Genomic DNA, 55,941 nt, shown 5'->3' with positions numbered 1-55,941 from the left:
TGTGCGCGCGGCGGTCTCGCCGATCCAGACCCGCTACAATCGCTGCCCGTGGTTTTCTAACGTGCAAATTGAAATGGGTCTGGGCTGGTTCGGAATTTCGACCTTCTGGCTGTTGCCGCTTCTCTGGCGAACGGTGAGCCGTGTGCTCGCCGGCGATCGTCGGTTATTCGGCCGGGGTTCGCTGCGCGTGCTGATGGGTACTGTGCTGGTGCTGGGCGCCAGCGCCACGCTGGAAGCGCTGACAGGCGGCGAGACCGCTGAAGCCACTCATGCCCTGGCAGGCGGTGCAGCGGGCCATGCGCTGGCCGGTGCTGTCTCGAGCATGCTCGGCTGGACGGGTGGGTTGCTGATGATGCTGGCCGTGCTCGGCTTGTCGGCGCCCATGGTATTCGGCGAGACGTGGCGCAGTCTGTTCCAACTGCATCGTCCTCCGGTCAATCCGGAAGAGAACCGTCCCTCGCCGAAGCCCGCCGCACGTGCCGAGACGCGCGTGGACACCCGACACGACACGGTCTCCACTTCTTCATCCTTCTCTTCTTCATCGCCGGCGTCTTCGCGCGACGATGCGGACCGTTGGGAAACCACATCGATGCCTTCACAAGCTGGCCGGCAGCCGCTGCGCCAGAAGGGCATCGAGCCGGTCTCCGCACGCCGCCAGCCCGCATGGCAACCACCGGCGCGTACGCGGCAATCGCCGCCGCAGCCGGGCGAGATCTGGCTGCATCACGCCGATGCGCCAGGCGTGGTCAAGCGCGATGCCACGCCACCGTCGGCACCCGTGATCGCTGCGCGTGCTCCGTCGTCGGCCTCGTCGGCCTCGTCGGCGTCTACAGCGACCAAGCCCGCACAGAAGCCTGTCCAGACACCCGCGCAAAAACCTGCGGCCCGTCCCACCCCTGCTGCGGCGCCTCAAGCCACCGTTGTCAGCAGTCCGTTCCGCAATCCGCAACTGGGTCTTCGCTCGGCGGTTACCACGCTGCCAGAGGCCATGACGAAGCCGGCGGCAGCCGTCGCGGCTACGCCCGCCGTGAGTGCAGCCGTCGCCGAGGATGATGCCGTGGCGGTTGTGGAGGCCCCGTTACCGGTGGCCGCTCCCGCTGCCACGCCTGCGCAGCCCGCTGTACCGGCGGAAGATGTCGTGCCCGAGGATGGCGTGACGCTTGACTCCATTCGGGCCGAGGCGCTGGCGTTGATGGCGGAATTGCGTGCACTGGCTGGCAAGCCAGAGTCCGCATCAGAGACCGGGTCGCTTGCCGAAGCAGAGGCCGCAGTCGAAGCCGAAGCCGAAGTCGCAGTCGAAGCCCTGGAGGCAGAGGCCGAAGCAGTCCCGGCGGTGAACGAACCGGAGTCCGAGGTCGCCGAGGTTGTGGATATCGGCAGGGTTGAGCTTGTCGAGGAAGCGCCGCTGGAAGTCATCGCCCAGCCCACCCAGGAAGCCTTGCCTGCCCAGCCCTCCGCATCGGAAGCCATCGAGCAGGCGGTAGCCGCCTCGATGGCGGAAGAACAACCCGACGACGTGCCATCGTCCGACGAGCCCGCCGCGCTTGAAGACGCCAACGTTTTCGTTCAGCCCGCGCCCAAGCCGCGCATCGTGCTCCAGGCCGTGATCGGCAATACGGTGCCGCTGGCGCCCGCGCAACCCGTGGCACCGGCACCGGTCGTCGTGGCGCCGCCGTCCCCGGCAGCCCCGCGCGAACCTGTGGATTACCGCTTGCCGGGTGTGGATCTGCTCGCTGCTGAAGACGGCAATATTGAAACGGTATCGGAGGAGCGCCTGCTCCAGACCGGTGAACTGATCGCCCAGCGGCTGGCAGAGTTCAAGGTGCCGGTGTCGGTGGTGGGCGCCAGTGCGGGTCCGGTCATCACGCGTTTCGAGGTCGATCCCGCCGTGGGTGTGCGTGGCGCGCAGGTGGTGGGGCTGATGAAGGATCTGGCGCGTGCGCTTGGCGTGACGTCGATCCGCGTGGTCGAGACCATCCCCGGCAAGACCTGCATGGGCCTGGAACTGCCGAATGCCAAGCGGCAGATGATCCGGCTGTCGGAGATCGTGAGTGGCAGCGCGTTCGATGCGCATGCGTCCAAGCTGGTTCTGGCGATGGGCAAGGACATCACCGGCAATCCCGTCGTGACGGACCTCGCACGCGCGCCGCATCTGCTGGTGGCGGGTACGACCGGCTCGGGCAAGTCAGTGGCGGTCAACGCGATGATCCTGTCGATGCTGTACAAGGCCACGCCCGAGGATGTGCGCCTGATCATGATCGACCCGAAGATGCTCGAACTGTCGGTCTACGAAGGCATCCCGCACTTGCTGGCACCCGTGGTGACGGATATGAAGCAGGCCGCGCACGCGCTCAACTGGTGCGTGGGCGAGATGGAAAAGCGCTACCGGCTGATGTCCGCGCTGGGCGTGCGCAATCTGGCCGGCTACAACCAGAAAATCCGTGCAGCGGAAGCGGCGGAGCGCAAGGTGCCGAACCCGTTCTCGCTGACGCCTGACGCCCCCGAGCCGCTTTCGACGCTGCCCCTGATCGTGGTGGTGATCGATGAGCTGGCCGATCTGATGATGGTGGCCGGCAAGAAGATCGAAGAGTTGATCGCCCGTCTTGCGCAGAAGGCCCGTGCAGCCGGTATCCACCTGATCCTGGCGACGCAACGTCCGTCGGTGGATGTCATCACCGGCCTGATCAAGGCCAACATCCCGACGCGCGTGGCGTTCCAGGTGTCATCGAAAATCGATTCGCGGACGATCCTGGACCAGATGGGTGCGGAGAGCCTGCTGGGGCAGGGCGACATGCTCTTCCTGCCGCCCGGCACCGGTTATCCGCAACGCGTACATGGCGCCTTTGTTGCCGACGAGGAAGTCCACCGCGTGGTGGAGCACTGGAAGCAATTCGGCGAGCCTGACTACGAAGAGGCGATCCTGGCGGGCGATGCCCCGGAAGGGGCAGCCGACCTGTTCGGGGAAGGGGGTGGCGATGCCGAAGCCGATCCGCTTTATGACGATGCCGCGCAATTCGTCCTGACATCGCGTCGCGCATCGATCTCGGCCGTGCAGCGCCATCTGCGCATTGGCTACAACCGGTCCGCGCGCCTGATCGAACAGATGGAGGTTGCCGGACTGGTCTCGCCAATGGGCCGCAACGGCACACGCGAAGTCATCGCGCCCGGTCCCGCCGACTGAAGCGCCCAAGGAACTGGTCATGACCGCGACGCGAGGCAACCTGCTGCATGATGTGCCGGTACATGCCACCGGCGAGGTTTTCACGGACCTGCTGGCTTGGCAGTCTACGGGCGGGGTGCGGATCGAGCGGATCGTATCGAACGGCCAGGCCAGCCCTCCCGGCTTTTGGTACGACAGCACCGACGACGAGTGGGTGCTGGTGATCAGTGGCACCGCTGCAGTGGAGCTTGACGATGGAACGACACACACGCTCGGCGCCGGGGACTGGCTGCGTCTACCACCGAACTGCCGGCATCGCGTGGCATGGACCGATGCGGCGCAGCCCACGATCTGGCTAGCGGTGCATGTGACGCCGTAGGGTTTCTCCCGCTCGGTTTTTACTCCCCTCTCCCACACAGTGGGAGAGGGGCTGGGGGTGAGGGCAAGGCGGTTATCCTGCGACTTGTCTCATTTGAACCGCTGGCCCTCACCCCCGACCCCTTTTCCCCAAGCGGGAGAGGGGAGAAAAAAGGGAGACTCCGTTTGCATTGTTTCATCCGGCTGTCCCTGGCCTTGCTGCTGGCGATCACCGTCGCCGCCCACGCCGATCCCCTCCGCATTGGCTCGAAGCGGTTCACCGAGTCGTACATCCTCGGCGAGATCCTGACGCAGTCAGCCGCGCCCCATGCCGATGCCAAGCATCTTCCCGGCCTGGGCAATACGGCCATTCTGTTCGAAGCACTCAAGGCGGGCAGCATCGATGCCTACCCGGACTACACGGGTACGCTGGCCAGCGAGATCCTCAAGTTGCCCCCGCCTGTCACGCTCGAGCGAATTAACGCCGCGCTGGCGCCGTTGGGCCTTGCGGCGGGCATTCCGCTTGGCTTCGACAACACCTACGCAATTGCCGTGTCCGATGCGCGCCCGGAAAGCCTGCGCACGCTGGGCGACCTTGCGCGGCAGCCGGGCCTGAAGCTCGGGCTGTCGCACGAATTCATCGGGCGAGCCGATGGTTGGCCTGCGCTCGTGCGGGCTTATGGCCTGCCGCAGCAGCCAATCGGCATTGATCATGGCCTGTCCTACGAAGCGCTCGCCAAGGGACAAATCGACGCGACAGACATCTACGCCACCGACGCCGAGATCCGGCGCTACCACCTGCGCGTGCTGGAGGACGACCGCCATGTCTTTCCTCGCTATGACGCGGTGATCGTCTATCGCGCCGATGTGCCGCAACGCTTTCCCGAGGCATGGCAGGCGTGGCAAAACTTGGCGGGGCGGATCGATGTGGCGGCGATGATCGGCATGAATGCTGCGGCGGAAATCGACGGCGCATCGTTCGCGGCCGTGGCAAGCCGCTTCCTGTCCGGTGGCGGGGGTAGTGCGGAACTGCGCAACGGCCTGCTGGCTACTTTACTGGGTGCCGAGACCTGGCGCCTGACCTTGCGCCATCTGGCGCTGGTTGGTGGCGCGGTGGGTGCCGCCACGCTGGTGGGCGTGCCCTTGGGTATCGTGGCTGCACGTAGACGTCGCACAGGCCAGGTGGTGCTGGCCATCGTCGGGGTGTTGCAGACCGTGCCGTCGCTCGCATTGCTGGCGATGTTGATTCCGCTGCTCGGCCGTATCGGCATCTGGCCGGCCATGATCGCGCTGTTCCTCTATGCGCTGCTGCCGATCGTGCGCAACGCCTGCATTGGCCTGCAGGAGGTGCCTCCGGGCATGCGCGATGCGGCGCGCGCGCTGGGCTTTCGTCCGTTACAGGTATTGCGCTACGTGGAGTTGCCGCTGGCCATGCCCGTGATGCTGGCGGGGATCAAGACTGCCGCAATCATTAGCGTGGGCACGGCCACGATTGCCGCCTTCGTGGGCGCAGGCGGTTACGGCGAGCGGATCGTAACGGGCCTGGCCCTGAACGACACCACCCAGTTGCTGGCGGGTGCCATACCGGCAGCGGTGCTGGCACTGGCAGTGCAGGGCGCATTCGGTGCCGTGGAATGGTTTATCCGGCACCGCCGCCCCTGGCGTTAACCGGAAAATCGTTACCGCAATATCCACGATCCGGGTATGCCGATCACCCGGAAACGAATTTCTGAAGAAGCCGGCGGAACTCCTCGAATTCCTCAATGGTAAATCCCTCCAGTCGCTGATTTAGCACTTCCGGTGCAATAGTAGGGATTTCCTCGGCAATATTCCGGCCCTTGGTTGTCAGCGCCAGATTTACCACGCGTCGATCATCGATACTGCGGCTGCGTTCCAATACCCCTTTCTCCTCCAGCTTGTCGAGCATGCGGGTCATGAGCCCACTGTCGATTCCCAGGACCTTGCTGATTTCGAAAGGCGTGCTGGCCACGCCCCGCATCAGGCAGAGCAGGATACCCATCTGCTGCCCATTGATGTCCAGAGGGCGCAAGGCGGAGTCCAGCTCCGTCAGCAAGCTATTGCGAGCTCGATTCAGGTGGAATCCGATGCTCTGCGTCAGGTGGAAGTTTTCCGGAGTGTAGTGCTTCACTGTGGTTTCCTTTGTGTTGCACCGCTGAAGATTGATCAGTCAGTAACCGATCCGCGTCTTGAACATCGGAGCGCGTCCGCGATTCATGGGAGCGAGTTTGGCAAATCCGGGACAAGAATGGAATTCAATTTTATTGTCTCTAGATTTAGAAAAAATGGAAACCACAAGTGTGTCTTTAAAGTAATGCGAAAATCGGAACATTAGCGATTGGATAATCCCCCATACGGGTTATGAATGACATGACATTATGTCATTGCGTGATGAAGGGAATTTCCCGGCTTAACCCGGATGCGGGGCGTGGACGGCGTCCCGGGGCGTGTCTGGTGCAAAGTACTTAATGCTCGCTACGAGAAACTTCATCACGGCGGGGCGGGCATCCGGGCAGCGCGTCCGGTACATTGCCTGCAGGAGATCGGTAAGTCCCTTGGCCGGTTTTCCCATGACCGCCTGGAGCCGAGAGCAATGACGATTGACCGTGTTTGGAAACGTTTTGGCAGTATCTGGATGGGCTGTACGCTGCTGGCGTCCGCGGCGATGGCGCAGACCAGTGCCGAAGATGCCAACAAGAGCAACAACCCGCTCAATCCGTCACCGGCGTTCAATCTCCAGAACTACTACACGCCGCGCCTGTACGGCAGCGGCGCGCACACAAACGACTTCCTGTTGCGAGGCACGCTTCCTGTAGCGCCGAACAGCCTGATTGGCGCGCCACAGATCATTCGTCCCACGGTGCCGATCAGCACCCGTCCCAAGGGCGACGGCACCTATGAAACCGGACTCGGCGATATCAACCTGTTCGACATTTTCCTGCTGCGCGCGCAGGGGCTCGAACTTGGCGTAGGACCGCTGCTGACGATTCCGACGGCCACCGATCCGAGCCTGGGCACCGGCAAGTGGCAGGCCGGGCTGGCCGGCGTGGTGGTGGATGCCAAGCCCGCGCGACTGCTGGGCATGCTGTTGCAATGGCAGCACTCGTTCGCGGGCCAGAGCAGCCGCCCCACCGTGCAAACGCTGACGGCACAGCCATTCATGATTTTCAATCTGCCGCAGGGCTGGTACATCCGGTCGACCGGCACCTGGACCTTCGACTTGCAGCGCAGCACCTACTACATCCCGGTGGGCCTCGGCGCGGGAAAGGCATGGAAGGAAGGCAAGACGATCTTCAATGCCTTTGTCGAACCGCAGTATTCGATACTGCATGACGGCACGGGTATCCCGCAGTGGACCGTATTCGCCGGCCTTAACATGACGTTCGGCAAATGACGCCCCGCCATGCGGTACTGGCCGTAGCGGCGGCGGCTTGCATGGGAGGACCCGTGGCATGGGCGCAGTCCGAGCCCGCCGCGGCAGCGGAGCCGGTTTCCAAGCCCAGGCTGTCGTTCTTCGATCCCGAGGACGGCATGCTCGACATGAGCGATTTCCTGCTCCATCACAAGGGTGCGCTACCCGTCCCGACGATCATTACCGAGCCGGCCGTCGGCTATGGCTTCGGGCTTGGCCTGGCGTTCTTCTCGCAGTCGATGGCCGAGGCGGCAGCCGAGGGCAAGGCCACGGGCAAGGGGCCCGCGCCGCCCAACATCACGGTCGTTGGCGGTGCATATACGGAGAACGGTACGTGGGCGGGTGGCCTGGCGCACTTCCACACGTGGGATGGGGACCGCATCCGCTATCTCGGTGCCATCGGGAAGGCGAATGCCAATCTCGAGTATTTCGGGCAGAACAACCAGCCTCGCGCCTATGAACTGGACGGCTTCCTGCTGGTGCAGCAGTTACTGTTCCGGCTGGGCGATTCGCGCTGGTACATCGGTCCGCGCTATGTCTATGCCGATACCTCTGCCACGTTCAAGTTCGGGGGCAATGCGGCGGAACTCGGTTCGTTCGACAAGAACCAGCGCATCGGCAAGGGCGGTCTGGTAATCGACTACGACTCGCGCGACAACATCTTCTTTCCGAACAAGGGCAGCTACGCCGAGATCGAGGCGCAGTTTGCACGTGGCGGGTTCGGTAGCACGCAGAGCTTCAACATGTTCAACGCGCGCGGTTTTACGTGGTTACCGCTGGCGCGCACGTGGATTCTCGGCCTGCGCGCCGATACGAAGTTCTCATCCGGTGACGTGCCTTTCTACGCCCAGCCATACGTAGACCTGCGCGGCGTGCAGAAGGGGCGCTACCAGGACCGCAACGCACTGGCTGCCGAGGTGGAATTGCGCTGGGACGTGACGCCGCGCTGGTCGGTGCTGGCCTTTACGGGCACCGGCAAGGCATACGGACGCTGGCACGATTTCTCCGACGCCAGCACGGTGTTCAGCGTGGGCGGAGGCTTCCGCTACATGATCGCGCGCAAGCTTGGGCTCTCGATGGGTATCGACGTGGCCCACAGCAAGGACCAGAACGCCTTCTATATCCAGGTGGGCAGCGCGTGGCATTGATACATGCCACGCAACCCACCCTTGATCCTTAAGACACGGCCGGGAAATCCAGCGTCGTGTCGTTGACGCGATTGATCATGTTCGTGAACAGGATCGCACTGATAGCCTGGATTGCCTCGACGATCTGGGTATCGCTGTAGCCCGCGGCACGAACGGCCTCGACTGAAGCAGCCGGTACCGTGCCGCTTGTGCTGACCAGTTCCACCGCAAAGCGCGTCAGCGCGTCGATCTTCGCATCTTCCGGATAGCTGCCACGGCGCAACTGTTGCGTTTGCTCGACGCTATAGCCGGCCATCTTCGTCGCGGTCAGCGTGTGGGCGGCCAGGCAATAGTCACAGCCGCTATGTTCGCTCACGGCCAGGTTGATGGCCTCCAGTTCCTTGCCAGATAGACTGCCTTGCTTCAGCGTGGCATTGGTCTGCAGCGCCTGAGCCAGCACGGCCGGGGCGTTGCTGCCGATCGTGGCATAGGCGTTGGGCACCTTGCCGACGGCGCGGCGGATGGCCCCGAAAAGTTCGGCGGTCTGGCCGGAAGCGTCGGCGACGGGGAGGGTGTGAAGGCGTGTGGTCATGATCGGTTTCCTTTCTGAGTGTCTGGTTCGGTAGTGCTCGGACGGTTGTGTCGTTGCCCTTGGAAACCATGGTAGATGCCGCCGTGATCCGTATGGATTAGAATCGGATCAGTTTTTTGCTCGATCGGATCATGGACAGTCTCAGCGAACTTGTGCGCCTGCTGGCACCTTCCGGCACGGTGGATCTGCATTGCCGCGTGGCCGGGGCTTGGTCGGCCTTTCACGACCAGGCCCCGCCGGGCCACGTGCCGTATCACGTGATCCTGCACGGACGCGCCGAGGTGATGGTCGGACGCCAGCAGTTGCACGTGGCGGCCGGCGATGTCCTGCTCTTTCCGCGTGGCGGGGCGCATACCGTATCTGGCATGCATGCGGGCACGCGCCGTGCCGAACCGTCGCGCCACTTCAACGGCGTGGTCACAGAGGTGGTGGTGCCCGGCAACGCCGCACCGCTGGACATCCTGTGCGGCACCTTCGTGTTGGGACGTACTGCCAGCGTGCTGCTGGGCGCGATGCCCGAGGTGCTGCGCGTTCAGACCGCCGGGGCCGGCGACGAGGCCGATAGCGAGCGCCACGGCTGGCTGCGCGGGCTGATCGGCATGATGCATGAAGAGGCCGAGCGGCCGGGGCCCGGCAGCGCGGCCATCGTGGCCAGCCTCTCGAATGCAATGTTTACGGTACTACTGCGTGTGCTGACGGCCGGGGGGCAGGTATCGGCTGGCGTGCTTGGACTCATGGCAGATCCGCGCACGGCTCGGGCCGTGGACGCAGTGGTGCGCGACCCCGCGCACCCCTGGACCGTCGACGGACTGGCGGCCACGTGCCATGTGTCGCGCGCCACGCTGCTGCGGCGCTTTGCCCACGCGGGCTTTACACCGCTGGAACTGGTGAGCGCCTTGCGCATGGAACGTGCGGCGCGCTTGCTTGCGGAAGGCGCGATGTCGGTGTCCGCCGTGGCGGGAGCGTGCGGCTATGTCTCGCAGGCTGCGTTCGGACGGGTGTTCGCGCAGCATTTCGGCGAGCGGCCAAGTGACTACCGGCGCCGGCATCGCGACGCGCGCGGCCACACCATTGAGGAAAGCGCCGCATGACCACGCGCAAAGCTACCGCACGCGCCACCCCGCGTGCCCAGGACAACTGGGACGACTATCGCTACTTCCTGGCCGTGGCGCGGTCGGGAACGTTGTCGGCTGCGGCCGAACAACTCGGCACGGAACACACCACTGTCGCGCGGCATATCCATGCGTTGGAGGGTGTGCTCAATGCGCGCCTGTTCCACAAGAGCCATGTGGGTTATGCGCTGACGGCGGCCGGGGAGCGGTTGCTGACCACGGCGGAAGCCATCGAGAGCGCCTTGCTGGCATCGAAGGCTGCGGCGGCGGGCGAGCAGGACATCGCCGGGACGGTCCGGATTGGTGCACCCGATGGCTTCGGCAGTATGTTCCTAGCGCCGCGCATCCATCTGCTGACCGAACAGCATCCGAGGCTGGAAATCGAGATTTTCGCGGCCGCGCGGCTGTTCAGCCTCACGCGTCGGGAAGCCGATATCGCCATCGGTCTCGCGGGTGCCGATCACCTGCGCGTGGCCTCCCGACGCCTGACTGACTATCGGATGTTCGTCTATGGCACGAAGTCGTACCTGAAGCGGGCGCCTCGTATTCGAACCAAGACCGATCTGCTGCAGCATCCGTTCATCGGTTACGTGGAGGAACACCTGTTCTCGCCCGAACTGAGCTTCGCCGGAACCATTGGCGTGGACTACAACGCCCGGGTGCGCAGCACGAACCTGCTGACGCAGGTACATGCGACGCTTGCGGGCCATGGCCTGTGCATCCTCCCAGCCTACGTCGCCGCCGCATTTCCCACGCTGGAAGCGGTGTTGCCGGACGAGGTAGAGGTCACGCGCACCTTTCACATGCATGTCCATGAGGATCACTGGAAGGCCGCGCACGTACGCGCCGTCGCCGCATTCATCGCCGAGCAGGTGGATGCGCATGTCTCGCTGTTTCTGGACGGCGCCTAGCTGGTAGGTTGTGCATATTTGCACAACCAATGCGGAGTATCGGTCTGTCGTTGTGCGGAAATTATGCGAATAATCGCCGTCATCGCCCCCGATTTCTTGTTGCCGTGTCCGTTACCAACGCCGTTTCCCCTGCCGCATCGTCCCTTTCCGAAGCCCGCAAGCACCGCCTGCCGAGAGTCGCCGCGCAGGTTGGCGCCTTGCTGGCCCTCTGGTGGGCGGCGGACTGGCTGACGCGCACGCTGGGCTGGTCCATTTCGCCCGGCGTGCTGGGCCTGCTGGCTGTGCTGGCACTGTTGCTCTCGGGCAAGGCCCCGGTGGGTTGGGTCAAGGATGGCGCGGACTGGATGCTCGGTGAACTCGTGCTGTTCTTCATCCCGTGCGTGGTGGCCGTGGTCAACTACGTGCCGCTGTTCCGCGCCGAGGGCGTCCAGCTCACGATTGCCGTGGTGGCGGGCACGGTGCTGGTGATGGCCGCCACCGCGCTGGCCGTCCACGCGGGATGCCGGCTCGAACGCCGCATCGCGGCATGGCGCGGCAAGGGTGTCACCGAAGGCGAGGGCGAGTAAGCCATGGCCTCGTTCTTCTGCCTGGTGTGGACGATTGCGCTGTACTTCGCCATCAAACCGTTTCATCGTCGCCTGCCGCGTTTCTGGCTGTCGCCAGCCATCGTGGTGCCGGCGCTGACCATTGCGCTGCTGCTGGCCGCTGATATTCCATACGCCGCCTATGTGGCCGATACCCGCTGGATGGTCTGGCTGCTGGGCCCGGCCACCATCGCGTTTGCCGTACCGATCTACGAGCATCGCGCCATCGTGCGCCGCCACTGGCTGGCGCTGGCGATCGGCGTCGTGGTCGGCACGCTTGTGGCATTGGTCAGCGCGCGACTGCTGGCCGAGGCCTTTCATTTCAGCAATGAGGTGTCGAGCAGCCTGATGGCGCGCTCGGTCTCCACGCCGTTCGCCGTGGCCGTGGTGTCGCACACGGGCGGCTCGGCCGATCTGGTGTCGCTGTTCACGGTCATGACCGGGCTGGTGGGCATGATGGTGGGAGATGCCGTGCTGGCGTTGCTGCGGTTGCGCTCGCCAGTGGCGCAGGGTGCATCGCTCGGGGCGGCCGCGCACGGCTTTGGCACGGCACGTGCTCGGCAACGTCATACGGAGGAGGGTGTCGTGGCCAGTCTCACGATGGTCCTGGCCGGCGTGCTGATGGTGGTGGCCGGGCCCACGCTGACTGGCTGGGTGATTGCCGTGGTGGGCTAAGCGGCGCGCTGGCGGCGCATGCTGCACTCGCGCATGGCCGATGCCACGGGCTTCGTCCCGCGGACTAGACTTCCTCAACGCGTGACACGTGACTCTTGCGGGAGGAAGTTGCCATGGCAGCACGTTCCATTGCCTCGCTATCGATCAGTTTTGGCCTGGTGTCGATCCCGGTGAGGGTCTTCTCGGCCACCGAGACCAAATCCGCCGTGAGCTTCAACCTGCTGCACAAGGGGTGCGGATCGCGGTTGCGCCAGCAGTACATCTGCCTCAAGGAAGACGTGGTGGTGGATCGCTCCGAGATGGTCAAGGGTTACGAATTCGAGAAAGACCGATACGTAACCTTTACGCCGGATGAGTTGAAGGCGCTGGAAGATGCGGCGGCGCAGACCATCGATATCGTGTCGTTCATGCCACTTGGTGCCATCGATCCCATCTACTTCGACAAAGCCTATTACCTCGGGCCTGACAAGCGCGGCGCCAAACCCTACAACCTGCTGGCGGAAGCCATGCGGGAGACCGGCACCTGTGCGTTGGCCAAGTGGGCATGGAAGGGCAAGCAGTACATGGTGCAGATCCGGGTGGGTGCCGATGGCCTGATCCTGCAGCAATTGCTCTATGCGGACGAGGTGCGCGACATGAGCGACCTCAACGTCGAACACACGGACGTGAATGCGGCGGAACTGAAGCTGGCGTTGCAGTTGATCGAACAGAACGCCGTGGAGGGCTACGATGCGGCGGCTTATACCGACGAGGAAAAGCAGCGCATCCTCGACCAGATCGACAAGAAGATCGCCGGGAAGAAGATTACCGTTGCCGCCGAAACGCCAGCCTCCACAGGTGGCGAGGTCATCGACCTGATGGAAGCCTTGCGCAAGAGCATCGGAGCCAACAAGCGGCAACCGGCGGCGCAGGCGTCGGCAAAGACCACTGGCAAGGCCGCGCCAAAGCCGGCGGCCAAGGTGGCCGCCAAGACTGAAGCTGCCGCAGCGCCTGCGCGAAAGACCGCACGGCGCGCCGCCGCGCCAACACCGGTCGAGGCGCCCAGGCGCGCGGCACGCAAATAGGGAGCGCCGGCCACGATGCAAGCCTATTCGATGCGCGATGTGCAGGCGTTGCTTGGCATCTCGCGCACGGTTATTTCCGCCTTGATGACTGCCGGCGTGGTGGCGCCCCGGCGCGGCGCGCGGCACGAGTATCGGTTCAGTTTTCAGGATGTAGTGCTGCTGCGCACCGCGCAATCGCTACGCGAGGCGGGCATTCCCACGCGCCAGATCACGCGTTCGCTGCGGCGGCTGCAGGGACTTGGCGAGGGCCGTCCGCCTACCGGGTTGCGTGTGACCGCTGTCGGCGGCGACGTGACGGTGCAAGATCGGCAGGGCCGCTGGCATGTGGATTCGGGGCAGTTCGTGCTGGATCTCGACGCGCTCAGCGAAACCGCGCGGGCCGATGTGCTCGACTTGCACCGGGCTGCACGGCCGTCACGGTCCGGTCCGTCCGACGAAGACCCGGCCACGTGGTTCGATCGCGCGGTGGCGCTGGAACGGGTGGATCGCCCGCAGGCCGAGGCCGCCTATCTGCGCGCCGTATCGGCTGCGCCCGATTATCTCGATGCCTGGCTCAACCTGGGCTGCCTGCTTTGCGACCAGGAACGCTTCGAGGAAGCCGCCAGCCGGTATCGCGAGGCGCTGGCGCACCTGCCGGACCAGCCGCTGCTGCATTTCAATCTAGGGGTGGCGCTCGAGGACCTCGGCGCATTGCGCGCGGCGCTGGATAGCTATCACGCCTGCATCGACCTCGCCCCCGACTTTGCCGATGCGCACTACAACGCGGCCCGGCTGCATGAGGAACTGGGCGATCCGCATCGCGCGATTCGCCACTACAACCAGTATCGGCGTCTGGAGCCCGTGGATTGATCCACGGGCGCCGGCATATCAGGACACCGCACCCTGCCAGAGCAGCGCACCGTTCAGGAACAGGATGACGGCGGCGCAGCCCCATGCGGCCATCAGAGGCAAGCCGCGAACGCGCCACGCTCCCATCAGGTCGCGGCTCGATCCAAACCAGATCAGCGGCACCACCGCCAGCGGCAGCGTCAGACTCAGCACCACCTGGCTGGCCACCAGCAGGCTGGCCGAACCATGTTCGCCGAACGCAGACACGGCGAGCAGCGCGGGCACGATCGCCACGGCCCGCGTCAGCAGCGCGCGGCGCATGCGCGACATCTTGAGATTCAGGAACCCTTCCATTACCGCCTGACCGGCCAGCGTGCCGGTCAGCGTGGAGTTCAAGCCGCAGGCCAGCAACGCCACGGCGAACAGCAGGCTCGCCATGTCGGAGTGGAGCAGCGGGGCGAGAAGACGATGCGCATCGGCGAGATCCTCGACGTCCGTCAGCCCGTTGGCGTGGAACACCGAGGCCGCCAGGATCAGCAGCGCCGCATTGATCAGGAAGGCGAAGCTCAGCGACCCGAAGGTGTCGAGGTTCATGCCGCTCAGGATCTCGGCCAGCGAACGCCGACGCTCGCGGCGCCCCCCCGGTGGCGGCGTGAACCGGCGCACCAGCGAGGAATGCAGAAACAGGTTGTGCGGCATCACCGTGGCGCCGACGATACCGGCCGCGAGCCAGAGCATGCCCGCGTCACGCACTAGTTGCGAGGACGGCGCCATGCCGCCGAGCACCGCTGCCCACTCGGGCTGCGCCATCGCCAGTTGCGCGACAAAGCACAGTGCCACCAGAAGGATCAGGCTGGCGACCATGCTCTCCATGGTGCGCTGCCCGTAGCGCTGGACCGCCAGCATCAGGATGGTCACCACGGCAGCAATGAGCACGCCTACCCACAGCTTGACGTGGAACAGCAACTGCAATGCCACGGCACTGCCGACGATTTCGGCTACGTCGCAGGCAATGATCGCGATCTCGCTGGCCACCCACAGCGCTACCGTCACAGGCCGGGGGAACCGGTCACGGCAAAGCTGCGCCAGATCCCGCCCGGTCACCACGCCCACGCGCGCGGCAATCCACTGCAGCAGCATCGCCATCACGCTCGCGACGGCAATGACGATCAGGAGGCTGTAACCATACTTGGCGCCACCGGCGATAGCCGTGGCCCAGTTGCCAGGATCCATGTACCCGACCGCCACGAGCGCGCCAGCACCCACGAACGCAAGTCGCGAACGCCGGGGTGGCGGGGCGGTGGGCTGGAGGACGGCGGAGTCGGTCGGGGGCGGCATGGCGAGGTATTCCAGGGCGGGGATACGGGACGATCCCCATGCAGCATTCTATGACCTTATTGAGAATAGTTCCCAATTGTATTTGCGCATTTGCGCAATAGATGTCGCAAAAGCCGTTCCGGACACACAAGTTCACATATCCGCAGGAGTTGGACACGTTTAGCAAGGCGTCTTCGATACACAGTTACGGCAACCACACTTCCTATCTATACGTAATTAACGTACATTATGCATGCCACATTCGTTGAGTTGCCGGCGTTCGAACGCCACCGCGAAACCTATCTGGACGACGATGGCTTTCGTCTTCTTCAGGCGGCGCTGATTCTGAACCCCATTGGCGGCGAAGTGATTCGGGGCACCAATGGACTCCGGAAGGTGCGCTACATCGATCCGCGACGACAAAAAGGCAAGCGCGGAGGGTTGCGGGTCATTTACTACTACTGGCGAGGCGGCCCGCAGTTCTGGCTCTTCACAATATATGACAAGGACGGACAGGCTGATCTGACGCCTGCCCAGACAGAGCAATTGAGGTTGTTCCTGGAACGGGAACAGAGCAAAAGGAGAGGTATATGACCCGCGACATTTTTGCGGAACTTGTCGAAGGCTTCGACGCACTGGAAGCGGAGCGCGAGGGCAAGACAACGCTTCGCACTCACAAGGTTCGATTGGCGGACCTCCATGACATCGACGGCAAGGACCTAGTTGAAATTCGCCAGCAATTCGGCATGTCGCGGCCAGTTTTCGCCATGTATCTGAGGACTAACGCTCGCACGCTCGAAAATTGGGAGCAGGGCCGGGCCAAGCCCAATGCGCAGGCGACGGTGCTGATCAAGCTGGTTCAGAAGTACCCGGAAACGCTGGAGAAGCTTGCCTCACTTGTCTGAGCGGCAATCGGAGTTGCAACGCTGCCGCAGTAGCGCCTATCGACCTGCCGACCACCCACTCCCGCCCGTCCTTCCAGCCAGCTTGACCGGTCCGCAACAGGCGCAATTGCCGCCGTGCGAGGATGAGGTGCCTTCTGCGGCACCGCCGGAAAGTGATGGGGCGGCTACCAACGCGCGGGGGGCCACCTCGCCGCAGCCTGGGCACACGGCGGGTACGTCGCGGCTGGCAATCGGGCGAAGTTGCGAGAAATCACCGCATTTGTCACATCGGTAGTCGTAGGTGGGCATCGCATTTCCGGAGTTTCGGTGTACAGCGCTAGCTTAGATCAGGTTGAGGTGGCCGCGGTGATTCCCAGCGCTTTCCTACGCCATATGGATGGGGCTTGCCAGGTGCAAGACGGGTTCCATCAACGAATGGAACGCTGCGAATCCCTATAATCGCGCGCATGGACAAGAATCTCGACAAGCGTTTTGGCTTTCTGGTGGCGGACGTAGGCCGTCTGTCAGGCAAGCGGTTCGACGAACTCTCGCGCGCCACGCTCGATCTGACCCGTGCCCAGTACCGGGTGATCGCCAATCTATCGTTCCACGGCGAGATGAATCAGGCCGCCCTGGCCGACTTGATGGAGGTGGCGCCGATTTCGGCAGGGCGGCTGCTGGATCGTATGGAAGAGGGCGGCTGGATTGCGCGCCGGCCCAATCCGCAGGATCGGCGCGAGCGCATGGTCGATATCACCGAGAAGGCTGGTCAGGCCCTGGACGCGGCGCGCGCGGTGGGAGATCTGGTTACCAGCGAGGCCCTGAGCGGTTTCAGCGCGGAAGAGGCCGAGCGCTTCATCGGCTTTCTGCAGCGGGCGCGCGCCAACCTGCTGAAGCCGCAGCAGAACTAGTTCTCCGGGAACACGATGACGACAGTCAGGCCGCCGCCGTGCGTCTCGGACAGCGATATGGATGCACGGTGCAGCCGCACGATTTCGCGCACGATGGAAAGCCCCAATCCATTGCCTTCGCGGCTGGCGCTTGCCTGCCCGCGATAGAACCGCTTGAAGACGTCCCCGCGCTCGCTGGCGGATACACCGGGACCGTTGTCTTCCACGATCAGGCGCCTGCCCTCCACGCGGACGGTCACCACGGCGCCGGGGCCCGCATAGCGGATTGCGTTGTCGATCAGGTTGCCGAGCATCTCCTGGAGCAGATGGGTCTGTCCTTCGATCCGCGTGACGCTGGCCGCTTCGGTGTCGTGGCCTTCGAATCCGATATCGATACCGTCGCGCCGGGCCACCGGCACCCAATCAAGCACCACGTTTCGAGCGAGCGCATCAAGCTGCAGCGGCGTCAGGTCGGGAGCATAACCACTATCGTTTTCAAGGCGGGACAACGAGAGCAACTGCGCCACCTCTCGCGCCGCATGCTGCACCGATCCGTGCAGCCGCGCCACATGAGCGTGAACATTGGCGGGAGCGGATTCGCGCAGGGCCAGTTCCGCTTCGGCCTGGATGATGGCCAGCGGCGTCTTGAGCTGGTGCGCGGCATCGGCAAAGAATCGCTTCCGCCCGGCAATCATCCGGTGCAGCCGGGCCACGTACTGGTTCACGGCGGCCACCAACGGGCGGATATCGTCGGGCAATGCGGTATCGTCGAGCGGCTGCAGATCGTCGGGACCACGTGCGGCCATGGCCTGAGTTAACCGATGCAAGGGTCGCAATCCGCGCCCCACGGCAAACCAGACAATGACCAGCGCCAGCGTGACGAGCACCAGTTCCTGCAGCAGCGATCCGACGAGGATGTCATGGGCAAGGTGCTGCCGGGCCTCGGTGGATTCACCCACCAGCACCCACACCATGCGCGTGCGTGCCGATCGCACATCGTGCAGAGGAATCGGCGTGGCGGCCATGCGCAAGGGCGTGTTCTGGTAGACCGCGTCGTAGAAGTGCGTGCGATAGAGCGTACGGTTCGGCCGGGGTGGCATCGGCAGGCCGTCGTAGCCGGTGATCGTCTTACCGTCGGCATCGCGGACCTGGTAGTACACCCGTGAACCTTGCTCGGCGTCGAAGACCTCCAGCGCAAGGTAGGGCACCTCCACTTCCACACGCCCATCGCGCAGGGCGATGCCCTCGCGCATGGCTTTGAGCGAAGCGGCGAGCGTGCGGTCGAATGCCTGATCCGCCGCGGCGGATGCGCGCCGATCCGTCAGCCATGCATCGAGCGCCAGCAGCAGCACCAGCGGCAGCAATAGCCAGAGCGTCAGTTGCAGCCGGAGGCTGCCGGTCTTCATCGTGGATGGGGCGCGTCCTGCGCGTCGGTCTGCCGGGATGCGTCCTGTGCCTGCGCTTCGAGCCGATATCCCAGGCCGCGCAGCGTGACGATGCTGACGCCGCTGCCTTCGAGTTTCTTGCGCAGCCGATAGACATAGATCTCGATGGCGTCCGGATTGACCGATTCGTCGATCCCGAAGATCTTTTCCGAAAGCGCTGCCTTGTTGAGTGCGCGGCCATCGCGCAGCATCAGCACTTCGAGCACGGCCCGTTCGCGGCCCGTCAGCGACAGCAGTGCACCATGCAGCGTGAACGCGCCGCTGACACTGTCGAAGTGCAGCGGCCCGCACGACAGACCCGTACGGTCGTGACCATGACTGCGCCGGATCAACGCACGCGCACGGGCTTCGAGTTCGGTCAGCGCGAAGGGCTTGGCGAGGTAATCATCCGCGCCCAGGTCCAGGCCCCGCACGCGATCCTCCACGGTGCCGTGGGCTGTCAGGATCAGCACAGGCAGCGGGTTGCGGCGCTGCCGCAGCCGACGCAGCACTTCCAGACCATCCATGCGCGGCATGCCGATATCGAGAATGGCAAGCGCGTAGTCTTGCGTGGTCAACAGATGATCCGCGCTGGCGCCGTCGTGCATGCAATCGACCGTGAAGCCGCTCTGGCTCAGCGATGCCACCAGTGACTCGGCCAGTTTCAGATTGTCTTCGGCAAGCAGGATACGCATGGGTTAACAGCGGGGCAGGGGATTGGGGCAAACGGTGCGCGTGGATAGATACCTGTTACGCGCGGCCCTCGCCAGTTAGGGAAACTCCCAGTCGTGTTGCCTGAACCACGCGCAAAAATGCCAGCCGCTTTGAAAGCGAAGTGAAAGTGCGCGCCTTCTACCATCCGCTCCCGATCACACAAGAACGACGAGGAGACTGGCATGAAACGGAAGGTGGCGGCGGTGGCCGCAATGGGTTCGCTGGCAGGCGTGGTGGTGTCGGGCAATGCAGCGGCGCAATCGAGTGTGACACTCTACGGGCTCGTGGATACGGGTATCGAATACGTGAGCAACGCCGGCCCCAACGGCAACTCGACCGTCAAGATGACGTCGGGCGGCAAGAACACGTCGCGCTGGGGCCTGCGCGGCAGCGAGGACCTGGGTGGCGGGATGAAGGCGATCTTCGCGCTGGAATCGGGCATCGCCGTGGATACCGGCAAGCTCGATACCGACAACACGCTGTTCGATCGCCGGGCATGGGTGGGCATTGAGGACAAGACGCTGGGCAGCATCCGTATGGGCCGCGACTTCACGACGACCTACGATTTCATGCTGCCGTTCGACCCGATGGGCTACGCACCGAGCTATTCGTGGGCCACGTCGTCGACGGCCACGGGTGGCCGCAAGGACGGCATGTTCTCGCGCTCCGCCAACATCGTGCGTTACGATGGCAAGTTCGGTCCCGTCAAGGTGGGGGGCACGATGTCGTTCGGCGAAGTGCCGGGCAGCTTCAAGTCTTCCTCGAAATACGACCTCGGCCTGGGCTACAACGCGGGCAAGTTCGCGGCTGCACTGACATGGGATCGCCAGATGGGCGCGGGCACGAGCACTACGCCAACTGACAATGTGGACTACGTGCAGGGCATCCATGCCGGTGCCAGCTACGACTTTGGGGCCTTATCGGTCTACGCGGGATATCGCAACTATCGCAAGACGTTCACGACGTCGGCGTCCAAGCAACTTAGCGATCTGTACTGGGTGGGTGCCGCGTATGACTTCACGCCGGCCTTCACGCTAATCGGCGCGGTCTACAAGCAGAACATCAAGGGCGATACGGATGGCGATCCGATCCTGTTCTCGGTGCGCGCCCAGTACAACTTTTCGAAGCGCACGGCGGCCTATCTGTCGGGCGGCTATGCACGCGCACGCAATGGGCAGAACGTCAGCGTGTCTCGTGACTTTGTGGGCTACGGCAGCAATCAGGTCGGTGTGATCGCGGGTCTGCAACACCGCTTCTGAGTCGATTCCAACCGCTTCGGAAACTCGACACTTTCGAGGCTTTGGGCTGCCGTGGTGGGTGGTCCCCCGGCGATGCCAGTGCTGGCATCGCCGGTTTTTCTATGCGCTTTCGCAGATTCACTGCGCGCCCGTGACGCGCCAGATGATATTGCCGACATCATCGGCCACCAGCAGGCCACCGCGCGTATCCACGGCCACACCAACGGGGCGCCCTTGCGCGTCGCCGTCATCGGTGAGAAAACCGGTCAGTACATCGAATGGCGCGCCCGTGGGGCGGCCCTGATCGAACGGCACGAAGATCACCTTGTAACCCGCGCGCGGCTTGCGATTCCACGAGCCGTGCTGGCTGACAAACATCCCATCGTGGAATCTCGCAGGCAGGCTGTTGCCCGAGGCACCGGTCATGCCAATCGATGCCGTGTGCGAACCTACGGCGTAATCCGGCACGATGGCCTTTGCCACCATATCCGGAGCAGGCGGTTTCACGCGTTCGTCCACATGCTGGCCGTAGTAGCTGAACGGCCATCCATAGAAGCCGCCATCGCGTACCGAGGTGATGTAGTCCGGCACGAGGTCGCTGCCGATCTCGTCGCGTTCATTGACCGAAGTCCACAGCATCTTCGTGGCCGGCTCCCATGCCATACCGTTTGGATTGCGCAGGCCGCTGGCGTAGATGCGATGCTGTCCGGACTGTCGATCGACTTCCCAGATGGCGGCTCGACCCCCTTCCTTGTCGAGTCCGTTCTCGCCAACGTTGCTGTTGGAACCCACCGTCACATAGAGTTTGCTGCCGTCCGCGCTGGCGATGACGTTCTTGGTCCAGTGGTGATTCAGCGGACCACCGGGCAGATCCACGAGCTTCGTGCCCGCATCCGTGATGTTGGTCTGTCCCGGTGAGTACGGGAATCGCACCACTGCATCGGTATTGGCCACGTAGAAATCGTTGCCGACGAGCACCATGCCGAACGGCGAATTCAGATCCTTGAGGAAGACGCTGCGCTGGTCTGCCACGCCATCGCCATCGGTATCGCGCAGCAGCGTGATGCGGTTGGCGCTCGGCGTTACGGCACCGGCACGCTTCATCACCTGCTTCATGACCCAGCCGCGAATGCCCTTGCTGTCATCGGGCTTGGGCGGCGCGTTGGTCTCGGCCACGAGCACGTCGCCGTTGGGCAGCACGTAGACCCAGCGGGGATGGTCGAGCTTGTCTGCGAAGGCGGCCACGCGCATGCCATCGGCGGCTACGGGCATCTTGCCGTTTTCCCACCCCTTGGCGGGGGCAACGTGGACGGTGGGGATGGTGGTCTGGTTCGGTGCAGGCAGCTTGGGCGCGGGACCAAAGCCGGCCGCTTCGGGCAGCTTGGCCGATTCGCCGCAGCCGCTCAGCAACACGAGCGTGGCCACGACGGCGAACATCGTGGCCATGGGATAGATCATGAAGGGGCGAACCATGGAGGGCTCCAGGAGGCGGTGTCGTGCAGAACTACCTGAAGCATAGGAATGTGCGCTCGGCTTGTATGTCAGCGGCGCTGCAAGCTGATGTCCGCTGCCGTCTGACTACCCCAGCATCCCGTGGCGCTGATGCCATTCGCGCAGCGATTCCTTGGGAAACTTTCTGAAATGGCGGTGACCTTTGCCGCGCGGCACATCGACCCACTCTGGTGCGTCATCCAGCATGATCTCGACGGTTTCCGGTGGTTTCGGCAGCGGCGTATCGATGGCGCTGGCATAGGGATGGACGAGTTCGGGCCAGCGCGGGTCCCACAGCCACAGCGGCGTGCCGCATTGCTTGCAGAAGTAGCGATACGCCTTTGAGTGATGGGGCGATTTACCCGGCTCGCGCATCACCGCATGAAAGTGGGCAACGTGCTTTTGCCCGCTAACGCGTAGCGTTTCGGCATCGCCGCCGATATTGATGCCGTAGCCCGCGCTGCCGCCAGTCTTGCGGCAGATCGAGCAATGGCAATGCATGAATGGCGACGGTGAATCCGACTCAAGCGAGAACTGCACGACGCCGCATTGGCACGAACCTTCGAGATGCATGATGACTCCGATATCGAGGTGGCAATGCATCACAGTGTGGGTGACCGGCCCCCTCGTTTCAAGCACTTGACGCAAGGATTGGCCACGGTAACCCGGCAAAAACTGTGGCGTTGTCAGGCGTTGTCTGTCAGTGCGCGCGAGTTTTTGTAAGGGATTGTTTGAATGCGGCACGCGACACACCAGATGGCTTCTAAACTTGGGCAAACGGTGCGGCAACGCTCCGTTTTCGTTTCAGGTTCCAGGTTCTTTCGATAACAACATTGAGAGGTCTCTTATGTCCAAGACTCGAATCATTCGCAACACCTCGCTGGTTGGTGCCCTGGTTGCAGGGTTGATGTCGGCGACCGCATTCGCGCAGACCACGACCGCTCCCGCCAACACCACGAGCGCAGTGCCGCCGGGCACGGTGCAGATCCAGCCGCCGAAGGACCCGCTGGTGGAGCGCCGCGAAGCGCGCAAGGCCGCCAATGACCAGTACAAGGCGGAGAAGGCAGCAGCCAAGAGCACGTACAAGCAGGACGTGAGCGCCGCCAAGGGCGAACAGAAGGACGCCAAGAAGGCGGCCAACGAAGCGGCGAAGGCGGAATTGCAGCAGGGGACGAAGCAGTAACGCCTCGCATGCTTGCGGCATCCTCCCCTCTCCCGCGTTGCGGGAGAGGGGTCGGGGGAGAGGGCATGGAGCTTCAAATAGCGACTTGTCTGTCGTTGAAGCCGCTGGCCCTCTCCCCCAGCCCCTCTCCCGCGCGCGGGAGAGGGGAGCAAAACCGTCGATGCGTTATATGAGCCGCGCCCCCGGCCAGGCCCCCGACATCACCGTCTTCCTCACAGACTGCCGCACCGTCTGCATCACATCCCACAACTCAGCAACCGCCGGACGATTGCGTGCCGTTGCCACGGCCACCTGGCGCGTGACCACCGGATCGACCAGTCGTGCCGAATGCAGCCGACCCTGCGCCACGCGATCCGCTACAGCTGCGAAAGGCAGCAGCGTCGCGCCGCAGCCGTCTTCCACAAGCCGCATCGACACCGCGTTCGACGCATCGCATTCCATCGCCACGTTCAATGTCGTCCCGGCGCGCGTAGCCAATGCTTCAGCCAGCATGCGAAGGCCACTGGTCGTGCTCGGCAGGATCAGCGGCACTTCGCCCAGGCGTCGGGCCTGAAACGTGGGGCCGACGTGGCTCCATGATGCAGGCGTGACCAGCGTCAGGTCTTCTTCCAGCAGCACATCGACCTTCAGCGCGCCCTGTTGCTCGGGCAGGTAGAGCAGGGCAACGTCGATTTCACCGGCTGCGAGCCAGGACAGGATCGGCGAGGCCAACCCTTCCACAAAGCGCAACTTCGTTGCCGGATAGCGTTCCTTGAGTGCGGTGCCGATGGACGCAAACGCGGTGTTGGCGATGGTCGGCTGCGCGGCGATGACCAGTTGCGTGGGCCCTTGCGCGGAAGATGCCCGCACCGCGGAGCGTGCTTCGGACAGCGTGGTGGCCACCTGCCGCGCGTAGCCCAGCAGCGTGGCGCCAGCTTCGGTCAGTACCACGCCGCGCCCGCTGCGATGAAACAGCCGCGTGTCGAGCGCAGCTTCGAGCCGCGTGATCTGACGGCTCACGGTGGACTGGTCGGCGCCCAGTTCCAGCGCAGCGCGCGAGATGCTCTGCGTGTTGGCCACGCAGACGAAGCACGCCAGGTCGTCGGAATTGAGCGCGGACATCAGGCCGAAGTTGTCGAAACAGGCGGTTTGTCGCCGATGGCGAACGACGACAGGTGCTCGATCGCCTTGACCAGTCCCGAGTGATCCCACGCCGCACCGCCCTGGGCTACGCACACGTTGAACAGTTGCTGCGTCGATGCCGTGTTCGGCATGCCCAGACCCAGCGCCTTGGCCGTGGACAGCGCCAGGTTCAGGTCCTTCTGGTGCAGCTCGATGCGGAAGCCCGGATTGAACGTGCGCTTGATCATCCGCTCGCCGTGAACTTCGAGGATCTTCGAGCTGGCAAAGCCGCCCATCAGCGCCTCGCGCACGCGCGCCGGATCGGCGCCGGCCTTGGCGGCCAGCACCAACGCCTCACTCACGGCCTCGATGGTCAGCGCGACGATCACCTGGTTGGCAACCTTCGCCACCTGTCCGTCGCCAACATTGCCCACCAGCGTGATGTTCTTGCCCATCAGTTGCAGCAGCGGCAGGACCTTGTCGAACACGGCCTGTTTGCCGCCGGCCATGATCGACAGCGTGGCGGCCTTCGCGCCCACTTCACCACCCGAGACCGGCGCGTCTACGTAGTCGCAGCCCAAGGCTTCGATCTTCTTTGCGAACTCGCGCGTCTCGATGGGCGAGATCGAGCTCATATCGACCACGATCTTGCCCTTGGCGAGACCCGCTGCCACGCCGTTGTCTTCAAACAGCACGCGCGCCACGTCCGGTGTATCGGGCAGCATCAGGAAGGTGACTTCCGCTTGCTTTGCCACGTCGGTAGCGCTCGCGCACGACTGCATGCCTGCGTCAAGCAGTTCCTGCGGCACGCCGCTGCGCGTGTGCGCGTAAACAGTGTGGCCGCCGGCCTGAAGGTGTTGCGCCATGGGCTTGCCCATCACGCCCAGTCCGATGAATCCGATCTTGCTCATGATTGATGTCCGGTTGCTACAAGTTCTGTCAGGAAGGAAAGCGCTCGCGCAGCGCGCGGGCCGCGTCACGCAGCAGCACGTGGTCGATACCCACGGCCACGAAGTGCGCGCCCATGTCGAGGTAGCGTTTCGCGTCGGCCTCCACCGGCGTCAGCGTGCCGATGGCCTTGCCCGCGCGATTCGCTGCATCGTAAATCTGTTTTACGGCGGCCTGCACATCGGGGTGGTTCGGATTGCCGAGATGACCGTATGCCGCGGCCAGGTCGTTCGGACCGATGAAGATGCCGTCCACGCCGGGCTCGGCGCAGATTGCTTCCACGGCTTCCACGCCCTTGCGGCTTTCGATCTGTACGAGCACGCAGATGTTGTCGTTGATCGTCTTGAAGAAGTCGGGCAACGTGCCGTAGCGGTTCTGCCGCTGCGCACCGGAGACACCGCGAATGCCATCGGGGGGATAACGCGTGGCTTGCACCGCGCGGCGCGCTTCCTCGGCGGATTCCACGAACGGAATCAGGAAGTTGTAGAAGCCGATGTCGAGCAGCCGCTTGATCGCTACCGGATCATTCCACGGCGGGCGCACCACCGGCGCGCTGGTGCTGTCCTTGAGCGCCATCAGTTGCGGCGCGAAGGTCAGCACATCATTGGGCGAGTGCTCGCCATCGAGCAGAATCCAGTCGAAGCCGGCCAGACCGACAATCTCGCTGGTGGTGGCTTGCCCGAGCGAACTCCATAGTCCGATCAGGCGCTTGCGCGCGAGCATGTCGGCGCGGAAGCGGTTGGGCAGCGGATGAAGCTGGGGCAGGTGAGGGGTGGCAGTCATGTTGGAAAACTCCTGATCAGTCTGCGGCCAGCGCCGACAGCGGGCCCGGGGATTTGCCGCGCGATTGCAGCACGCGTGCCGCGGCATCGTCGAGTTGCGCGAGCGTGCCGCTATCCACGGGGATGAATTCGGCGCGGGCGCGGCGCCACGCGCGCTCGGGATCGCCGGGCAATTTGATGTCGTCATTGCCGGGTTGCAGGCGCGAGGCCTTCATCCATTCGACGAACGATTCGACTTCATGGCCGAACGAGGTGCTGCTACCCATCCGCGCGGGATCGAACACGATGGCCAGCATGTTGTTCCACACCGCGTGTTCGTGCGTGAGCGTTTCCGGGCGGATCGTGTGGCCGCCCGTCACGGCGGCGCCGAGCAGTTCGCACATCACCGCAAGGACATGACCCTTGTGCTCGCCAAACGTACGCAGCGCGCCCTGCGGCGTACCGGGCTGCGGGAACATCACGGCGGGGTTGTCGGTGGGGTGCCCGTGCGGATCCATGAGGCTGCCCGGCGGCACCGGCACCCCCTTGTTGTTGGCCACGCGTACCTTGCCGAGTGCGATGGCGCTCGTCGCGAAGTCGAGCACCAGCGGCGGCTGGCCCGCCACGGGCACGCCAATCGTGAACGGATTGGTGCCGAAGCGCGCATCGTAGCCGCCATGCGGAGCGACGATCGGCTTGGACAGCACGTTGACGAAGTGGATCGAGATCATGCCGGCTGCCGTGGCCTGCTCGGCCCAATGGCCCACACGTCCCAGATGGTGCGAGCGGCGCAGGCCCAGCACGCAGACGCCGTGCTCCTTGGCGCGCTCGATCCCCATGCGCATGGCCTCTTCGGTCACCGCCTGGCCCATGCCGCGATTGCCGTCGAGGCTCAGGATGCCACCGGACTCATGCACCACGCTGACCTGCTGGTTCAACTGGAGTTGGTCCGCCTGCCATGACATCACGTACTTGGGGATCATTCCCACGCCGTGCGAATCGTGGCCGGAGAGGTTGGCGCCGACGAGGTGATCGGCGGTCAGCGCCGCCTCGCGCGCGTCGGAACCCGCCGCCAGCCAGAGATCGACCACCCACTGATGCAGGCCAGCAGTCGGGATTCGATGTTCACTCATGCATTACTCCAGGTGGATATTGGCGACCTTGATCAGGTTGGCCCACTTGGCCACCTCGGCTTTCTGGAAGGCGGACAATTCTGCGGGGCCGGCGCCCGAAGGCTCCACGCCCATCGAGGCCAGCTTGGCACGCACGTCCGGCTGGCGGATGATCTTGCCGATTTCGGCGGAGAGCTTGTTGACCACCGGCGCGGGCGTACCGGCCGGTGCGAAGATCGCCTGCCACGACACGATCTCGTAGCCGTTCAGGCCCGATTCGGCCATTGTCGGCACATCGGGCAACTCGGCAGCGCGCTTGCCGCCAGTGGTGGCCAATGCCCGGAACTTGCCAGACTGGATCATCGGAATCGCGGCGAGGCTGTTTTCGAAGACGAGATCCACCTGGCTGCCGAGTAGCGCCTGCACGGCCTGGCTGCTGCCCTTGTACGGCACGTGCGTCATGCGCAGGCCGGCCATGTTGGCGAACAGTTCGGCGGCCAGATGCTGCGAGGTGCCGTTGCCCGACGAGCCAAAGTTGATCGAGCCGGGCTTGGCCTTGGCGGCGGCAATCACGTCCTGCACGCTCTTCCATGGGCTGCTGCTGTTGACCACCAGCACGTTTGGCAGCGTGCCGATCAGCGTGATGGGCTGGAAATTCTTGACCGGGTCATACGGCATCTTCGGATACAGGCTCGTATTGATGGCATGCGAGCTGATGGTGCCACCCAGGATCGTGTAGCCGTCGGCAGGCGCCTTGGCGACATAGTCCGAGCCGATGTTGCCACCCGCGCCTGCGCGATTCTCCACCACCACGGACTGGCCCAGTGTCTGCGAGAGCTTCTGGCCGATCAGGCGACCCAGCAGGTCGGTGGTGCCGCCGGCTGCGAAGGGCACGACATAGGTGATGGGCTTGGACGGATAGTGGTCGGCCGCATGCGTGCCGGTCTGGGCGCCGGCATGGCCGGCCACGGCCATGCATCCGGTACAAAGCACGGCCAGCACGGGCCGCATGGCGCGTTGGGTCAAAAGCATAGGTTGTCTCCTGTTCACGGAACGTTTCGGGGTCTTCATCCCGGTTCGGCGTTTCCTTTTATGTCGTTCTGCCTGCCGGTTTCCGGGACGGAGCAGCGGCGCAGAACCGGGCGCCTTGTACGGCGCCTCGCCTGTCAATCTACACGGACACCCGCCGTGCGGCCTTGCAAAAAACGCATAACAGAAATGCACGATAGACCGCGCGGCCTTGGGCGTCAAACGGAACAATTGCAGACATTCACGAAGCCTCTTTACTGGATTTCGCCATGACAACTGCAACCCCCTCGGCCCGCTCCGGCGGTCATGTACTGGTCGACCAACTGCGCATTCACGGCACCGAGCGCATCTTCTGCGTGCCCGGCGAGAGCTTTCTCGACGTGCTGGACGCGCTCCATGACGAGTCGTCCATCGACCTGGTGGTCTGCAAGCACGAGGGCGCGGCGGCGAATATGGCCGAGGCGGATGGCAAGCTGACCGGCCGCCCGGGCATCTGCTTTGCCACACGCGGGCCGGGTGCCACGCACGCCAGCATCGGCGTGCATATCGCCGCGCAGGACTCCACGCCGATGATCCTGTTCGTCGGCCAGATCGCGCGCCAGTACAAGGGCCGGGAAGCCTTCCAGGAGGTGGACTATGCCGCCGTGTTCGGCTCGATGGCCAAGTGGGCCGCCGAGATCGACGACCCCGCGCGCATTCCGGAAATGGTGGCACGCGCCTTCCAGGTCGCCACATCGGGCCGGCCCGGCCCCGTGGTGCTGGCGCTGCCGGAAGACGTGCTCGACGGCATGGTGGAATGCGCCGATGCCGCGCCGTATCGTGCGGTTGCTGCTTCCCCGGCTGCAGCCGATGCCAAGGCGCTGACCGCCGCATTGGCCGAAGCAAAACGTCCGCTGGTGATCGCGGGCGGAGCGAACTGGACGGACGCCGCCGTGCGCGACTTCGCCGCGTTCGTGAACGCGTGGGATCTGCCAGTGGCCTGTGCCTTCCGCCGTCAGGACGTGATCGACAATCGCGACCCGCACTACGTGGGCCACCTGAGCCTCGGTGTCAGCCCCAAGCTGGCGGAGCGCGTGAAGACCGCCGATCTGATCGTGGCTTTCGGTACGCGGCTGGGCGATATCGCGACCGATAGCTACACGCTTCTGGATGCGCCGCGGCCGAAGCAGAAGCTGGTTCACATCCATGCCGATAGCTTCGAACTCGGCCGCGTCTATCAGGCCGCGCTGCCCATCCATGCCGGCGTGGAAGCGGGTGCCGCGATGCTGGCGGCACTGCAGGCCCCGGCTGCCAAGCCGTGGAAGGACTGGACCACGGGTGCGCGGGCCGAGCACGAGGCATTTGTCACACCACCCAAACCGCACGCCGAACTGACGGGCGTGGATCTGGGGGCCGCGATGGCGCATCTGAACCAGGTGTTGCCGGAAGACGCGATGCTATCGAATGGCGCCGGTAACTACACGGTCTGGCTGCATCGCTTCTACGCGTACAAGCGGCCCCGTACCGAGCTTGCCTCGACTTGTGGTGCGATGGGGTATGGCTTGCCGGCTGGTATCGCCGCCAAGTTGCGCCATCCGGAAAAGACCGTGGTCTGCTTCGCGGGCGACGGCTGCTTCCTGATGTATCCGCAGGAAATTGCTACGGCCGCCGCGCATGGCGCCAACCTGATCACGATCGTGGTGAACAACCGCATGTACGGCACGATCCGCATGCATCAGGAAAAGCGCTACCCGGGTCGGCAGAGCGGCACGGCTATCGTCAATCCGGATTTTGTGGAGATGGCGCGCAGTTGCGGTGCATGGGCCGAACGCGTGGAGCGGACCGAGGATTTCGCGGCGGCCTTCGAACGCGCCATGAAGGCGGGCAAGCCGGCCGTTCTGGAACTGGTGACGGACCCGCTGCAGATCACGCCGGCCATGCGGGTGACGGAGTTGCCGCTGCGCTGATCCCAGACGCTTTTAGTTTGAATTATGGGAATCCAATAATTATTGGATTCCCATGGTTTCATCTAAAGAGAAATCGTTCTCAAAAAAGTGATGTCTGCGCGGGTTCGGGTGTACCCAGGATCTGGCGAATCTGGGCCAGATACCGATCCCCGACGGCCCGATGGGTCTTCCGGGCTTCCTCCAGAAAGACACGCCGTGCAGGTGGCCGGATGTTCAGCATCCGGCAGATCGTGGAAAGATAGGGCTTCCTGCCATCTCCGGCAGCGCGACGGGCCGCAGAGGCGAGGGCGGCATCGCCGATGCGCCCGCGCAGCCAGACCAGGATCTGGCGGTCATATTCGTTCTGCACACGGATCAGATGTTCCATCTGTAGACTCCGAAATCTCCGATTACTGTTCATTCATACAGTACCTGTAAATATATACAGTGATTCGGAATTTTCAAGGGCTCGATAAGACAGCGGTGGGACGCCGGTGCCACAATGGCAGCCTTTGCGGCATCCCACTGTGGGTTGCCGCACGCCCCAACCTTGTTCCATGCGTCTTCCCAGTCTGATTGCACTCCAGATGCTCGAGTGCGCCGCCCGGCTCGGCAGCTTCACGCGTGCGGCGGCCGAACTGAACGTGACCGAGAGCGCGATTTCCCGGCAGATCCAGGCGCTGGAAGCCCGGCTTGGTGTGCGTTTTTTCGAGCGCGTGCGCCAGCGAGTGGTGCTGACAGCCGATGGCGACCGCTACGTCCGGGAGATCCGCGAGGAACTCAAGGCGATCGAGCGCGCCACCAAGGATCTGGCTTCAAGGGCTGGGGGCATGGACGTGATCGAGCTGGCGGTGGTGCCCACCTTCGCCACGCAATGGCTGATTCCCCGGCTGGCCAGCTTCCGTGCCGAGCATCCGCGCATCGTCGTCAATATCCACGCCCGGCCCGAACCATTCCATTTCGCCGAATCGCTGTTCGATGCCGCGATCTACTTTGGCGACCGGCCCTGGGAGGGGCATCCCCACGCGCGGCTGCTGGACGAGGGGCCCTCGATCCCGGTCTGCAGTCCTTTGTTGCTCGAACAGGCAAGGCTGCGCGAGCGGGACGATCTGCTCCGCCAGCCGCTGCTGCATCTGGCCAGCCGGCCCGATGCCTGGCCTGACTGGTTCAGCGCGGATGACGAGGACATCCGCCGCAAGGCCCGGCTTGGCCCCCGCTATGACCTGTTCACGATGGTGACCGGCGCGGCGATCTGCGGGCTAGGCGTGGCGGTGCTGCCCGGCATGATGGTTCATTCCGAAATGGAAAGTGGGCAGTTGGTGGCGCTGCCATTCCAGGGTGCACGTGAGGCGCAGGATGGCGGTGCGTACTTTGTGTCCTATCGGGAAGGGAAGCCCGGTGATGACAAGGCCCAGTTGTTCGCCGACTGGCTGCTGCGGCAATGTGGTGCGGATGCGAGTTGATGCGGGAAAAGCATCAAGTGTCGTAGAAATGTCGCTTGCGGGGAAGGCGCGGCTGTCTGACACTTGGCGGCGCAATTTCCCTTCAAGATCATGACAGCCACTTTCTCGTCCCCCAGCCAGATCCGCGCGCAGTTCTCGCGTGCCATGTCCGATATGTATCGCGCCGAGGTGCCGCAGTACGGCACGTTGATGGCGCTCGTTGCCGACACCAACGCCGACGTGCTGGCCAGCATCGGCGCCGCTGCAGCCGGCGCGGCCGGCCAGGAATCGCGTATCGAGGTGGAGCGCCACGGCGCAATCCGCGTGGGCACGCCCGAAGAACTCGCCACCATCCGTCGCCTGTTCGGGGTGATGGGCATGTTCCCGGTGGGGTACTACGATCTCTCCGTAGCCGGCGTGCCGGTGCATTCCACGGCGTTCCGTCCGCTCGATACCGCCGGTCTGGCCGAGAATCCGTTCCGCGTGTTCACGTCGCTGCTGCGTCTGGATCTGATCGACGATGTCGCGTTGCGCGATGCCGCCGCTGCGGTGCTGGCCACGCGCTCGATCTTCACGCCGGGATGCCTGGCGATGATCGAGCGTGCCGAAGCACAGGGCGGTTTGAGCGAGGACGATGCCGCGCGCTTCGTGACCGAGGCACTGGAAACGTTCCGCTGGCACGGTAAGTCCACCGTGACGTCCGAGCTTTACTGGAAGCTGCGCAAGACGCATCCGCTGATCGCGGATATCGTCTGCTTTCCCGGCCCGCACATCAATCACCTGACGCCCCGCACGCTCGACATCGACATGGTGCAGGCGCAGATGCCTTCGCGTGGCATCCAGCCCAAGGCTGTGGTCGAAGGTCCGCCTACCCGCCGCTGCCCGATCTTGCTGCGCCAGACGAGTTTTCTTGCGCTGAGCGAACCGGTGACCTTTACCGACGGCGGAGAAGCCGGCACGCACACGGCCCGCTTCGGTGAGATCGAACAACGCGGCGTAGCGCTCACGCCGAAGGGTCGCCAACTGTACGACCAACTGCTGGCCGAAGTCCGCAAGACTATTTCGCCGGCTGGCGACGGTTCGAATGCGGACGCGTACCGCAAGACGCTGTCGCAAGTATTCGAAGCATTCCCCGATACGCACGAAGGGCTGCGCCAGCAAGGGTTGGCCTACTACCGCTACGCCGTGGGCAATGTGGCGGCGGACGGCAGCGATGAGGAAGCGCTGATCGCCTCCGGCGCACTCGTGGCCGAGCCGATCACGTACGAAGATTTCCTGCCTGTCAGCGCAGCCGGCATCTTCCAGTCGAACCTCGGCGACGAGCGTCGCGACGATCTGCAGGCATCGCCCAACCGCGCAGCATTCGAGCAGGCGCTGGGAGCGAGCGTCAGTGACGAGCTGGCGTTGTATGCGGCAGAGCAGGAAGCGTCGTTGAGGGTGGCGTTGAAGGTGTTGGGCGTGGCTTGATCCTTCCACCTTGTTTTCTCCCCTCTCCCTCCGGGAGAGGGGCGGGGGAGAGGGCCGGCGCTTCAAGTTCTAACAGCGGCTATCGCAGACGAAATGCTTGCCCTCTCCCCCAACCCCTCTCCCGCGTCGCGGGAGAGGGGAGAACACCACCAGCAAGAAAAAAACCAAAGAAAAAGACCCGCCAGGTCTTCACCCGGACGGGTCCATGAAAAGACGAAGGGAAAGTCTTCGTCGTGGAGCTTGTTCTTGCTGGGCGATCAGAACCGGTGACGCACGCCGACAATCCCGCCGAACTGGTTCTGGCCCGTACCAACCTGCGCACTGGTCGCAGTCAGCGTGGTAGCACTGCCGTTCAGCGACGGGCCAAAGCCCGACAAGCCCATCGACGAGCCATTGCGATTCTGCGCGTACGCCGCAATCGCGTACAGGTCGGTGCGCTTGGACAGTGCGTATGTGCTCGACAGCACGAAGCTGTACGGATCGCCGCTGCTGTTGCGTACATCGGTGTAGTACGCGGCGCCGGTCACGGAGATGGCCGGGGTCACCTGGTACGTGGCGCCTACCCAGTACAGGTTTGTGCGCAGCGAACTGCTGGCGAAGTCGCCGTAGTACCAGCGATAGCCGGCAAACGCGCGACCACGTCCGAAGTTGTAGCTCGCACCCACGCTGGCGCGACGTTCGCGATTGTCATCGGTGGCCATGGTGCTGCCGCGCACTTCGTCATACACCACGCGGGCCGACACCGGACCCGAATCGTAGCCACCTGCCGCCGACCAGTTGCGGCCAGCCTTGTAGTCGCCCGGCACTTCGCCGCCAGCGCTGCTGTCGTAGCCCGTGCTGTAGAGCAGGCCGTAGTAGAACGCACCCGTCTGGCCCGTGAATTTCAGCGAGTTGTCGGCGCGGCCGGACATCCACTTGTCGTGCATCAGCACCGAGTACCGCGTGGCGATGGCCATCGGGTCATAGGCCAGCGAGAAGTCATACAGCACGGTCTGATGGCGACCCAGCGACACGGTGCCGTACTGGTTCTGCAGGCCGACGAATGCCTGGCGCCCGAACAGGCGGCCACCCTGGTTCAGGCTGCCAGTATCGAGATCGAAACCGCTTTCCAGCGTGAAGACCGCCTTCAGGCCACGGCCAAGATCTTCAGAGCCGCGCAGGCCCCAGCGCGAGGTCGACATATTGCCGGCCGACATCCGGACCAGGTTGTTGCTGCCACCCGTGGCGCTGTTCGGAGCGTGAGTCAGGAACTCCACGCCGGCATCTACCACGCCGTAGAGCGTGATGTTCGATTGCGCCTGCGCCACGGCAGGCAGGGCAGGCAATACGGCCAGGGCGGCCAGGCAGGCAATACGGGTCTTCATGCTTCGTTATCCTTTTCTAGAGACACGCGCACGCGCGTCCCCATTCGGCTCAGGCGCGGTGCGGCGACTGAAATGTAACGATTGGTGTCGAAGCAAAGAAGAGCGGATCGTCTGACAGATTGTTTTGGGGTGTGGACAATAAAAAGCTCCGGCCAACTGCACGTTGACCGGAGTCTCGTTTTATCCGGCGATTCAGTCGCCGGCGGTCGGCACGACTGCTACTTCTTCAACAGCGGACACTGCGACTTCGCCACCGGCATGAACGCCTGGTCCCCGGACACTGTGGCCAGCAACTTGTAGTAATCCCACGGATACTTCGATTCCTCGGGCTTCTTGACCTCGAAGAGGTACATGTCGTGGATCATGCGGCCGTCCTCGCGGATGCGGCCGTTCTTTGCGAAGAAGTCGTTGATCGGCAGCGACTTCATCTGCTTCATGACAGACGCGGTTTCGTCGCCACCCGCCGCTTGCACGGACTTCAGGTAGTGCGTGACTGACGAATAGACGCCGGCCTGACTCATGTTCGGCATCTTCTTGACGCGGTCGAAGTACTTGCGCGACCACGTGCGCGTGGCGTCGTTCATGTCCCAGTAGAACGCTTCGGTCAGCACCAGCCCCTGGGCGGTCTTGAGGCCGATGGCGTGGATGTCGTTGATATAGAGCAGCAGTCCGGCCATTTTCTGCGTGCCGCTGCGGGTCAATCCGAATTCGGATGCGGCCTTGATGGCGTTGACGGTGTCGCCACCAGCGTTGGCCAGCCCCACGACCTGCGCCTTGCTGGCTTGTGCCTGGAGCAGATACGACGCGAAGTCGCTGGTGTTCAGCGGATGACGCGCGGCGCCGAGCACCTGTCCGCCGGACTCATTGACGACGCTCGTCGCCGATGCCTGGAGCGTGTGGCCGAACGCGTAGTCGGCGGTCAGGAAAAACCAGGTCTTGCCCCCGCGCTGTACCATCGCGCGCGCCGTGGTGTTGGCCAGTGCGTAGGTGTCGTAGGCGTAGTGGACGGAGACCGGTGTGCAGAGGTCGTTGGTGATCCGCTCGGTGCCAGGGCCAGAGAACACCACGATCTTGTTCTTCTGCTTGGCTACGTCGAGCACGGCAAGCGCCGGGGCGGAGGCGGCCACGTCGAGAATCGCGTCGACCTTGTCGGTGTCGAACCATTCGCGTGCCTTGTTGGCGGCGATGTCGGCCTTGTTCTGATGGTCGACGACCACCAGCTCCACCTTCTTGCCCAGCACCTTGCCCCCGAAGTCGTCGATTGCCATCTGCGCCGCGGTGGCGCTGCCGCGTCCGGTGACATCGGCATAGAGGCCGCTCATGTCGAGCAGCAGGCCGATCTTGACGACGTCATCGGAGACGGCGGCATGAGAGGCGAGCGATGTCGCGGCGAGTGCGGCGGCAATGATGGTCTTGATGGGTTGCATGGGTCTCCTCCTGGAATGTTTTTTGGTTTTCTCCCCTCTCCCGCGAGCGGGAGAGGGGCGGGGGAGAGGGCAAGCCTTTCCTCTCCGAGATGCGGATTAGAACTTGAAGCACTGGCCCTCTCCCCCAACCCCTCTCCCATGTTGTGGGAGAGGGGAGCAAAGCAACGACGGGCAGCAAAATCAAACCGTCGCCACCGGCGTAACCGGCGACCCCACAGCCCCGGGCAGCCGGAGCGGCGGCGCAGTCAGCATGAAACGTGTGCGATGGTTCGCGCGCAGCCAGTCGGCCAGTTCGCGGAGGTGCCAGAGTTCGCCCAGTGGTAGTCCGAGCTTGAACAGGCAGTGATGATGCAAGGGCAGCAGCGGATGCGCCTTTGCATCGTCGGGCGGCGGCAGCGCAGGATAGCGCTCCACGGCGTAGTTATCGGCGATCAGTGCAGCGATGCCGGAATCGGTGATCCAGTTCAGCAGCCGGTCGTCGCGGCCATTCAGCGCGCAGCAACTGTGGTGAAGCACTTCCTCGTCGGGATTGCGCTGCATCGACAGCACCACCTCGGCAAAGCCGGTGCGCAGCAGAAGCATGTCCCCGCGCTCCACTTCCACACGATGGGTTTCCATGGCGCGCATGAGGTCGTCGTAGCCGACGTTGCGGAATTCGGTGCCGAAGACATCGGCCAGGTCTACCAGCACGCCCCGGCCCTGCATACCCTTGACGGCGAAGTTCTCGATGCCGAGCGCGTCGGCGTGACTGGCGTGGCCGTGGCCGCAGTCGTGCGCTTCGAAGTGGTCGTCCTCGGCATAGTCCGCTGGCCCCACGATGTCGTCGTTGGCGCGGAAACCGTTGTAGTAGACCCGCTCGGGCCGGCCATCGCCATCGGCATCGAACAGGGCGCCCACGTGCGCGAGCGAATCCCACTGCGTCGAGTACTGCAGGCAGAGCAGCACCTGGTCATCGCTGATGACGTCGGTGGCGGCCGGATTGACCTTGGCCAGCGGGAAGTTCAGATAGGGGATATCGTCGCGAAAGGTGGGGCGTAGCTGTGGCGGATGGCGGCGGGGGTTGAGCTTGTTGCCGCCTGGGTAGTCGAGCGGCATCGACAGGCAGAAGCTGATGCCCGCCTGGATCTCGCGCGCACCCTTGACCACCTGTTCGGGGCCGATCAGGTTGACGCGGCCTAGCTGGTCGTCGGGACCAAAATCGCCCCAGTTGGAACCTTCCGGACGTTGCTTCCAGCGCATGCTTCAGGTCTCCTCGGATGTTTTACTTGTTGTGTCGCCAGCGAGTGGCGCCGAGGCCGTTTATAGGCGATTGCGCAGCGGCGGTCATTCTGCGCCGCACCAGAGTTTTGCCTGGCAATACGAAAGGGTGCTCCTGATCGGCGTGTGGAACTTACTCGCCCAGAAACTCGGCCAGGACTTCGAGTCCTTCCACGTGATCGGCCACGACCTTGGCGATGACCGCCAGCGGAATGGCCAGCAGCATGCCCCAGGTGCCCCATAGCCACGTGAACAGCAGTAGCGAGACGAACACGGCCACGGCATTCATGCGCGCCATGCGCCCGGTCATCCAGGTGGTCATGCCGTTGCCGATCAGCGTGGCGATCAGCAGCGAGCCGCCCGCTGTAGCGCCCACCATCGGCAGGGTGCCGAACTGCATGAAGGCGGCCACACCGAGGCACACCGAGGTCAGCAGCGAGCCGAAGTAGGGCACGAGGTGCAGTGCGGCGGCCACCAGCGACCACGTGCCGGCGTTCTCGACGCCGAGATACCGCAGCAACAGATAAGTGCAGATGCCGAGCGAGGCATTGGTGACCAGCAGCAAGAGCATGTACCGCTGGATCGACCGGTTGATCTCGTCGAGCATGTGCACGTTGATTTTCTTGCGGCTGATGGTCTTGCCGGACATCTTGATGAACTTGCGCTTGAACATGTCGCCGCCGAGCAGCAGGAACCATGTGAGGAACAGCACCACCACCGCCTGCGCCATGAGCGCGAATACGCCCATCGAGCCGGCCCAGAGCACCGTGTTCAGGCTGTCGCCGGAACTGTCGACGATGATCCGGGCGCCACGTGGCGCCGGCGGCTGGCCGGTGCCGCCCAGCACCGTGGCGGCACGGCGCACCTTCTGCAGCATCGAATCGTCGCCGCTCATCAGTTCCCCGACCGAACGCGACAACTTGCTGGCGATATCGGGCAGGCGATCCACGATGGACGAGACCTGGCCCTGCAGCAGATAGGCGCTGCACAGGATCAGCCCAAGCAGGCCGAGCAGGACCACCGTCGCTCCCACCAGGCGCGGCACGTGCTGCCGCTGTAGCCATGCCACCAGTGGGTCAAGCAGGTAGGCCAGTACGATGGCAAACACCACGGGCACCACGAACGCCCGGGCCACGTGCAGGGCATAGAGCGACGCCAGCGTGGCGAGGACGATCAGCGCCACGCTGGCGCGTTGCATCGAACTCGTCCAGGCAGGCGGTGAGAAGTCGGGCGCGGTGATGGGCGCGGCCGCAGCAGACTCGGGGGCACCCACCTGTTCCTGCGGCGGTGCAGGCATGGCGATCCCCGTCGAGGGCGGCACGGCCGGTACGGCAGGGGAGGCGGAAACGGCCGGTGGGACAGTCGACATGGCTCGGTGTGCAGGCTGGGGGAACCTGCTCTGAGCATAGTGCGTGGACCAGATCCGGGATGTCGGCGCGAAGCGAGGGGCCGTGTAGGACTCCGGCGCGCATCTCCGGCTTATGCCTGGTTATCCCTTCGGGAATGCAAAACGCCGGTCTGGTGAACCGGCGTTCTGGGTGATGCAATGGTCATGACCGCACGCTAGCGAGGTGGATCGTCAGCAATCGGGCGAGAAGCGGTGTCGAGGCGCTGTTTGGGATTGAGCAGGGGGTCGTTCTTGAACATCCAGCGAGCACCAAAGGCGATGGCAACGATACAGGCCAGCACATACGCAACGGTCGCAGTGAGAGTCAGCATGGTTTTCTTTCACAGGAGGGGTTGCGACTGCAAAAGCCGCGAGAACCGGATAAACATCAGCCAACCGTGACTGACGCAACGGATTGTATGTGACCCCGCACGTGATCCCGACCCCATTTCCGCTGAAAGTTTTTGTATGCCGATCTAAATGTCACTAATATCGGCCCAAAGTACGATATCGCCAGCGGATCGGTGGCGATCTTCGTCGCGGTTCGGCTAGTCAGATTGCTCGGAATCAGTCAAAAGTAGCAGCCCATGCTGTACTGCTCCGCCCGGAGTGCGCGGGCCGCATCACGGTAGCGGTCGGCATGCGACCAGTATTCGGAGCGCTCCATGGCGCGTTCCGATGCGCGTGCCTGGAATTCCAGGGCCCGGCACTGATTCCAGAAGGTGGTCTGGGAGCGCATGGCGAGCTCGTCCTCGCGTGCATCCCAGTTTTCTATCTGTTGCGACAATCGCGCCCGCTGCGTCAGGTAGTCTTGTTCATCCTTGCGGACCTTTGGCGACTTGGTCACCGTGGTGACCTTGCCCTTCATCGAACTGGTGACATCCCGATAGCCGGAAGGGCACGCGCCGGAGGTATAGAGCGTCTCGCGATCCCCCTGGCACTTGGTCACGGCGTGCGCGGCGCCATAAGTGGCCAGCGTCAACAGCAACACGGCGAGCAGTCTGGACATGGCGGCACCTTCAGCGGGTCTTGTTCAGATCACTGTAGGCAGCGGCGAGCGCGGGGACCAAGCGGGGAAAGGTTTCCAGATATTTCTGGGGCTTGCCTTGACCCGCTGTTTTTGCTCCCCTCTCCCGCGAAGTGGGAGAGGGGCAGGGGAGAGGGCCGGCAGTTCAAATTGCGATGTGGTCGGCAAGCAGAGTCTCCCGCCCTCTCCCCCAACCCCTCTCCCGCATGGCGGGAGAGGGGAGCAAAAACCAGCGGGTGAGGGGCGCAAACCGCCGGTCAGACGAGGGTCCAGACCCCGTCCACATCCCGCGCAACCCCATCCCCCTCCAGTTTCCTCAAATGCGCCAGCAACGACCGCTGCGCCACCGGGTGCATGCGTTCGGGCACATCGTCGTAGACGCTGGCCAGCAGCGTGGCGATATTGGCCGGCGCCAGCGCGCGCAACGCATTCATGACCTTGGCCTCGCGTTGCTGGCGATGGCGGATCAGCAGGCGGATCGCTTCGTGGGGGCGCGGCATCAGGAAGCCGTGGCCGGGTGCGATCCAGTCGATGTCCTCGTCCAGCAGCATCTGAAGAGACGCCAGATAGTCGCGCATGTCGCCATCGGGCGGATTGATGACAACCGAGGAGCCTTGCATCACGTGATCGCCCGTGAACAACGTCTTTTCTTCTTCGAGCAGGAAGCAGAGGTGGTTCGACGCGTGCCCTGGAGTATGGATCACGCGCAGCGTGGTATCCGGACTCAACACGATGCGGTCGCCGTGATCGGGCATGTGGTCGGGGCGGAACGTCGGGTCCTGGCGATCGGCCACCGTAGTCACGCGGCCCCAGACCGGCGCCGCAGTGGCTTCGCGCAGGCGCACGGAGCCGGGTGAGTGATCCAGGTGCGTGTGCGTGGTCAGGATCAGCTTGACCGGCCCAGGCGCGGCGGCCATCACGGCGGCAAAGTGCTCGGCATCGTCGGGGCCCGGATCGATTACGGCCCACGTGTTGTCCGCGCCGGCCACGAAGTACGTATTGGTGCCGGGGCCGGTCATCACGTTGCCGTTGTTGGCCGTCACACGCCAGACGCGTTCGGACAGCCGCACGGCCAGCCCAGGTTCCAGTGTGTAGCGGCCATGGCCCGCGCCGTCCGGATCGATCCGCGCGATCTCCGCGTAGCTCGGCTCCTCAGGCATGACGGGCCGCTGCCCCTTGGGACCGTGCGCCAGGCGCGGCATGACCAGTGCGATGTTGCGCTGCTGCCGGGCGTAGTCGAAGCACGCCTGCGCCGTGGGAAAGTGCGCGATCGACTGCAGGATGCGGCGCGTGGCATTGACGAGCGTGAGATTGGCGGCCGGATCGGCGGCGTCACTGGGTCGCATCCAGCGATGCTCCACCGCTTCCACGCCATCGTGGATGGCGGTCTGGCCGGCCGGCAGGATTGCCATGAAGAAGCGTGTATCGAATCGCTTGGCCAGCCCCGGGGGCGTGAGCCAGTAAGCGCAATAGGCCAGCTTGTCGACGGCCAGCGTCAGGCCCAGCGTCTCGCAGACATGGGCCACGCCCTTGCCGCCATAGCTGGCCGCTTCGCGCAACTGGCCGCGCACCGCCTCGCCAAGATCGTCGAGCCGGACGATCTGCCCGCTGGCATCGTAGGCAAACAGCAGGTTGGCTTCCTCGAACGCCTCGCGCACCGCGCACAGGTAGTAGTCGAGCCCGTTGCCAGCCACATCGAGCCGCGCACTCGCCGCAGCGTCATCGAGCCCCGTACAGAGCGGATGGAGCGCAGCATCCTGCGGATCGAGCACACCGCCCGGAAACACGTAGGCACCGGCGCTGCGATCATCGTCGCGTTGCGGACGACGCATCAGCAGCACTTCCATGCCTTGTGGCCCGTCACGCAGCACAAGCATGCTGGCAGCGTGGCGCATGGCCTTGGAGGGGGCGGGGGGTGTGGGGGCGGCAGTGGAAGACATGGCGGGGATGAATGCTCTGCGGATTCTTTTTTGATTGAGAGGGGAAGGATACCGCAGAGTTTGAATTACCTGACTCCCGCTGTTATGCGCGCCCCTCTCCCGCGCAGTGGGAGAGGGGTGGGGGAGAGGGCCAGCAGTTCAAAATGCGAGCTTGGCAAGCAGAACCGCCATGCCCTCTCCCCCGACCCCTCTCCCGCGTAGCGGGAGAGGGGAGAAAACCAAACAGGCGAGGGCAAGACGTCTATGCCCCAAACAACACCATCTGCCCACTCAGCAACCTTTCGAAATCATCATCCAGAAACGGCAGGATCGCATCCGCGATGGGCTGCAGTTGCCGCGTAACATAGTGGTCGTAGTCGATGGGCGCGGCGCGGGTTTCCAGTGGTTCGGGACCGGCCAGGGTCATGAGGTAGCTGATCCAGCCGCCGCGCTGGTATTGACGGGGCCGGCCGTGGCGTTCGTTGTATTCGTCGGCGATGCGGGCGGCGCGTACATGGGGCGGGACGTTGCGCTGGTAGTCGCCCAGTTGCCGGCGCAGGCGTTTGCGATAGACGAGTTGGTCATCGAGTTCACCGGCCAGCGTGCGGCGCACGGTGTCGCGCACGTATTCCTGGTACGGCTCGCGATTGAAGATCTTCTCGTAGAGCGTTTGCTGGAACTGCTGCGCCAGTGGCGACCAGTCCGTGCGCACCGTTTCCAGTCCCTTGAAAACCATCTCGGCCTTGCCGTCGGCGCGCATGACCTGGCCGGCGTAGCGCTTCTTGCTGCCGAGGTCGGTGCCGCGAATCGTCGGCATCAGAAAGCGGCGGTAGTGCGTTTCGAATTGCAGTTCGAGTGCGCTCTCCAGCCCATAGGTCTGCCAGAGATGGTCGCGCCACCAGTCGTTCACGTACGCCACCAGGCTGCGGCCAATGCTCGCGGCGTCTTCCTCGGCGCGCGCGCGGCGCAGCCAGACGAACGTGGAGTCCGTGTCGCCATAGATCACCTCGTAGCCGCGGGCCTCGATCAGTTCACGCGTCTGCCGCATGATCTCGTGGCCGCGCATCGTGATCGACGATGCCAGCCGGGGATCGAAGAAGCGGCAGCCGCTCGACCCCAGCACGCCGTAGAACGCGTTCATGATGATCTTGAGCGCTTGCGACAGCGGCTTGTTGCCCTCGCGCTTGGCCGCTTCGCGACCCTGCCACACACGCGCGACGATGGCCGGCAGGCAGTGCTTGGTCCGTGAGAATCGCGCACCCCGGAAACCGGGCACCGAATCGGTGTCGTCAGGGTGTGCCAGCCCCTCGATCAGCCCGACTGGGTCGATCAGAAACGTGCGGATGATCGACGGGTACAGGCTCTTGTAGTCGAGCACAAGCACGGATTCGTAGAGGCCTGGGCGCGAATCCATCACGAAACCGCCGGGGCTGGCCTCGGGCGCCTTGTCACCGAGGTTTGGCGCCACAAAGCCCTGCCGATGCATCAGCGGCATATACAGATGCGTGAAAGCCGCCACCGAGCCGCCATTGCGATCGGCAGGCAGGCCGGTGACCGAGGCGCGCTCCAGCAGGAAGGGCAGCAGTTCCGTGGCGTGGAAAATGCGCGTCACCAGTTCGCAATCGCGCAGGTTGTAGCGGGCCAGCGCAGGCTTGTCCTGCGCGAACATCCGGTCGATCTCGTCCATACGATCGTACGGATTGTCGATGGCCTTGCCTTCGCCCAGCAGCGTGCGCGCCACCGATTCCAGGCTGAACGAGGGGAAGCTCCACGTGGCGGAACGCAGCGCCTCGATGCCGTCGATGATCAGCCGCCCCGGCGCTGCCGCAAAGTAGTGCTGCTGCTGGTTGTGCTCGCGCCATTCCATCTCGGTGCCGCCCCGGCCCAGCCGCAGCGGAATCCGGAACTTGGCGGCATGCTCGCGCAGCACGCGCAGATCGAACTGGACGAGGTTCCAGCCGATGATCGCGTCGGGATCATGCGCGGCCATCCAGTCGTTGAGGCATTCGAGCAATTGCTGGCGTGTGTTGCAATACTCCAGCCCGAAATCGACGGTTTCCCCCGCTGCCTCCGGCGCCGTCCCCAGCATGTAGACCTGCCGCTGGCCGCAGCCCTCGATTGCAATCGAATAGAGGTCGCCAAACGCATTGGTCTCGATATCGAGCGACGCCAGTCGCAGGGGCGGTCGATAACCGACAGCCGGCTTCATCTGTGCCTCGCGCAGCACGCCATCGGCGCCGGCCTCGCCGTCGAACCAGACCGGTGCGGTGATGAAGCGCTCCATCATGTAGCGCTCGGGCGGCCGCACATCGGCCTCGTAGACATCCACGCGGGCATCGCGCAGCGCGCGATCGATCTGGATCAGTTGCCGATGCTGCTGGCAGTAGAGGCCCAATACCGGCCGATGCTGGAAATCCTGCAGCGGCAGCGCGCGCAGCTCGACATCGCGCTCACCGCGCAGCAGCGCTTCGGCAGCGGCACGCTGGGCCACGGGGATAAACGCGGTCGAAGGCTGCGGCGGCAGACGCAGCCGGCGCGGGCCATCGTCGGTGGCGAGCCAGAACTCGACCTCGGTGCCCGCCGGTGTGTCGCGCCAGTGACGGGTCAGGATGAAACCCTGCTGAAGGGGCACGCTGGAAAACCTTGGGGAATTGTTTCTGGCGCGATTCTAGCGCCGGATGCGGGCCGGCGCCGAACTCCTGCAGAAAGGGACCGCTCCCCATGCGTGCTTACGGCTTCGCGGCGGCAATCTTCTTGTAAACCAGCGCGGACAGGGCGACATCGACCAGGCCCACGCCAACCGACTTGTACACCCGAATCCCCTGTGCCCCACCGATGGCCGACGCATCGCCGGTCAGCACATCGCCAATTTCCACGACACGATCCCAATCCACCACGCCGGGCTGGGCCATGACGAGGTCTCCGGCCTCCTTGCGCGCCTGCTCCTTGTGCTCGACGACAATGCGCGCCGCACGTTGCAGCGTGACATCGTCGATCTCCCGCGTTTGCGGCTTGCTCGATCCAATGGCCGCCACCACCGCATCGGGCTTGAGGAGGTTGCCGTCGAAAAGCGGCGTCGCGCTACGCGTGCAGGTGATGACGACATCGGATTCCGGCACCGCCGTGATGGCGTCCGCAGTCTTGAACTCGACCTCTGGATGCGACTTGGCAAACGCAGCCGCCATCGCCGCACCATCGCCCCGGCTCACGATGAATACGCGGCGGAAGACATCGAGTTCGAGCATGGTGGCCAGGTGCGCCCTGGCCTGGACGCCGGTGCCGAAGATCGCCAGCGTGGAGCCCTTCGGCGGCAATTGCGCCTCGATCACGACGCGTGTGGTGGCGGCCGTGCGGAACTCCGTCAACGCATTGCCCTGGATCGTCGCCACGTAGTGACCATCTGCACCATCGAACAACACGACGACGAAATCGAACTGCCCCGCGTTCGTCGAATACACCTTCGCCCCACACATTCCGGCGGGGGCCACGATGCCGCCCATGACGCTGAGCGTCAGGTGATCCAGACTGGTGCGGGTGCGCGGCAAGGTCACCGCCTGCCCACGCGCCGCCGCAACAAACGCGTCGCGCACCACCTGGCTGCTCTCGCGCATCGTCAGAACTTGACGGACCTGCTCATCGGTAATCAGTGTCATGGGCTACTTCCGGTCGAAAAATGGCGCTGCATGCCGCAACGAAAGCGCCGATTGTTTCCGGATTGTGCCGCGCCGTCTAATGACTATTTGTCGGGGAGTATGTCCTGGGGGTATGGGGAAGAACGTTTCCCCGCATCGCAGTTGCCATCCATGACAACACTATTGCGATAAGAAAACTTATCGCAATAGTGTGATGGAAAGACATGGAAACAGAGCGCGGATGGTTTCGCGACTAGGTTTCGCGACTAGCAACCCCGCCACCCCGGCGGCCTTTTCTCCACAAACGCCTCCACCCCCTCCCGGAAATCTTGGCTGCCATAGCAGCGGCGCACCAGATCGTCGGTATCCGCCACGGCCTCGACGGTTTGGCGGCGCAGAGCTTCCTTGACTACCGCTTGCGTCACGGGTGCGAGCTTCGCCAGTCGCTCGCAGAGCGAAGCCAGTTCGGCGTCGAGGTCTTCGGCGGATCGAACGAATTCCAGGAATCCGCAGGCCATCGCTGCGTCGGCATCGAGAATCTGCGCGAGCAGCAGCATGCGGCGCACGGGCTGCAATCCCCATGCCGCGCGCAGCTTGGCGAGGTTCAGCGCGGAGAGCGTGTTGCCGAGCGTGCGGGCAATCGGCACGCCGAAGCGGGCATTGGGGGTGGCGATGCGGAAATCGCAGGCGGTGGCGATGGCCAGGCCGCCGCCCACGCACCAGCCATCGACCACGGCCACGGTAGGCATGGGGAGCGATTCGACGAGGCCGATGCCGGCGTCGATCTGCTTTTCGTAGTCGATGCCGTCGTCGCCGCTCTGGAACGCCTTGAACTGGGCGATGTCGGTGCCGGCCACGAACGCCTCGCCGCCTGCGCCCCGCATCACGACCACGCGGATGCCTGCACCGCCGTCGCCGGCCAGATCGCGGCAATGTTGGCCCAGTTGCTCGTACATCGTCCACGTCATCGCATTGCGCGCGGCGGGGCGGTCGAAGGTCAGCGTGGCCACCTGCCCGGAGACGAACAGGCTCACACGGCCAGTATCCTGATCGCCGCTCATGCGCCGAACGCGCCGGCTGCGGCCAGCGCCTCTTTTTCGTCCTGTGCGATGCCGAGTTCGGTCAGTACCTCGTCGGTGTGCTGGCCCAGCAGCGGCGGATGGCGACGTACCTGTTGCGGCGTGCCGCCCATCTTCACCGCGAAGCCGATATTCGGGACCTTGCCTTCGATCGGATGGTCGATCTCGATGCGCATCTGGCGGTGCTTGCCATGCTCGCTGTCGAAGGCTTGTGGATACGTCAGGATCGGGCCGGCCGGAATCCCTACTTCGAGCAGCGATTCGATCCACTCGTCGCTGGTCTTCTGCGTGAAGGTGCGTTCGAGTTCGGCAATCAACGGCAGCCGGTTAGCCAGCCGCAGCGCCACGGTTGCGAATCGTTCGTCGGCCAGCAGATCGGCGCGATCCAGCGTGTTGCACAGCAGTTGCCAGAGCTTCTGGTTGGTGGCGCCCATCACGAAATAGCCATCGGCGGATTTCATGGCCTGGTAGGGCGCGCTCATGCGGTTGGCCGTACCCAGCGGCTCAGGCTCGCGCCCCGTGCCCCAGTACTCCGAGGTGTCCCAGATCGAGAACGCCATGGCCGAGTCGAACAGCGATGCGTCCACGTACTGGCCCTTGCCGGTTTCCTTGGCGCCGATGTACGCGGCCAGCATGCCGTAGGTGGCAAACAGCGCGCAGCCGATATCCGCCACGGGCACGCCGCATTTCACCGGGGCGTCGCCGGGATAGCCGGTCACGCTCATCACGCCCGACATGGCCTGGGCCATCAGGTCGAAGCCGGGACGCTTGGCCCACGGACCGGACTGGCCGAACCCAGAGATGCTGACATAGACCAGTTTCGGGTTGATTTCGGCCAGCGTCTCGTAGTCGATGCCGAGCCGCTTCATCACGCCGGGACGGTAGTTTTCCACGAGGATGTCGGCGGACTCCGCGAGCTTGTACAGCACCTCGCGGCCGGCCTCGGTCTTGAGGTCGAGCGTGACGCTGCGCTTGTTGCGGTTCATGTTCAGGAAGCCCATGCTGTCCGGCCCCTTCATCTTGAAACCCATGGCGCTGCGCGTCTGGTCGCCGCCATCGGGGGGCTCGATCTTGATCACGTCGGCACCCAGGTCGGCCAGCAGCATGCAGGCATAGGGGCCGGCCATCACCTGGCACACGTCGAGCACGCGCACGCCGGCCAGCGGCAGAGGACGCGCCTGTGCGTCGGAAGTCGAACCCGTGGAGGCGGCGGAGGTATTGAATGGCGTCATCGTTGAATTCCGTGGCAATGCATGTTCTGGGGGAGGGCGCGTCAGACTTCGGCCTTGACGCCGGCCTGCTTGACGACCTTGCCCCATTTGGCGGCTTCCGACGCGATGAACGCGCCGAACTGCTGGCTGGTGCCGCCCGAATCCTCGGCGCCGAAGCTCTTGAGCTTCTCGGCCACGTCGGGCATGGCCAGCGCGCGGTTCACATCCTGGTTCATGCGCTGCACCAGCGCGGGCGACATGCCTTTGGGACCGACCAGCCCGTACCACGACGCCGCATCCAGACCCGGAAACCCGGATTCCGCCAGCGTCGGCACGTTGGGATGACTGGCCGCGCGTTTCAGGCGCGTCTGGGCGATGGCGATGACCTTGCCCTGCGCGATGAATGGCGTGGCCGCAGTCATCGTGTCGAACGCATAGTCGATCTGGCCACCGAGCAGATCGGCAATCAGCGGGCCCGATCCCTTGTACGGCACGTGTACCACGTCGATCTTGGCCTGCATGCGGAACAGTTCCAGCGCCAGGTGCTGGGCAGAGCCGATGCCCGACGAGCCAAACGAGATCTGGCCCGGCTTCTTCTTGCAGAGCGCGACGATATCCTGCACCGAGCGCACCTTCTGCTCGGGCCGGCACGTCAGCATGTTGGGGGTAACCCCAACCATCGAGATCGGGGAGAAATCGTTGACGGGGTCGTACTTGACGTCGAGCAGCGCCGGACCGATGGCGTGGCTGTTCACGTGCGCCATCAGCAGCGTGGTGCCGTCCGGCGGCTGCTTGGCCACGTAGGCGGCGGCAATCGCTCCCGTCGCGCCCGGCTTGTTCTCCACGAGGACGCTGGTGTTCCACATCATGCCGAGCTTCTGGCCGATCACGCGTGCCAGCACATCGGTGCCGCCACCGGGCGCAAAACCCACCACGATGCGGACCGGGCCGTTGATATCGGCGGCGCGGACCAGGCTGGGGAGGGCCAGCGAGGGGAGGGCCAGGCCAGCCGCTGCCCCGAGGATGAACTGTCTGCGCTGCATGAGGTGTCTCCAATATGGGAATCGTTATGGATCCCATCATGGGCGCGGCGGGCAGCGCGGGCTATCGTTATTTGGGGGATTCTGGTTTCGCATTTTGCGCAAGCACCGCCAGCACGCTCAACGCCGCGGAGGAAAGCGCGTCGCGCGGACGGTGGCACAACACGAATTCGCGCGCTGCCCACGGCTCGGCAATCGGCACGCGCACGAAATGGCTACCGCTCGCGATGACGGCGGCGATAGCCTCCGGCATGACGCCTGCGCCCAGGCTCTGCGCCACAAGGGCGGCAATGCTGTCGAAGCCGCCCACGCGCATGCGCATCCGGGGCACACGACCCGCTTCCTCGGCCAGCCGGTCGAGCATGATCGAAATCGCAGAACTCTCGCCCAGCGTGATCAGGTCGCAGTCGAGTACATCGTCGAGCGTCACCTTGCGTCGGCGCGCCAGCGCATGTCCCTTGGCCACCACCAGCACCAGACGATCCGTGCGATACGGTTCGATCGGCAGGTCCACCATGCCAAGGCTGCCCTCATAGATGCCGATGTCGACCGTGCCCCGGCGTAGCGCCTGCTGGACTTCCTGGCTGTTCATCTCCTGCAGGTCCACGCGCACGCCCGGACAAACGGCGGCGCAGCGCTGGATATCGAACGGCATGAACTGGATCACGGCGGACTTGGGCGCCGCCACACGCACCACACCGAGATCGCCGCCCACATAAGACGCGGCATCGTCCTGCATGCGTTGCACGGTATGCGTGATGCCGCGCGCGTGCGCCAACAGCGCACGGCCCGCCTCGGTCAACGCCATGCCATGCGGCAGGCGCTCGAACAAGGCCACGCCAAGCTGGCCTTCCAGTTCGAGCACGCGCCGCGACGCCGCTGCGGCGGCCAGGTGCAAGCGCTCGGCGCCGCGCGTGATGCTGCCGAGTTCGGCCACGGCGATAAATAGCTGGACGGTGGTCAGGTCGAAATGCAGGCGGGCAGGGCGGGGCGGCTGGGTATTCACGGGGGGCGGGCACGTCCTTTGAAAGGTGCTGAGAGTCTACTCCTGCACCTCCCCGCTGAATGTCCGGTACGACCCCAATGCAGGATTTACCGGCTGAGAACGCGACTGACGACGTGCAATCCGTTGCCACGCAAGGATCTGGCGGGGTGGCACGGTCGATGCGTCGCCATGCCCGATGACGACAACCGCTCGAAAGGAGTTTTCAGATGGCCACGCAAAAGCCCACGCTGACGGACTACCACTACGGCGGCCATAGCGCCGTACGCGATGATCGCAACAACCTGCCGGAGGCGCCTGTGAGTGAGGCGTCCGGCGCGGTAAAACCGGCCAGCCATGACAATCTGCCCGATACACCCTATGTGCCGCATGGCGGTAAAGAGCCTGATGGCGTGGAGCGCTACGGCATGTACGGCGTGGCGCCTGGCTCGGCTGCGCCCGAACCGCTGGTCACTGGCACGCGGCCGGTACCGGGTCCGGCATCGCTGGGGCAATACGACAACAACGATATGGACGCCGTGGCGCCACTCAGCGATCTGCAGCGGCGCGAAGTCCTCGACGAACAACTCGCCACCCTCGTCGATCCCGGCGTGGTGACGGCAGACTTTTCGGATGGTGTTTGCACGCTGCACGGAACGGTGCGCGACGCAGCCACGCGCGAGCAGGTCGAACGCGTGGCGCGAGAGAGTCTGGCAAGGTGCGAGATTCGAAGTGAGGTGAAGGTGGGGGTGGTTTGAGTCTAGGGATCTTGCTGGTTTTCTCCCCTCTCCCGCGTGCGGGAGAGGGGAGCACCCCGTAAGCCGGGAGAATACGTCTCACCGCTCCACACTCACCCCGACATCCACGACCCCATAGGTTGTCACCCCGGATTTCCCATCGTCATAGCCTGTCCGGGAAGCGCAGCCGCTGATTGCGCCGAGCAGAAAAAGCGCGGCGAGCGCGCAGGAAAGTGACTTTCTCATCGTGATCCCAGCGATGGCTCAAATCACTCCGACGCCGAAATGACCGGAAAAGTTTCTTCCTCGGCCAGCCTGTGTGCCTGTATCAACGCCGACTGAATTGCAGCCTCCACATTGGCTCGCGCCTCCAGCCCCTCTACTCGCAGCGCATACGAGGGATGCCACGTCGCCACGATCCACGTATCGCCTAGCCGCATCGGGGCGGCCATGGCGTCGGCGAGCCGGATCTTCTGCCGCACCACCGCGCCCAGCGCCGTCGCGCCCAACGTGACAATCACCCGAGGCCGCACGCGCGCCAGTTCCTCGTCGAGCCAGTGCGCGCAGGCTTCTACTTCGCGCTGTCCCGGCGTCTTGTGCATGCGCCGCTTGCCGCGCGCCATCCATTTGAAATGCTTCACGGCATTGGTCAGATAGAGGCTGTCGCGCGACACCCCCGTACCACGCAGCGCCGCGTCCAGCACCTGCCCAGCCAGACCCACGAACGGCTCGCCCGAGAGATCCTCCTGATCGCCGGGTTGCTCGCCCACCACCATGATCGGCGCTGTATCGGGACCACGCCCGGGCACCGCCTGGGTGGCGTGGCGCCAGAGATCGCAACGCCGGCACTGGTCGAGCGAAGTCGGCACCGGGCGGACGGGCAGGGCCTGTGCAGCATCCACTGCCACCTGCTTGCCGCGCATGCTGCCGACCGTCGCCGCCTGCCCCACGCGCTGCGCGCCGTTTCGTGCGTCGGCAATCATGGCGGGAATCAGCACGGCCTCGGGCAGGCCCTTCCAGAAACGAACGGGCATGTGCTGGTGCAAGGCCGCTTCGTTGAGGCGAGCCGGGTTGAAGATGTTCTTGTAGTACGCCATCCAGAGCGGCTCGATCTGGTCCGCGCCGGCGCGGAAGGCGCCCGGATCGGGTGGGGCGGCCGAGTAGCGGACCTCGCGGCCATCCCAGGTTGCCGCACCGTCCGGCGTGCCGATCCACCACGTGGCCTCGCCCATCCGTCGCGCGAAATGTCCTGCCGCGTACGCCAGCACATCGTGGTCGGGCTCGTACCACGCCAGGTATTGAGGCAAGTCATCGCCCGCGCCGACTCGCATGTCCGGCCGCCGCTCCTGAAAACGCACGTAGGCAATCATGTCGTGTTGCGCCCGCCGCACGGCCTTGGCCATGGCGTAGAGCCGCGCGCCATCCTCATCGGCGGCCGATGCCACCGCGCGGTCGCCCTGTGCCCATCGCCACAACACCCGATACAGGAACGCCCAGCGCTGGGCCGCGCGATGCTGTGCGGCGTCGCGGAGCAGGGCGGCGAGTTCCCTGGAAATCCGTACGGCCTGAATCGCGGCGCCTGAGTGGCTGGCAGCAACGGCCGGTGCGGCGCCCATACCCAACGACAGTTGTCCCGGCGTGGAAGTCGAAGCTTCACCACCGGCATCCCACGGCACCGCTTCTGGCGGCAAGCCCTGCGACAGCGCACGCAGCGCCCACTCGCGCCAACTGGCGTAGTCCTTGATGGTGGCGGGCGCGATCTCGCTCATATCAAAGACAGTTGCTGTGGCGCGGGCGCCAAGGCGCGGCGCAATTGCTCGGAGGTGGGCTCGGCCAGCGCGGGCTTGTAGTCCTGCGTGACCACGAACGGCTTCACGGTATCCATCGCGCACCGCAGCCGGATCAGATCCTGATAGCGGATGGCCCGCGTGCGTCGCAACTCCGCCAGGCGCCTGGCGTTCCGCATGCCGATGCCGGGCACGCGGGCGATCAAACGCTGCGGCGCACGGTTCAGATCCACGGGAAAGGATTCGCGATGCGCCAGCGCCCACGCGAGTTTCGGATCGATGTCGAGCGGCAGGTCGCCGCCGGCCTGGAACAGTTCCTCGGCCCGGAAACCGTAACCCCGCAGCAGGAAATCGGCCTGATACAGCCGATGTTCGCGCAGCAACGGCGGCGCCTGCGAGGGCACGGCAGACGGGCTGTCGGGGATCGGACTGAACGCCGAGTAGTAGACCCGCTTGAGCTTGTAGGCGCCGTAGAGCGTCTGGGCGGTCTGCAGGATCGTGCGGTCGTCAGCCTCGTCTGCGCCGACGATCATCTGGGTGCTTTGACCCGCCGGGGCACGCGCCGCAGCGGGTGTTTTCTCGACCTCGGCTTCCTCCTGCGCCAACCGGATCGATCCCATCGCCCGCTTGATCGTATGGACGTCCTTCTCTGGCGCCAGGCGCTGCAGGCCGGCGTCGGTGGGTAGCTCGATATTGACGCTGAGTCGGTCCGCGTATTGCCCGGCTTCACGAATCAGGCGTGGATCGGCGTCGGGAATCGTCTTCAGATGGATGTAGCCCCGGAACTGGTGCTCCTCGCGCAGCGTCCGCGCCACCTGTACCAGTTGCTCCATCGTGTAGTCGGCGCTGCGGATGATGCCCGAACTCAGGAACAGCCCGTCGATATAGTTGCGACGATAGAACTCCAGCGTCAGGTCCACCACCTCGCGCGGCGCGAAGCGGGCACGCGGCACGTTGCTGGATCGACGATTCACGCAGTACTGGCAGTCGTACTGGCAAAAGTTGGTGAGCAGGATTTTCAGCAGCGACACGCAACGGCCATCCGGCGTGAAGCTGTGGCAGATGCCGGCGCCCGTGGTGGCGCCCAGCCCGGCACGGCCTTGCGAATCGCGTTTCGGGGCGCCGCTGCTGGCGCAGGATGCGTCATATTTCGCCGCATCCGCCAGGATTTCGAGTTTCTTGAGCAGTTCCATGACTGAATACTGTATGGATGTACAGTATTCTACGTGACCTGCGTCATAGCGCAATCTCCAGTTTTCCTACTTCACGAAACGGCCATGCTTGCTATTCTGGAAGTGAAGATATCGTTACCAAGACAGTAGAGGAGGGGCATCATGTGCCGCTGGCTGGCCTATTCGGGCCGTTCCGTGCCGCTGGAAGCCGTGCTGTTTCAGCCCGAACATTCGTTGATCGATCAGAGCCTCAATGCGCGGCTTGGACATACCACTACGAATGGCGATGGGTTCGGCGTGGGGTGGTACGGGCGGCATTCGGAGTTGCCATTCCGGTATCGTTGCCTGCACCCCGCATGGAGCGACACGAACCTGCGCGAGACGGCGCGGGCAGTCAGGGCGCCGCTGTTCGTGGCCCATGTGCGGGCCGCCACCGGCACGCCGACGCAGGAAACCAACTGCCATCCGTTCCGGTTCGGCCGATGGCTGTTCGTCCATAACGGCCTGATCCGCGAGTACCCGCAATTGCGCCGCGAGCTGATGCTGGCGGTGGCGCCTCACCTGTTTCGCTGGATTGAAGGATCGACCGATTCCGAAGTCATGTTCTTCCTTGCCCTGACCTTCGGCCTGGAACGTGATCCGCGCGGGGCGCTGGAGCAGATGGCAGGGTTGATCGAGGAAGTGGCGCGGCGCTGCGACGTGCAGCATCCATTGAACATGACTGTCTGCGTCACCGACGGCAAGCAGATCGTTGCCGTGCGTTACTCCAGCGAAGGCGCCTCTCGCTCGTTGTTCCACAGCACGTCATTCCGGCAATTGCGTGCCTTGTATCCTGACGATCCACGCATCATCGCGGCGGGCGACGATGCCTTCCTCGTCCTGTCCGAGCCGCTGATCGATGTTCAGGACGTCTGGGAAGAAATCCCGGAATCCACCATTCTCATGGCGCGCGGCGGCGCCATCGAGCGGCAACGATTCAAGCCACGGGTGCCGGAACTGGCCTGAAGGACGTGAGGGCGCGCAACCGGAATGTCGAGCAGGTCTGCCGTTGCTGCGCCTTGCCGTTTCATTTCTGAAACGTTGACTTTCTGAAGCGGGTGTTTCGATAGGGAATCGGCAACGTTATGCTTTCGGCGCTAACAACCATGACTGAGGCTTCGCGCCATGAGCCAGATAGGCAGCATCACGCAGATTCATTCAACGCCGAGATACACGTCGGTTCCTCCGCAGTCCGAACCAGTGACTGCACAGACTGCAGCGAATGATGCCGATGGTCAGGCGCCTGGTGTGGAAGACACCGAGCGACCGCCTGAAGTGAAGGGAACGGAGGCCGGAGCGAGCGGCGAAAAGAAATCCGCACAGTCGGAAACTGCCGATTCGATCAAGGCTCAGATCGAGCAGATGCAGAAGCAGCTCGCCGAATTGCGGGAACACTTGCAAGCCGTGCAGTCGGAACAGCGCGATGAGCGCGAGAAGGCGGCAATGGTCGCATCCATGGAAACCCAGATGGCGATGCTGCAGTCCTCGATCATGGTTGCGACCATGAAGCTCGCGGAAGCCATGGCGAACGAAGGCAGCGATATTCTGGACCGCACAGGCGGCTACCTTCCGCCCGCCAGGTAACGCCACAAGAAAAAAGTAAAACGTACCGGACGATGCGTAGCGCCTTGCGCGCGTCATGCGTGGCGGCGTCGCAGCCATGGCATCGTCACGGTGCGCAAGCAGAATGAGCAAGTTACCCGATTTCGAAGGTTTGGCGATGTTTGCCAAAGTCGCGGAGGAGGGCTCGTTTGCCGCCGCCGCGAGAGTCATGGATGTGTCGGTGCCGACGGTGTCCCGGGCGATAAGCAGGCTGGAAGACCGCCTCGGCGGCAGGCTTCTTAACAGGACCTCACGCCAGCTATCGCTGACCGAATTCGGCCATCAGATGGCCACCAAGGCCGCGGAAATCTATCGGCAGGCCGAAGTGGTAGAGCATGAAGCCCTGGAACTGTCCGAGAACCCACGCGGACGCGTGCGCATTGCAATTCCGATGTCCTTTGGTCTTCGCTGGGTGGTTCCGATACTCCCCAGGCTGATGGACAAGTATCCGGAGTTGTCTCTGGATCTGCACCTGTCCGACGCAACGGTGGATATTGTGGCGGAGGGTTTCGATGCGGCGTTGCGCATCGCTTCGCTGCCAGATTCCTCGCTGGTCGCCCGCAAGATCTGCTCGGTGACGCAATATCTCGTGGCGTCGCCAGCTTATCTTGAAACGCATGGACGCCCATCCCATCCCCGCGAATTGGCCGTGCGAAAGTGCCTCAGCTATGCGTATCGGGCACGCACCCAGGTCTGGCAGTTCACGCACGACAGTGGATATCAAGAGGAGGTGGTGCCATCCGGCCCGCTTCGCGTCACAAACTCCGAAGCGATGGTTCCCATTTTGCTGGAGGGCATTGCCATTGCAGAGTTGCCCGAGTTCATCGCTGGAGAGTACCTGGCGAATGGACGCCTGGAAAGGATTCTTCCGGAGTGGAACATGACGCGGGGCGGACTTTATTTTGTCACCCCATCTGCGCGGAGCAAGCCGGCAAAGATTCGTGCAGTGTCAGACTTCTTTGCCGAGCATCTGTCCGAACCGGCGTGGCGATGGCCACAGTAAGAATTCAGTCGATGGAAAAATGCCGGGATGAGCGACTGGTCCTCACTCTCCCGGCGCGTCTTGCAGACTTCCCTTGCTTCACTTCGTCGCGACTACGTTGTTAGCGTGCTGCTCGGCGAGGCGCGCTTCGGCGGCTTGCAGGTCAGCGGGGTAGTTGCCTTCGCGATGCGGATCGTAGCCGAGCTTTTCAAGCGCGGACAGTTCGCTTTGCACCTGTGCCCGGGTCAGTCCCTGACTGCTGTCCGTGGTGTGCGCGTGGCAAACAGAAAGACCGGCGACGACAAGGCCAAGGGTAGCGACAACGTTGCGCAGGGTGTGGTTCGTCTTCATGATTGATTCCATTTGTGGTTTGAGATCGCAGCACGTCGGTTTCGATGTGCTTGATAGGTAGACGCCGATGCCTGTCGATTTATTCCAGCGATGTAACGGGATTGCGCTTTAAAGGACAGGACCATGCTCGGCACGGGAAGGCAAGCGACCATCGGCAGTTGCCTCGGTCGCTTGCCGGCT

The 55,941-nt window shown here is 64.1% G+C and carries 53 protein-coding genes; 23 read left to right on the top strand and 30 right to left on the bottom strand.

Annotation, left to right across the window (positions count from 1 at the left end):
- Positions 1-73: 73 nt before the first annotated feature.
- The 3 genes from ABDB81_RS22500 (at position 74) to ABDB81_RS22490 (ending at position 5,185) form a co-directional block, all read left to right on the top strand.
- Positions 74-3,181: a DNA translocase FtsK 4TM domain-containing protein gene (locus ABDB81_RS22500; protein WP_346813639.1), complete on the top strand. Its 3,108-nt coding sequence runs from the start codon at positions 74-76 to the stop codon at positions 3,179-3,181.
- A gap of 19 nt (positions 3,182-3,200) precedes the next feature.
- Complete coding sequence (locus tag ABDB81_RS22495) at positions 3,201-3,539, top strand: cupin domain-containing protein (RefSeq protein ID WP_137927484.1); 339 nt, start codon at positions 3,201-3,203, stop codon at positions 3,537-3,539.
- 182 nt (positions 3,540-3,721) lie between these two features.
- Positions 3,722-5,185, top strand: coding sequence for a glycine betaine ABC transporter substrate-binding protein (locus ABDB81_RS22490; protein ID WP_346813638.1), 1,464 nt, complete (start codon positions 3,722-3,724; stop codon positions 5,183-5,185).
- 43 nt (positions 5,186-5,228) lie between these two features.
- Here ABDB81_RS22490 and ABDB81_RS22485 read toward each other — a convergent pair whose 3' ends face one another.
- Positions 5,229-5,666: a MarR family transcriptional regulator gene (locus ABDB81_RS22485; protein ID WP_137927482.1), complete on the bottom strand. Its 438-nt coding sequence runs from the start codon at positions 5,664-5,666 to the stop codon at positions 5,229-5,231.
- A 462-nt stretch (positions 5,667-6,128) separates the two neighbouring features.
- Here ABDB81_RS22485 and ABDB81_RS22480 point away from each other — a divergent pair, with 462 nt between their 5' ends.
- Both ABDB81_RS22480 and ABDB81_RS22475 read left to right on the top strand, forming a co-directional pair.
- Positions 6,129-6,929, top strand: a complete 801-nt coding sequence (locus ABDB81_RS22480; RefSeq protein ID WP_249359641.1) for a hypothetical protein — start codon at positions 6,129-6,131, stop codon at positions 6,927-6,929.
- On the top strand, positions 6,926-8,095 hold the full coding sequence (locus tag ABDB81_RS22475; RefSeq protein WP_137927481.1) for a BamA/TamA family outer membrane protein: 1,170 nt from the start codon (positions 6,926-6,928) through the stop codon (positions 8,093-8,095). The genes ABDB81_RS22480 and ABDB81_RS22475 overlap by 4 nt, the downstream gene beginning before the upstream one ends.
- A gap of 28 nt (positions 8,096-8,123) precedes the next feature.
- Here the strand turns inward: ABDB81_RS22475 and ABDB81_RS22470 are convergent, their stop codons facing one another.
- Complete coding sequence (locus ABDB81_RS22470) at positions 8,124-8,666, bottom strand: carboxymuconolactone decarboxylase family protein (RefSeq protein ID WP_346813631.1); 543 nt, start codon at positions 8,664-8,666, stop codon at positions 8,124-8,126.
- A gap of 131 nt (positions 8,667-8,797) precedes the next feature.
- On the opposite strand from ABDB81_RS22470, the gene ABDB81_RS22465 reads away from it, so the two are divergent.
- The 6 genes from ABDB81_RS22465 (at position 8,798) to ABDB81_RS22440 (ending at position 13,861) form a co-directional block, all read left to right on the top strand.
- Positions 8,798-9,757 carry an AraC family transcriptional regulator gene (locus ABDB81_RS22465; RefSeq protein WP_346813630.1) on the top strand — a complete coding sequence of 320 codons (960 nt, stop codon included), beginning with the start codon at positions 8,798-8,800 and terminating at the stop codon, positions 9,755-9,757.
- Positions 9,754-10,689: a LysR family transcriptional regulator gene (locus tag ABDB81_RS22460; RefSeq protein WP_346813629.1), complete on the top strand. Its 936-nt coding sequence runs from the start codon at positions 9,754-9,756 to the stop codon at positions 10,687-10,689. Before ABDB81_RS22465 ends, ABDB81_RS22460 begins: the two co-directional genes overlap by 4 nt.
- A 104-nt stretch (positions 10,690-10,793) precedes the next feature.
- A complete protein-coding gene (locus tag ABDB81_RS22455) occupies positions 10,794-11,255 on the top strand; it encodes a CidA/LrgA family protein (RefSeq protein ID WP_346813628.1) in 462 nt (153 codons plus the stop codon).
- Between the two features lie 3 nt (positions 11,256-11,258).
- Positions 11,259-11,948, top strand: a complete 690-nt coding sequence (locus ABDB81_RS22450; RefSeq protein WP_137927476.1) for an LrgB family protein — start codon at positions 11,259-11,261, stop codon at positions 11,946-11,948.
- Between the two features lie 113 nt (positions 11,949-12,061).
- On the top strand, positions 12,062-13,012 hold the full coding sequence (locus ABDB81_RS22445) for a Ku protein (protein ID WP_160472463.1): 951 nt from the start codon (positions 12,062-12,064) through the stop codon (positions 13,010-13,012).
- Positions 13,013-13,027: 15 nt separating this feature from the next.
- A complete protein-coding gene (locus ABDB81_RS22440) occupies positions 13,028-13,861 on the top strand; it encodes a tetratricopeptide repeat protein (protein WP_137927474.1) in 834 nt (277 codons plus the stop codon).
- A gap of 18 nt (positions 13,862-13,879) precedes the next feature.
- On the opposite strand, the gene ABDB81_RS22435 is transcribed toward ABDB81_RS22440, so the two are convergent.
- On the bottom strand, positions 13,880-15,178 hold the full coding sequence (locus ABDB81_RS22435) for an Nramp family divalent metal transporter (protein WP_346813627.1): 1,299 nt from the start codon (positions 15,176-15,178) through the stop codon (positions 13,880-13,882).
- Positions 15,179-15,406: 228 nt separating this feature from the next.
- On the opposite strand from ABDB81_RS22435, the gene ABDB81_RS22430 reads away from it, so the two are divergent.
- A complete protein-coding gene (locus ABDB81_RS22430) occupies positions 15,407-15,751 on the top strand; it encodes a toxin (protein ID WP_137927472.1) in 345 nt (114 codons plus the stop codon).
- Positions 15,748-16,062 carry a transcriptional regulator gene (locus tag ABDB81_RS22425; protein ID WP_346813626.1) on the top strand — a complete coding sequence of 105 codons (315 nt, stop codon included), beginning with the start codon at positions 15,748-15,750 and terminating at the stop codon, positions 16,060-16,062. Before ABDB81_RS22430 ends, ABDB81_RS22425 begins: the two co-directional genes overlap by 4 nt.
- 36 nt (positions 16,063-16,098) lie before the next feature.
- Here ABDB81_RS22425 and ABDB81_RS22420 read toward each other — a convergent pair whose 3' ends face one another.
- Positions 16,099-16,350 carry a zinc ribbon domain-containing protein gene (locus ABDB81_RS22420; RefSeq protein WP_137927470.1) on the bottom strand — a complete coding sequence of 84 codons (252 nt, stop codon included), beginning with the start codon at positions 16,348-16,350 and terminating at the stop codon, positions 16,099-16,101.
- 158 nt (positions 16,351-16,508) lie between these two features.
- Between ABDB81_RS22420 and ABDB81_RS22415 the strand changes: the two genes are divergently transcribed.
- Positions 16,509-16,952, top strand: coding sequence for a MarR family transcriptional regulator (locus ABDB81_RS22415; protein ID WP_160472458.1), 444 nt, complete (start codon positions 16,509-16,511; stop codon positions 16,950-16,952).
- Here ABDB81_RS22415 and ABDB81_RS22410 read toward each other — a convergent pair.
- Both ABDB81_RS22410 and ABDB81_RS22405 read right to left on the bottom strand, forming a co-directional pair.
- Positions 16,949-18,337, bottom strand: coding sequence for a sensor histidine kinase N-terminal domain-containing protein (locus ABDB81_RS22410; RefSeq protein WP_346813625.1), 1,389 nt, complete (start codon positions 18,335-18,337; stop codon positions 16,949-16,951). The genes ABDB81_RS22415 and ABDB81_RS22410 overlap by 4 nt on opposite strands.
- The gene (locus tag ABDB81_RS22405; protein WP_137927934.1) at positions 18,334-19,050 is read right to left on the bottom strand and encodes a response regulator; all 717 of its coding nucleotides are present in this window, start codon (positions 19,048-19,050) and stop codon (positions 18,334-18,336) included. The genes ABDB81_RS22410 and ABDB81_RS22405 overlap by 4 nt, the downstream gene beginning before the upstream one ends.
- Positions 19,051-19,251: 201 nt before the next feature.
- On the opposite strand from ABDB81_RS22405, the gene ABDB81_RS22400 reads away from it, so the two are divergent.
- Entirely contained in the window at positions 19,252-20,328 is a 1,077-nt protein-coding gene (locus ABDB81_RS22400; RefSeq protein WP_346813624.1) for a porin, read from the top strand.
- 117 nt (positions 20,329-20,445) lie between these two features.
- Here the strand turns inward: ABDB81_RS22400 and ABDB81_RS22395 are convergent, their stop codons facing one another.
- Both ABDB81_RS22395 and ABDB81_RS22390 read right to left on the bottom strand, forming a co-directional pair.
- Positions 20,446-21,765: a sorbosone dehydrogenase family protein gene (locus ABDB81_RS22395; protein WP_346813637.1), complete on the bottom strand. Its 1,320-nt coding sequence runs from the start codon at positions 21,763-21,765 to the stop codon at positions 20,446-20,448.
- Positions 21,766-21,885: 120 nt separating this feature from the next.
- The gene (locus ABDB81_RS22390) at positions 21,886-22,371 is read right to left on the bottom strand and encodes a GFA family protein (protein WP_346813636.1); all 486 of its coding nucleotides are present in this window, start codon (positions 22,369-22,371) and stop codon (positions 21,886-21,888) included.
- Between the two features lie 274 nt (positions 22,372-22,645).
- Here ABDB81_RS22390 and ABDB81_RS22385 point away from each other — a divergent pair, with 274 nt between their 5' ends.
- Positions 22,646-22,981, top strand: coding sequence for a hypothetical protein (locus tag ABDB81_RS22385; RefSeq protein WP_137927932.1), 336 nt, complete (start codon positions 22,646-22,648; stop codon positions 22,979-22,981).
- A 165-nt stretch (positions 22,982-23,146) separates the two neighbouring features.
- Here the strand turns inward: ABDB81_RS22385 and ABDB81_RS22380 are convergent, their stop codons facing one another.
- Genes ABDB81_RS22380 through ABDB81_RS22360 form a run of 5 tightly spaced genes read right to left on the bottom strand, consistent with a single transcriptional unit; the run spans position 23,147 to position 27,935 of the window.
- On the bottom strand, positions 23,147-24,082 hold the full coding sequence (locus tag ABDB81_RS22380; RefSeq protein WP_137927931.1) for a LysR substrate-binding domain-containing protein: 936 nt from the start codon (positions 24,080-24,082) through the stop codon (positions 23,147-23,149).
- On the bottom strand, positions 24,082-24,993 hold the full coding sequence (locus tag ABDB81_RS22375) for a 2-hydroxy-3-oxopropionate reductase (RefSeq protein WP_346813623.1): 912 nt from the start codon (positions 24,991-24,993) through the stop codon (positions 24,082-24,084). Before ABDB81_RS22375 ends, ABDB81_RS22380 begins: the two co-directional genes overlap by 1 nt.
- Before the next feature lie 28 nt (positions 24,994-25,021).
- A complete protein-coding gene (gene garL, locus ABDB81_RS22370) occupies positions 25,022-25,813 on the bottom strand; it encodes a 2-dehydro-3-deoxyglucarate aldolase (RefSeq protein WP_137927929.1) in 792 nt (263 codons plus the stop codon).
- 16 nt (positions 25,814-25,829) lie between these two features.
- On the bottom strand, positions 25,830-26,924 hold the full coding sequence (locus ABDB81_RS22365; RefSeq protein WP_160472449.1) for a malate/lactate/ureidoglycolate dehydrogenase: 1,095 nt from the start codon (positions 26,922-26,924) through the stop codon (positions 25,830-25,832).
- Positions 26,925-26,927: 3 nt separating this feature from the next.
- Entirely contained in the window at positions 26,928-27,935 is a 1,008-nt protein-coding gene (locus ABDB81_RS22360; protein WP_160472448.1) for a tripartite tricarboxylate transporter substrate binding protein, read from the bottom strand.
- Positions 27,936-28,201: 266 nt separating this feature from the next.
- On the opposite strand from ABDB81_RS22360, the gene ABDB81_RS22355 reads away from it, so the two are divergent.
- A complete protein-coding gene (locus tag ABDB81_RS22355) occupies positions 28,202-29,878 on the top strand; it encodes a thiamine pyrophosphate-binding protein (protein WP_346813622.1) in 1,677 nt (558 codons plus the stop codon).
- A gap of 79 nt (positions 29,879-29,957) precedes the next feature.
- Here ABDB81_RS22355 and ABDB81_RS22350 read toward each other — a convergent pair whose 3' ends face one another.
- Entirely contained in the window at positions 29,958-30,245 is a 288-nt protein-coding gene (locus ABDB81_RS22350) for a hypothetical protein (protein ID WP_137927925.1), read from the bottom strand.
- Positions 30,246-30,414: 169 nt separating this feature from the next.
- Here ABDB81_RS22350 and ABDB81_RS22345 point away from each other — a divergent pair, with 169 nt between their 5' ends.
- Positions 30,415-31,320 carry a LysR substrate-binding domain-containing protein gene (locus tag ABDB81_RS22345; protein WP_346813621.1) on the top strand — a complete coding sequence of 302 codons (906 nt, stop codon included), beginning with the start codon at positions 30,415-30,417 and terminating at the stop codon, positions 31,318-31,320.
- Between the two features lie 90 nt (positions 31,321-31,410).
- Positions 31,411-32,766 (top strand): VOC family protein, encoded by a 1,356-nt coding sequence (locus ABDB81_RS22340; protein WP_346813620.1) that lies wholly within the window; start codon positions 31,411-31,413, stop codon positions 32,764-32,766.
- Positions 32,767-33,023: 257 nt separating this feature from the next.
- On the opposite strand, the gene ABDB81_RS22335 is transcribed toward ABDB81_RS22340, so the two are convergent.
- The 13 genes from ABDB81_RS22335 to ABDB81_RS22275 all read right to left on the bottom strand — a co-directional run bounded on the left by ABDB81_RS22335 (position 33,024) and on the right by ABDB81_RS22275 (position 49,115).
- Positions 33,024-34,130 (bottom strand): porin, encoded by a 1,107-nt coding sequence (locus tag ABDB81_RS22335; protein WP_346813619.1) that lies wholly within the window; start codon positions 34,128-34,130, stop codon positions 33,024-33,026.
- 218 nt (positions 34,131-34,348) lie between these two features.
- Entirely contained in the window at positions 34,349-35,557 is a 1,209-nt protein-coding gene (locus ABDB81_RS22330) for an ABC transporter substrate-binding protein (RefSeq protein ID WP_237380100.1), read from the bottom strand.
- A 180-nt stretch (positions 35,558-35,737) separates the two neighbouring features.
- Positions 35,738-36,796, bottom strand: a complete 1,059-nt coding sequence (locus ABDB81_RS22325) for a cyclase family protein (RefSeq protein WP_346813618.1) — start codon at positions 36,794-36,796, stop codon at positions 35,738-35,740.
- A 151-nt stretch (positions 36,797-36,947) separates the two neighbouring features.
- Entirely contained in the window at positions 36,948-38,183 is a 1,236-nt protein-coding gene (locus ABDB81_RS22320) for an AI-2E family transporter (protein WP_346813617.1), read from the bottom strand.
- Positions 38,184-38,377: 194 nt separating this feature from the next.
- Complete coding sequence (locus ABDB81_RS22315) at positions 38,378-38,533, bottom strand: hypothetical protein (protein ID WP_237380098.1); 156 nt, start codon at positions 38,531-38,533, stop codon at positions 38,378-38,380.
- A 239-nt stretch (positions 38,534-38,772) separates the two neighbouring features.
- A complete protein-coding gene (locus ABDB81_RS22310) occupies positions 38,773-39,210 on the bottom strand; it encodes a hypothetical protein (RefSeq protein WP_160472440.1) in 438 nt (145 codons plus the stop codon).
- 275 nt (positions 39,211-39,485) lie between these two features.
- Positions 39,486-41,168: an MBL fold metallo-hydrolase gene (locus ABDB81_RS22305; RefSeq protein ID WP_346813616.1), complete on the bottom strand. Its 1,683-nt coding sequence runs from the start codon at positions 41,166-41,168 to the stop codon at positions 39,486-39,488.
- Positions 41,169-41,409: 241 nt separating this feature from the next.
- Positions 41,410-43,779: a DNA polymerase II gene (locus ABDB81_RS22300; protein WP_346813615.1), complete on the bottom strand. Its 2,370-nt coding sequence runs from the start codon at positions 43,777-43,779 to the stop codon at positions 41,410-41,412.
- A gap of 97 nt (positions 43,780-43,876) precedes the next feature.
- On the bottom strand, positions 43,877-44,800 hold the full coding sequence (locus ABDB81_RS22295) for an ornithine cyclodeaminase family protein (protein ID WP_137928615.1): 924 nt from the start codon (positions 44,798-44,800) through the stop codon (positions 43,877-43,879).
- A gap of 245 nt (positions 44,801-45,045) precedes the next feature.
- A complete protein-coding gene (locus tag ABDB81_RS22290; RefSeq protein WP_346813614.1) occupies positions 45,046-45,840 on the bottom strand; it encodes an enoyl-CoA hydratase/isomerase family protein in 795 nt (264 codons plus the stop codon).
- Positions 45,837-47,090 carry a CoA transferase gene (locus ABDB81_RS22285; protein ID WP_137928611.1) on the bottom strand — a complete coding sequence of 418 codons (1,254 nt, stop codon included), beginning with the start codon at positions 47,088-47,090 and terminating at the stop codon, positions 45,837-45,839. Before ABDB81_RS22285 ends, ABDB81_RS22290 begins: the two co-directional genes overlap by 4 nt.
- 41 nt (positions 47,091-47,131) lie before the next feature.
- Positions 47,132-48,112, bottom strand: coding sequence for a tripartite tricarboxylate transporter substrate binding protein (locus ABDB81_RS22280; RefSeq protein ID WP_137928610.1), 981 nt, complete (start codon positions 48,110-48,112; stop codon positions 47,132-47,134).
- Between the two features lie 67 nt (positions 48,113-48,179).
- Positions 48,180-49,115: a LysR family transcriptional regulator gene (locus ABDB81_RS22275; RefSeq protein ID WP_346813613.1), complete on the bottom strand. Its 936-nt coding sequence runs from the start codon at positions 49,113-49,115 to the stop codon at positions 48,180-48,182.
- 206 nt (positions 49,116-49,321) lie between these two features.
- Here ABDB81_RS22275 and ABDB81_RS22270 point away from each other — a divergent pair, with 206 nt between their 5' ends.
- Positions 49,322-49,849, top strand: coding sequence for a BON domain-containing protein (locus tag ABDB81_RS22270; RefSeq protein ID WP_346813612.1), 528 nt, complete (start codon positions 49,322-49,324; stop codon positions 49,847-49,849).
- 248 nt (positions 49,850-50,097) lie between these two features.
- On the opposite strand, the gene ABDB81_RS22265 is transcribed toward ABDB81_RS22270, so the two are convergent.
- Both ABDB81_RS22265 and ABDB81_RS22260 read right to left on the bottom strand, forming a co-directional pair.
- Positions 50,098-51,597: a UdgX family uracil-DNA binding protein gene (locus ABDB81_RS22265; RefSeq protein WP_346813611.1), complete on the bottom strand. Its 1,500-nt coding sequence runs from the start codon at positions 51,595-51,597 to the stop codon at positions 50,098-50,100.
- Entirely contained in the window at positions 51,594-52,808 is a 1,215-nt protein-coding gene (locus tag ABDB81_RS22260) for a putative DNA modification/repair radical SAM protein (RefSeq protein ID WP_137928574.1), read from the bottom strand. The genes ABDB81_RS22265 and ABDB81_RS22260 overlap by 4 nt, the downstream gene beginning before the upstream one ends.
- A 141-nt stretch (positions 52,809-52,949) precedes the next feature.
- Here ABDB81_RS22260 and ABDB81_RS22255 point away from each other — a divergent pair, with 141 nt between their 5' ends.
- The 3 genes from ABDB81_RS22255 (at position 52,950) to ABDB81_RS22245 (ending at position 55,431) form a co-directional block, all read left to right on the top strand.
- Positions 52,950-53,792, top strand: coding sequence for a class II glutamine amidotransferase (locus tag ABDB81_RS22255; RefSeq protein ID WP_137928575.1), 843 nt, complete (start codon positions 52,950-52,952; stop codon positions 53,790-53,792).
- Between the two features lie 159 nt (positions 53,793-53,951).
- The gene (locus ABDB81_RS22250; RefSeq protein WP_346813610.1) at positions 53,952-54,410 is read left to right on the top strand and encodes a hypothetical protein; all 459 of its coding nucleotides are present in this window, start codon (positions 53,952-53,954) and stop codon (positions 54,408-54,410) included.
- A 103-nt stretch (positions 54,411-54,513) separates the two neighbouring features.
- Positions 54,514-55,431 carry a LysR family transcriptional regulator gene (locus ABDB81_RS22245; RefSeq protein ID WP_137928577.1) on the top strand — a complete coding sequence of 306 codons (918 nt, stop codon included), beginning with the start codon at positions 54,514-54,516 and terminating at the stop codon, positions 55,429-55,431.
- A 78-nt stretch (positions 55,432-55,509) separates the two neighbouring features.
- Here the strand turns inward: ABDB81_RS22245 and ABDB81_RS22240 are convergent, their stop codons facing one another.
- Positions 55,510-55,761, bottom strand: coding sequence for a DUF4148 domain-containing protein (locus ABDB81_RS22240; protein ID WP_202126672.1), 252 nt, complete (start codon positions 55,759-55,761; stop codon positions 55,510-55,512).
- Positions 55,762-55,941 lie beyond the last annotated feature (180 nt).

This window comes from Cupriavidus sp. DL-D2 (genome assembly GCF_039710735.1).
In the GTDB taxonomy this organism is placed as follows: domain Bacteria; phylum Pseudomonadota; class Gammaproteobacteria; order Burkholderiales; family Burkholderiaceae; genus Cupriavidus.
This window is presented reverse-complemented; position numbering and strand designations above follow the sequence as displayed.

Excerpts from the sequence above, each read along its gene's own strand:
- ABDB81_RS22385 (WP_137927932.1), top strand. The coding sequence starts at position 22,646 with ATGTCCAAGACTCGAATCATTCGCAACACCTCGCTGGTTGGTGCCCTG.
- ABDB81_RS22415 (WP_160472458.1), top strand. The coding sequence starts at position 16,509 with ATGGACAAGAATCTCGACAAGCGTTTTGGCTTTCTGGTGGCGGACGTA.
- ABDB81_RS22250 (WP_346813610.1), top strand. The coding sequence starts at position 53,952 with ATGAGCCAGATAGGCAGCATCACGCAGATTCATTCAACGCCGAGATAC.
- ABDB81_RS22335 (WP_346813619.1), bottom strand. The coding sequence starts at position 34,130 with ATGAAGACCCGTATTGCCTGCCTGGCCGCCCTGGCCGTATTGCCTGCC.
- ABDB81_RS22290 (WP_346813614.1), bottom strand. The coding sequence starts at position 45,840 with ATGAGCGGCGATCAGGATACTGGCCGTGTGAGCCTGTTCGTCTCCGGG.
- ABDB81_RS22345 (WP_346813621.1), top strand. The coding sequence starts at position 30,415 with ATGCGTCTTCCCAGTCTGATTGCACTCCAGATGCTCGAGTGCGCCGCC.
- ABDB81_RS22470 (WP_346813631.1), bottom strand. The coding sequence starts at position 8,666 with ATGACCACACGCCTTCACACCCTCCCCGTCGCCGACGCTTCCGGCCAG.
- ABDB81_RS22280 (WP_137928610.1), bottom strand. The coding sequence starts at position 48,112 with ATGCAGCGCAGACAGTTCATCCTCGGGGCAGCGGCTGGCCTGGCCCTC.
- ABDB81_RS22440 (WP_137927474.1), top strand. The coding sequence starts at position 13,028 with ATGCAAGCCTATTCGATGCGCGATGTGCAGGCGTTGCTTGGCATCTCG.
- ABDB81_RS22410 (WP_346813625.1), bottom strand. The coding sequence starts at position 18,337 with ATGAAGACCGGCAGCCTCCGGCTGCAACTGACGCTCTGGCTATTGCTG.
- garL (WP_137927929.1), bottom strand. The coding sequence starts at position 25,813 with ATGACTGCCACCCCTCACCTGCCCCAGCTTCATCCGCTGCCCAACCGC.
- ABDB81_RS22355 (WP_346813622.1), top strand. The coding sequence starts at position 28,202 with ATGACAACTGCAACCCCCTCGGCCCGCTCCGGCGGTCATGTACTGGTC.
- ABDB81_RS22245 (WP_137928577.1), top strand. The coding sequence starts at position 54,514 with ATGAGCAAGTTACCCGATTTCGAAGGTTTGGCGATGTTTGCCAAAGTC.
- ABDB81_RS22265 (WP_346813611.1), bottom strand. The coding sequence starts at position 51,597 with ATGAGCGAGATCGCGCCCGCCACCATCAAGGACTACGCCAGTTGGCGC.
- ABDB81_RS22305 (WP_346813616.1), bottom strand. The coding sequence starts at position 41,168 with ATGTCTTCCACTGCCGCCCCCACACCCCCCGCCCCCTCCAAGGCCATG.
- ABDB81_RS22340 (WP_346813620.1), top strand. The coding sequence starts at position 31,411 with ATGACAGCCACTTTCTCGTCCCCCAGCCAGATCCGCGCGCAGTTCTCG.
- ABDB81_RS22405 (WP_137927934.1), bottom strand. The coding sequence starts at position 19,050 with ATGCGTATCCTGCTTGCCGAAGACAATCTGAAACTGGCCGAGTCACTG.
- ABDB81_RS22395 (WP_346813637.1), bottom strand. The coding sequence starts at position 21,765 with ATGATCTATCCCATGGCCACGATGTTCGCCGTCGTGGCCACGCTCGTG.
- ABDB81_RS22450 (WP_137927476.1), top strand. The coding sequence starts at position 11,259 with ATGGCCTCGTTCTTCTGCCTGGTGTGGACGATTGCGCTGTACTTCGCC.
- ABDB81_RS22285 (WP_137928611.1), bottom strand. The coding sequence starts at position 47,090 with ATGACGCCATTCAATACCTCCGCCGCCTCCACGGGTTCGACTTCCGAC.
- ABDB81_RS22475 (WP_137927481.1), top strand. The coding sequence starts at position 6,926 with ATGACGCCCCGCCATGCGGTACTGGCCGTAGCGGCGGCGGCTTGCATG.
- ABDB81_RS22295 (WP_137928615.1), bottom strand. The coding sequence starts at position 44,800 with ATGACACTGATTACCGATGAGCAGGTCCGTCAAGTTCTGACGATGCGC.
- ABDB81_RS22380 (WP_137927931.1), bottom strand. The coding sequence starts at position 24,082 with ATGTCCGCGCTCAATTCCGACGACCTGGCGTGCTTCGTCTGCGTGGCC.
- ABDB81_RS22375 (WP_346813623.1), bottom strand. The coding sequence starts at position 24,993 with ATGAGCAAGATCGGATTCATCGGACTGGGCGTGATGGGCAAGCCCATG.
- ABDB81_RS22260 (WP_137928574.1), bottom strand. The coding sequence starts at position 52,808 with ATGGAACTGCTCAAGAAACTCGAAATCCTGGCGGATGCGGCGAAATAT.
- ABDB81_RS22480 (WP_249359641.1), top strand. The coding sequence starts at position 6,129 with ATGACGATTGACCGTGTTTGGAAACGTTTTGGCAGTATCTGGATGGGC.
- ABDB81_RS22500 (WP_346813639.1), top strand. The coding sequence starts at position 74 with ATGGGTCTGGGCTGGTTCGGAATTTCGACCTTCTGGCTGTTGCCGCTT.
- ABDB81_RS22330 (WP_237380100.1), bottom strand. The coding sequence starts at position 35,557 with ATGCAACCCATCAAGACCATCATTGCCGCCGCACTCGCCGCGACATCG.
- ABDB81_RS22460 (WP_346813629.1), top strand. The coding sequence starts at position 9,754 with ATGACCACGCGCAAAGCTACCGCACGCGCCACCCCGCGTGCCCAGGAC.
- ABDB81_RS22425 (WP_346813626.1), top strand. The coding sequence starts at position 15,748 with ATGACCCGCGACATTTTTGCGGAACTTGTCGAAGGCTTCGACGCACTG.
- ABDB81_RS22320 (WP_346813617.1), bottom strand. The coding sequence starts at position 38,183 with ATGTCGACTGTCCCACCGGCCGTTTCCGCCTCCCCTGCCGTACCGGCC.
- ABDB81_RS22365 (WP_160472449.1), bottom strand. The coding sequence starts at position 26,924 with ATGAGTGAACATCGAATCCCGACTGCTGGCCTGCATCAGTGGGTGGTC.
- ABDB81_RS22255 (WP_137928575.1), top strand. The coding sequence starts at position 52,950 with ATGTGCCGCTGGCTGGCCTATTCGGGCCGTTCCGTGCCGCTGGAAGCC.
- ABDB81_RS22465 (WP_346813630.1), top strand. The coding sequence starts at position 8,798 with ATGGACAGTCTCAGCGAACTTGTGCGCCTGCTGGCACCTTCCGGCACG.
- ABDB81_RS22435 (WP_346813627.1), bottom strand. The coding sequence starts at position 15,178 with ATGCCGCCCCCGACCGACTCCGCCGTCCTCCAGCCCACCGCCCCGCCA.
- ABDB81_RS22350 (WP_137927925.1), bottom strand. The coding sequence starts at position 30,245 with ATGGAACATCTGATCCGTGTGCAGAACGAATATGACCGCCAGATCCTG.
- ABDB81_RS22420 (WP_137927470.1), bottom strand. The coding sequence starts at position 16,350 with ATGCCCACCTACGACTACCGATGTGACAAATGCGGTGATTTCTCGCAA.
- ABDB81_RS22430 (WP_137927472.1), top strand. The coding sequence starts at position 15,407 with ATGCATGCCACATTCGTTGAGTTGCCGGCGTTCGAACGCCACCGCGAA.
- ABDB81_RS22240 (WP_202126672.1), bottom strand. The coding sequence starts at position 55,761 with ATGAAGACGAACCACACCCTGCGCAACGTTGTCGCTACCCTTGGCCTT.
- ABDB81_RS22325 (WP_346813618.1), bottom strand. The coding sequence starts at position 36,796 with ATGCGCTGGAAGCAACGTCCGGAAGGTTCCAACTGGGGCGATTTTGGT.
- ABDB81_RS22445 (WP_160472463.1), top strand. The coding sequence starts at position 12,062 with ATGGCAGCACGTTCCATTGCCTCGCTATCGATCAGTTTTGGCCTGGTG.
- ABDB81_RS22270 (WP_346813612.1), top strand. The coding sequence starts at position 49,322 with ATGGCCACGCAAAAGCCCACGCTGACGGACTACCACTACGGCGGCCAT.
- ABDB81_RS22310 (WP_160472440.1), bottom strand. The coding sequence starts at position 39,210 with ATGTCCAGACTGCTCGCCGTGTTGCTGTTGACGCTGGCCACTTATGGC.
- ABDB81_RS22495 (WP_137927484.1), top strand. The coding sequence starts at position 3,201 with ATGACCGCGACGCGAGGCAACCTGCTGCATGATGTGCCGGTACATGCC.
- ABDB81_RS22315 (WP_237380098.1), bottom strand. The coding sequence starts at position 38,533 with ATGCTGACTCTCACTGCGACCGTTGCGTATGTGCTGGCCTGTATCGTT.
- ABDB81_RS22360 (WP_160472448.1), bottom strand. The coding sequence starts at position 27,935 with ATGCTTTTGACCCAACGCGCCATGCGGCCCGTGCTGGCCGTGCTTTGT.
- ABDB81_RS22400 (WP_346813624.1), top strand. The coding sequence starts at position 19,252 with ATGAAACGGAAGGTGGCGGCGGTGGCCGCAATGGGTTCGCTGGCAGGC.
- ABDB81_RS22390 (WP_346813636.1), bottom strand. The coding sequence starts at position 22,371 with ATGCATCTCGAAGGTTCGTGCCAATGCGGCGTCGTGCAGTTCTCGCTT.